The sequence below is a fragment of the Gordonia sp. (in: high G+C Gram-positive bacteria) genome (genome assembly GCF_047600565.1).
In the GTDB taxonomy this organism is placed as follows: Bacteria; Actinomycetota; Actinomycetes; order Mycobacteriales; family Mycobacteriaceae; genus Gordonia.
The window spans coordinates 1,257,045-1,313,614 of record NZ_JASGKN010000001.1 but is presented as its reverse complement, the minus strand read 5'-3'; the positions used below and the strand labels follow the sequence as shown (position 1 = coordinate 1,313,614).

Here is a 56,570-nt window from a genome sequence, read left to right as displayed (position 1 = left end):
GTTTCGAAGGGCTGAGAGTGCGAAGTCCAGATGCCGAAAGGCCCGCGTCAGCGTCGGTGCTGGTCGCGGGCCTTTCGTTGCTCCCCCAATTGGACTCGAACCAATAACCTGCCGATTAACAGTCGGCTGCTCTGCCAATTGAGCTATGGGGGAATGCTCATCTAGAACCGAGAGCAGACTTTATCCCATCGGCGCGGACCCGGCCAAATCGCTGTTCAGGACTCCGAATCCCGAATGCCGGTCGACGAGAGATGCCTGGTCAGCCGGGCGGCGCCGTCGGTGAACTGCAGTGCGACGGCCGCAGCGGCCGCATCGGCGTCACCGGCTTCGTACGCCGCGATCAGACGGTCGTGACTGTTCAGGGCGACCGCCGCCCACTCCGGATCCGACGCGTACATCTGGTGCGGCGTGTATCGCGTCGCACTGAGCAGGAACCAGGCGAGCTTGGTGCTCCCGCTGATCCGGTTGTGGGTCCGGTGGAAGTCGAACTCGGCCTCGGCGATGGCGTCCTGATCGCCGTCGGCGACGGCCGACCGGAGCCGGTCCACCGCCGCCGCCAGTTCGGCGCGCTGATCGGAATCGATCACTCCCGCCGTGCGGCGTGCGATGCGCGCCGCGGCCTCGCCCTGCAGCCAGAAGATGTCCTCGACGTCGGTCCGCGACAGGTCGCCGACCACATAGCCGCGGTGCGGCGCGCTTTCGACCATGCCTTCACCGCGCAAGGTCAGCAGCGCCTCCCGCACCGGGGTCACACTGACGCCCAGTTCGGCGGCCGTCTCATCCATCCGGATGGGAACACCCGGCAGGAGTTCGGCGGTCATGATCTTGTGCCGCAACACCGAGGCGACCTCTTCGGACAGCTGAGGCCGACGCCCCAGCCGCAGAGAGGGGCTAGAGGCCATAGGTCTTGCCGATGACGTCCCGTTGGATCTCATTGGTTCCTCCGTACACCGTGGAGATGATGGCCGCACGCATGAAGCGCTCGGCGTCGAACTCCGTGGCGTAACCGTAACCGCCCATCATCTGCATGCCGTCGATCGTCATGGCTTTGCTGACCTCGGTGGCCTTCAGCTTCACCATCGATGCTTCGCGCGGCATCATCTTCTGCGGGTTCGCATCGGCCTCGGCGGCCACCGAGTAGATCAGCTCCTTGGTGGCGCGGATCTCGGTGGCGTGGTCGGCCATCCGGTGCCGCAGGGCCTGGAAGGTGCCGACCGGTCGCCCGAACTGCTTGCGCTCCTTGATGAAGTTCAGGGTGTAGTCGAACGAGCACTCGGCGAGTCCCAGCTGCATGGCCGCCAGAATCAGGCGTTCGGTGTTCAGGCCCGCCATCAGCTGCCACCAGCCGTTACCGACCTGGCCCACGACGGCCGAGTCCGGCACGAAGCAGTCGGTGAAGTAGAGGTCGTTGACCTCTTTGCCGCCGAGGGTGTCGATGCCCTGGATCTTCAGGCCCTCGGTGCCGGCCGGGATGTGGAACTGGGTGAGGCCCTCGTGCTTCTCGCCGCTGCGGTCGGTGCGGGCGATCAGCAGGATCGACTTGGCGAAGTGGGCGTTGGAGCACCAGGTCTTCTGGCCGTTGATCTTCCAGCCGCCGTCGACCTTCTCGGCCCGGCAGGTCAGGGCGCCCACATCGGAGCCGGCTTCGGGCTCGGACATCGAGATGGACAGCGAGTCGCCCTTGCAGGCGCCGCCGAGCACCTCCTTCTTGAGGTCCTCGTCGGCGAACTTCTGGTAGGCGGCCGCCGTGATCAGGGTGGGGCCGATGCCGCCGATCGGTGCCTGGTTGCGCAGGGCCTGCTCGAGCAGGATGCACATCTCGACGTTGCCGGCGCCGCTGCCGCCGTACTCCTCGGGAAGGATGATGCCGGCCCAGCCGAGGTCGGCCATCTTGCGGTACAGCTCCTCGGAGTGGAGCTCTTCACCGTTCTTGGTGAGTTTGGCGCGCTGCTCGCGGGTGCCTGCCTCGCGCTGACAGAAATCGGCGACGGCCTTGCTGAATTCCTTCTGTTCCGGGGTGAACGCGACCATGGGTGACTCCTTCGAATGACTGGTGTTCCTATCACATATATTTGATAGGACGACGGCGCGCAGGGAGTTCGCAGAATCTCTTTGCATCCCGATGCCCTAGATTGGGGCGCATGGCCAAGAGGAAGAACCAGCCCGAGAAGCCGGCGGACGAGACCGTCGAGCCCACGCCGGAGGCGATCGACGAGCTGGCCGCCGACGACGGCGACGAGGCCGTCGACGTCACCCGGCGCACCGCCGCCGAGCGTGAAGAGCTGCTCGCCGAGAACCGTCGCAACCGCGAGCAGGCCCGCGCAGACGCCGCGAAGAAGGCCGCCAAGCGTCGCACCGTCACGCAAGACGCCGACGGCGACGATGAGGTCGACGTCGCCGATGACGCCGAGGACAGGGTGCCGGGACGCGTGGAGACCGCGCCGACCCGCGGGATCTCCCCGGTGACGATCCTGGCGGCCCTGGCCGGGCTACTCGCCGTGACCACCATCGTGTTCGGCATCCTGGCGTTCCGCGGTGGCGACTCGCTCGGCCCGGACTCGGGTATCGGCCGTGACGCCGTGACCGACGCCAAGAAGTACGCGGTCGACATCGTCACCTACAGCGCGGGCGACTACGCGTCGCTGGACAAACAGATCCGCGATATCTCCACCGACGACTTCGCCAAGCGTTACATCGACGCCTCGCAGCAGGCGCGCAAGGGCAACGACGCGGCCAAGGCGTCGTCCACCGCGAAGGCCCTCGCCGCCGGCCTGCAGTCGATCGACAAACATCAGGCCGTCGTCCTGGTGGCCCTGGATCAGAAGGTGACCTCGCCGGACCTGCCGAGCAGCGGCAAGGACGGCATCGACTACCAGTCGCGGGTACTGGTGACCCTGCAGCGCGACGGCGACCGCTGGGTGCTCTCCGACCTCGCGCCGATCTGATTCGTCGAACGCCGGGTGAAATCCACTGGGCGTCAACGACGTTCACCCTCCCGGTGATCGAACCCGGGTGACTCGGCTCACTTCTGCGTTACGGTATGCGGCAAGCAGCACCGTCGCGAGAGGGATTCATGGCCAGCAAGCCCGAGGCCGTCGCCGGCATCCGGGGCGGCGTCGACGATGCCGGCGTCGCGCGGATCGAGATCGACCGCCCCCGGCAGCTCAACGCCCTGAGCGGTGAGGCATCCGAGCAGATCATCCGGTTGTGCCGTGCCTGGGCGACCGACCCGTCGATCCGGACCGTCGTGATCACCGGAAACGGCGGCTCGTTCAGCGCCGGCGCCGACGTGGCCGGCATGGCCGCAGACGCGCAGGCGAGCGGCGGATTCGATCGCAGTGCCTCCCGCGCCATCATCGAGAACGGGTCGAACCTGGTGTCCGCGGTCCGCGACCTGCCCATGCCGGTGATCGCCGTGGTCGACGGTCCCGCCGTCGGCATCGGAGCCTCCCTGGCAGTCGCCGCCGACCTGATCTACGCCAGCGCCCGGAGCTACTTCCTGCTGCCGTTCGTACAGATCGGTCTCATGCCCGACGGCGCCGCCAGCGCCACGTTCACCGCCTCGCTGGGGCGCGCCCGCGCCAACGCGATGGCGCTGCTCGGCGAGAAGCTGTGGGCCACCGAAGCACTCGAGCAGGGGCTGATCAACGGCGTCGTCGAAGAACCGGAAGCGCTCGAACCCCTCGTCTCCCGCGTCGTGGGCCGCCTGACGCACGCGTCGGCGCCGGCCCTGCGCTGGACGAAAGCAGCCATGGACGGCTACTCGCTGGACGGCTACTCCGCCGCCATCGACCGCGAGATCGCCGGCCAGACCGAACTGCTGCAGTCACCCGAATTCCAGGCGGCGCTCGCAGCGTTCGCCGCCCAGCACACCCGCTGACCCCGTCACCGATCCCACAAGGAGCAACCATGACCGCCGGCACCGCCACCAACAGCCTCGGCCTCGCCCTCGACTCCGAGCCCACCCGTTCGCGCCGCAACCACTGGAACAACCAGGTGCGACGCCATGCGGCCATGACGCCCGACAAGCCGGCACTCAAGTTCATGGGGTCGGTCACCACGTGGTCGGAACTCGACGACCGCGTGCGCCGGCTGGCCGCCGCCCTGCGCCGCCGGGGCGTCGGCTTCGGCGATCGCATCCTGGTGGTGATGCTCAACCGCAGCGAATACGTCGAAACCGTGTTCGCGGCCAATCTCGTCGGCGCCATCCCGGTGCCGGTGAACATCCGCATGACACCACCGGAGATCGCCTTCCTGGTCCAGGACTCGGGAGCCGAGATGATCGTCACCGAATCGCTGCTGGCGCCGCTCGCCGACGCCGTCGCCGCCATGACCGGGACGATCCGGAACGTCGTGGTCGTCGGGGACACCGACGACAAGCACCTGAAGTACGAGGACCTGGCCGCCGAAGACGCCTCCGACCTGCCGGAGATCGACGTGCCCGAGGACACCGTCGCGCTCATCATGTACACGTCCGGCACCACCGGCAAACCCAAGGGCGCCATGCTCACCCACGAGAACATGCAGGCCCAGGCGCTCACCTGCATCCAAGCGCTGGGCACCAAGCCCGACGACATCGGATCGTGTGTGGCACCCATGTTCCACATCGCCGGTCTCGGCGCGATGGCGCCGCTGTTCTACATGGGCGCACTCTCGCTGATCCATCCGCTGGGTGCCTTCGACCCCAACGACCTCCTGGACCTGATGGAGGCCGAGGGCACCACCTCGATCTTCCTCGTGCCGGCGCAATGGCAGGCCGTCTGCGCTGCTCAGCAGGCCAAGAAGCGGAATCTGCAGCTGCGCGTCATGTCGTGGGGCGCGGCCCCGGCGTCGGACACCGTGCTGCAGGCCATGAACGACACCTTCCCGGACGCCGCCAACGTCGCCGTGTTCGGGCAGACCGAGATGTCGCCGATCACCTGCGTCCTCGAAGGCAAGGACGCGCGACGCAAGATCGGCTCCATCGGCCAAGTGGTGCCCGCGGTGACCGCGCGCATCGTCGATCCGCTCGGCGAGGACGTCGCACCCGGCGAGGTCGGCGAGATCGTCTACCGCGGACCGAACCTGATGGTCGGCTACTGGCAGAACCCGGAAGGGACCGCCGACGCGTTCCGCGGCGGATGGTTCCACTCCGGCGATCTGGTCCGCGCCGACGACGAGGGCTTCCTCTACGTGGTCGACCGCGCCAAGGACATGATCATCTCCGGCGGCGAGAACATCTACTGCGCCGAAGTGGAGAACGTCCTGTTCTCTCACCCGAAGATCTCCGAGGCCGCGATCATCGGCCGCGCCGACCAGAAGTGGGGTGAGGTGCCGGTGGCCGTCGTCGTGCCCGCGACAGGAGTCGACGACCTCACGCTCGCCGACATCGAGCCGTTCCTGAACGAGAATCTGGCCCGGTTCAAACACCCCAAGGATCTCGTGGTGGTCGACGAACTGCCCCGCAACGCGGGCGGCAAAGTGGTCAAGCCGAAGCTGCGCGAAGAGTTCGGTTCCAAAGATGCTGGCCTGGCTGACTGATTCTTCGGTGACCAGCGGGTACGCTTAACGAGCTTTGACCGGTCGTGGCGGCCCGAGGACGTGGTGCGCCGACCGGCCTTACTTGGAGGAAGAATGGCAGACAACAAGGCCCGTCGGCAGCGCGCCGCGGATCTCGCAATGGCGACCGACAGCGACACCGCACCCGGTACCGCATTCGTCGCGACGCCGGAGGCGAAGAAGAAGGCCCTGACGTACCGCATCATCGCGGCCGTCCTGTGGGTCGCCTCGATCGCGGTCGAGGTCTACGTGATCTGGAAGATCCTGCTCGCCCACGACACGGGCGACCACATGACCCTGCTGATCATTCTGCTGGTCGTGATGGCCGCGCTGACCCTGATCGGCGCGTACTTCTGGCGCAAGGCCAACCACATCGATCCGGCCTCCGCACAGGAGAAGTTCCGGTTCTTCGTGCAGAACCAGCTCGGCGCCATCATCGCCGTGATCGCGTTCCTGCCGATCATCGTCCTGATCTTCACCGACAAGGACCTGAGCGGTAAGCAGAAGGGCCTCCTGGGCGGTCTGGCCATTCTGATCGGCGCCGCCGTGGTCGCCGGTTCGGCCGACTGGGATCCTGCCTCGCAGGAGGGCTACAGCACCGACAACAACATCGTCAACCAGATCACCAACCCGAAGGGCGTCGTCTGGTACTCGCCGACCGGCAGCACGTACCACGTCTGCAAGGACGGTGCGACGATCACCGGCCACGTCAACCCCGACAAGGTCGTGTCCGGCACGGTGGACGAGGCTCGCGCGGCGGGCGCCAAGCGTCTGACCAAGAGCTGGGAGCCGGAGGCCCGCCTGCACTGCGGCGTTCCCCAGGCGACCATCGACAACATCCTCAACGGCGGCACCGGCCTGACCTCCGGTGACCTCGACGAGACCGTCGACGATCCGAGCATCGTGCACGCTCCGGCCACCTCGGGCGCGCCGGTTCCGACCAGCGTCGTTCCCGCTCCGGTGAGCAGCGCTCCGGTTCCGGTTCCGGCCGGCTGATCGGTTCACTCCGACACAGGCCACGAGGGCCCCGTTCGCCACGGCGAGCGGGGCCCTCGTGCATGCGGGGTCCGGCGTAGGCTGCGGGACGTGGACGCACTGCAGAGCCTCGCGGACTGGCCGGTCGACAACGTGTCGGCGGCGCTGCTGACCGACGGGGGCGTCACGACCTACGGCGACCGGCAGCGGGTGTATCCACTCGCTTCGGTCACCAAACTCCTGGTCGCGCAGGCCGTGCTGGTGGCTGTGGAGGAGGGGGCGCTCGATCTCGACGATCCGGCCGGACCGCCCGGGTCCACGGTCGCGCACCTGCTGGCGCACGCCTCGGGCCTGGCCTTCGACACCCGGGACGCGATCGCCGAGCCGGGCACCCAGCGGATCTATTCGTCCGCCGGTTACGACGTGCTCGCCGAGACGGTCGAACAGGCGACCGGATTCGGCTTCGCCGACTATCTGCGTGAGGCGGTCGCCGACCCGCTCGGCATGGCGTCGACGACCCTGGACGGGCCGGCCGGGCACGGGGCGTCGTCCTGTGTGGACGATCTGACCGCGTTCGCCGCCGACCTCACCGACCCGCGTCTCCTGTCGCCGCAGACGGCGCTGGCTGCCCGCACGGTGCACTTTCCCGGGCTCGACGGGTTCGTGCCGGGCTACGGCAAGCAGCGCCCCAACGATTGGGGGCTGGGACCGGAGATCCGCGGCGGCAAGTCGCCGCACTGGACGGCGCGAACCGGTTCACCGAACACGTTCGGCCACTTCGGTCAGTCGGGAACGTTCCTGTGGGTGGACCCGGAACGACAGGCCGCGTGCATCGTCCTCACCGACCGCGCGTTCGGCGCGTGGGCCAAACCGCTGTGGAGCGACTTCAACACCGCCGTGGTGGCCGAACTCGACGGCTGACTCCACTACGCTTCCTTCGAAGCCATTCGACAGGGGAGCGGAACCGGCATGCGCGATCTGACCAGCGACGATCTCGGCAATCTGATGGCGTTGTTCGCCGTCCTGCTGCTCGCGTTCGCCGCGAACTTCCAGCTGTCCCGCAAGGTGGTGCGTCGGCATCGGCGCACCGCGCTGTTCTCGGTGATCGTCACCGTCATCGCACTGCTTCTCACCTGGGTGGCCATCTGGAGCCCGTCGGCCTGGGAACAGATCGACGATATGCTGGTGCTGGTGCCCGGATCCCTGGCGATCCTGTGTGCGGTGGTGCTGACCGTCGAGTCGGTGATCGGGCGCGCGCTGACGATCATCGAGGTCGAACGGGAGGACCGCCGCAAGGCCGAGCAGCAGAACCAGGAACTGCCGGAGGTGCCGTCCTGGATCGACGAGGTCTCGGCGAAGAAGACTCCGACGACAACGCCGAAGACCGGTACGGAGAGGGTCTAGCCGACCCGCTGGTGCAGCCAGGTCACCTCGGCGCCCACTCCGCCCATGCGGTACGGCTCGAGGGCCTCGTCCCAGGCGGTGCCGAGCGCGGACTCGATCTCGCCGGCCAGGCCGAAGCTGTCGGGCTGGGAGTCGAGGAGGGCGCGCAGGCGCATCTCGGACAGGATGACGTCGCCGTTGGCCATCGTCTGGCCGTGCCACAGGCCCAGACCGGGGACGTAGGCGAAGCGTTCGCCGTCGACGCCGTCGCTCGGGTTCTCGGTGACCTCGAAGTAGATGCCGGACCATTCGCGCAGCGCGTTGGTGAGCCGGGCGGCGGTCCCCACCGGGCCGGTCCAGTCCACCGTGGCGCGCATACGTCCGGGTTCCGCGTCCTGCGCCGACCACTTGAGGTCCGCGCGCGCGTTCAGGGTCGACGACAGTGCCCACTCCACATGCGGGCACAGCGCGACCGGAGCGGCGTGGATGTAGACCACTCCGCTCGTCATCTCCGCAAACTGATTCAGATTGCGCACTGTCTTTCACCTCCGAGTCGACGAGGAACGTCTTCCCCAACACACCGCATCGCACCGGAAGTTCAGTTGTTGTTTCTGATTATGCCTGGAGTGACATCTGTTGCGCTAGTACTTTCTTGAGACTTCCGGCGTGTCGTGAGGTCGGAGTGTCGCCGAAACTGATAGCAGGAGCGGATCCTGCGCCTCGCGGGTGGCCCAGGGAGTCGCAGGACGTCTCAGGTCCAGCCGGCTTCGGTCGCGTCGATGACGGTCATCAGAGTCCTTTCGACAAGCTCAAGGAGCGTGCGAGGAGCGTGCGGGAAACGAGAAGTGCCCCCACTCCGGCGGGGAGCAGGGGCACTTCTACGAGCGGATCTCGTCAGTACCGGCCGATGGCCAGTGCAACGTTGTGACCGCCGAAACCGAAGGAGTTCGACAGTGCGTAATCGATCTGTCCGCGGCGGGCTTCGCCGTGGACGACGTCGATGTCGCCGCACTCGGGGTCGAGGTTCTCCAGGTTCAGGGTCGGCGGGATCACCGAATCCTCCACCGCCTTGACGGTCAGGACGGCCTCGAGAGCACCGACGGCGCCGATCGAGTGGCCCAGAGCCGACTTGGGGGCGTAGATCGCCGCGTGGTTGCCCACGGCGTGCGTGATGCCCAGTGCCTCGGCGGTGTCGCCGATCGGCGTCGACGTGGCGTGCGCGTTGACATGCGTGACGTCCTTCGGATCGAGTCCGGCCGTCTGCATGGCACGCTTCATCGCACGGGTGTTGCCCTGACCGGAGGGGTCCGGCGCCACCAGGTGGTAACCGTCCGAGGTGATGCCGGCGCCCATGATGCGCGCATGGATGTGCGCACCGCGTGCCTTGGCGTGATCCTCGCGTTCGATGATCATCATCGCGGCGGCCTCACCGAAGACGAAGCCGTCACGATCCTTGTCGAACGGACGCGACGCGGCCGCCGGATCGTCGTTGCGCGTGCTCATCGCACGCATCATCGAGAACGCGGCGATCGGAATCGCGTCGATGTGACCTTCCACGCCACCGGTGACGACCATGTCGGCGTCACCCATGACGATGTGCCGCCATGCGTGAGCGATGGCTTCGGCGCCCGACGAGCAGGCCGAGACCGGCGTGATGACGCCGGCGCGCGCGCCGACGTTCAGGCCGGCGACCGCGGCCGGGCCGTTCGGCATGGCCATCGACACCGCCAGCGGCGACACCTTGCGGTAGTTGCCCGACTCCTCGATCGCCTTGACCGCGTCGACCATCGCGTCGCCGCCGCCCTGACCGGTACCGATCACGACGGCCAGACGCTCCGGATCGACCTCCGGCTCACCGGCCTGCGCCCAGAGACGCTTGCTCATGACGTGCGAGACGCGCTCGACGTAGGCCATCCGGCGGGCCTCGACGCGCGAGACCTCCTCGGAGGGATCCTGGACGAGACGGCCACCGACGCGGCAGGGGAGTTCCCCGTACTTGGTGACGAAGTCGTCGGTCAGCTCCCGGATGCCGGACTCGCCGGCGAGGAGCTTCTCCCAGGTGGTGTCGAGATCGGCACCGAGGGAGGTGGTGGCGACCATGGAGGTCACCACCACACTGGGGAATTCTCCACCGCGAGTGGAAAAATCACGCAGTTCGGTCACGACTTCTTGTCCGCCTCGATCTGCGCCTGGATAGCAGCGGCAGCCTCGGGGTTCTCGGCCTCCAGCTTCTGGATGTAGGCCACGGCGTCACCGACGGTGCGCAGGTTGGCGAGGTCCTCGTCCGGAACCTTCAGGCCGTACTTGTCCTCGATCTGAACGGCGATCTCGACCATCGACAGCGAGTCGATGTCCAGGTCGTCCACGAACGACTTGTCCATGGTGACCTCGGAGGGCTCGATACCGGTGACCTCTTCGATGATCTCGGCAATACCGGCGACCAGATCGTCCTGACTAACAGCCACGGTGGGCTCCCTTCGTATGGGGGTACATATTCTTCGGTTTCCGGAAGCGGCGTGTTACGCCGCTGTGGACTAGCCTTTCGGCTTTCCGGGGGCCGGGGGTTCCCGGCCGCTATCCAAGTCCTGGCAGGTCCTCCAGATCGGCGGGGACCTTGACGGCGCGCGTCGGCACGCCCTTCAACTCGCGCTTGGCGATTCCGATGAGCGTTCCGCCGGGCAGCAGCTCGACGATGGCGGCCGTTCCCTGGTCGCGCATGTACTGGGTGCACAGGTCCCAGCGCACCGGGCTGGTCACCTGCTCGACGATCTTCGAGAGGGCTTCCTCGCCGCTGGACACCGGCTTGCCGTCGGCGTTCGACAGCAGCGTGAACTGCGGCTGGCTGGGCGTGATCTCGGCGACGGCGGCGGCGAACGCCTCCTGTGCGGGATCCATGAAGTGGGTGTGGAAGGCGCCGGCGACCGCGAGCGGACGGATACGGGCCTTCTCCGGCGGATTGTCGACGAGCTTGTCGATGCCTTCGACGGCGCCGGCGGCCACGATCTGGCCGATCGCGTTGCGGTTGGCGGGCACCAGGTCGTACTCGCTCAGGCGGTCGAGGACCTCGCCCTCGTCGCCGCCGAGGACGGCGGCCATGGTGCCGGGCTTGAGCGCGCACGCCTTGGCCATTCCGGCGCCGCGGATGGCGGCCAGGCGGACGGCCTCGTCGGGGGTGATGACCCCGGCGAGGGCGGCGGCGGTCAGCTCGCCGACGGAATGGCCGGCGACGATGGTTTCGTGGGGCAGTGCTTCATGGCTGCCCAGATGCTCGAACGACAGGAGCGCGGAGGCCACGATGAGCGGCTGCGCGATCGCGGTGTCGGTGATCTCGTCGGCCGTCGCGGTGGTGCCGAGACGGATGAGGTCGAGACCGGTCAGCTCCGACCAGGTCTTCACATGGTCGGTAGCGCCGGGCAGCTCGAGCCAATCGGTGAGCATTCCGGGTTTCTGCGAGCCCTGTCCGGGCGCCAACAACGAGAGCACCTGATTAGAGAACACCGTCGGAGGGGTCTCGCGGGGTGTCGGAGGATTCGAAGTTTCGCGCCCATTTTTGTGGGGTTCCTACAAAACCGGGTCCTATGACCCTACGGTCTCAACCCCATCGTTTCCGGGTTGAGATCCGTTACCCTATCGTTGCCAAATCGGCTCTGCCAGCACAAATGGATACTGATGCCCGCAACTTCTGTGACTCATGTGGTTTGTGAGCGCGTTTGTTCGCCGAATCGTTTCAAACGGCCGACGGTCGACGCGACACGCAGAACGTAGGCGTCGCGAGGGTTAGATGGATCACGTCCAGTGACATCCGCCACCTTTTTCAGTCGATATCGCACAGTATTTGGATGGATGTACAGCGCCCGCGCGCACGACTCCACCGAACATCCGGCACTCAGAAACGCGTCGAGGGTCTCGGTCAGCGACCCCGACTTGTCCTCGAGCGGAAGCACCAGGGTGTCGATGAGCGTGCTGACCGCCGTCGGATCGCCGTCGAGGGCGCGCTCGGGCAGCAGATCGGAGCTGTAGACCGGACGCGGTGCGGCCGGCCACCCCGCCACCGCCTCGATGCCGGCGATCGCCTCGGTGGCACTGGCATGGGCGCCGGTCAGATTCGCGGTCGTCGGGCCGATCACCACCGGACCGGCCGCGAAATGCTGCAACAGGTCCGTCAAGAAGCGGTCGGTCGGCGCGATCGCGCCGCTCACGATGGCGACCAGGCGATGTCCCTGCACCACCGAGAGGGCCGCGCGGTCGTACTGCTTGGCGGTGTTGTGAATGGCCAAGGGGACCGACACGTTCTGCTCGGGTGGCGGCGATCCGACGATCACCGTCGCCGGAGCGTCCGAATCCCAGTTGAGGGCGGCGGCGCGCGACAGCAGCTGCGGGCCCATGTCCCCACGGACCACGCCGTCGACGACGAGCGCCTCCAGCCGTGAATCCCAGGCGCCGCGCGACTCGGCTGCGTCGGCGTAGATCGCCGCCGCCGCGAAGCCGATCTCACGGCCGTACCGCAGCACCGATTCGGTCAGGGCGCGCAGCTGATCGTCCTCGCGGGCCAGCAGAGGCAGCCACTTCTCGAAGAACTCCATCGCCACGCGGACCATCTCGACGGTCTGCAGCAGTGTGATGCGGCGGGCCAGGTCCTGCGGCACCACCTGAAAGGCCTGGACGGTGAAGCGGACGTTGCCCTCCGGATCGCGGATCCACTCGACGAAGTTCACCACCGCCGTCTGCACGACCATCTGCACGCTCGCGCGCTGGGCGGCGTCGAGGTCCTCGAAGTACGGCAGCTGATCGGACATCGAATGCACCGCTTCGGTCGCCAGACGTCCGCTGTACTGCTTCACCCGCCGCAACAACGCCTCGGGCAGGGCGTCCTGCGCCGATTCGGGCAGCGCGGACCCCGGAGTCCGGTCGCCGTCGTCGGCGGCCGGAACCGGGTTCAGCGGAGTGTCGGGCACCCCACCAATCTACGGGGTCAGGCGACGCCGGGATCGCTGGTCTGCGCGGGAGCGGCGGCCACGTCGGTGATCCGGTACTTCGCGGCGGCGTCAGCGGCCACCGACCGGTCGATCTTGCCGTCGCGGGCCAGCGCCACCAGAGCGCCGACCGCGATCGACTGCGCGTCGACGTTGAAGACGCGGCGCGCGGCCGGACGGGTGTCGGAGAAGCCGAAGCCGTCGGTGCCCAGGGTGAAGTAGGTGCCGGGCACGTAGGCGCGGATCTGCTCCTGCACGCCGCGCTGGTAGTCCGACGCCGCGACCACCGGTCCGTCGGTGCGGCCCAGCAGCTCGGTGACGTACGGCGTGCGGACGGTGCCTTCGCGCAGCTCCTGCTTGTCGGCGTCGATGCCGTCGCGGGCCAGCTCGTTCCACGAGGTGATCGAGTAGACGTCGGCGGACACGTCGAAGTCCTCGGCGAGCAGATCCTGAGCGGCCAGTCCGTCACCCATGGTGACGCCGGAGACCAGGATCGCGGCCTTGTGCTTCTTGCCGTCCGGTCCGGCCCGGAACAGGTAGCCGCCCTTGAGCAGTCCCGGCAGATCCAGGTTCTCCGGTTCGGCGGGCTGATGGATCGGCTCGTTGTAGACGGTGAGATAGAAGTACACGTTCTCCGGATCGGGGCCGTACATGCGGCGCAGACCGTCGTCGATGATGTGGGCCAGCTCGTAGGCGAACGCCGGGTCGTAGGCCACGACCGCCGGGTTGCTCGCCGCCAGCAGGTGCGAGTGACCGTCCGCGTGCTGCAGGCCCTCACCGGTCAGGGTGGTGCGGCCGGCGGTCGCACCGACCACGAAGCCGCGCGCCATCTGATCGCCGGCGGCCCACAGGCCGTCGCCGGTGCGCTGGAACCCGAACATCGAATAGAAGATGTACAGCGGGATCATCGGTTCGTTGTGCGTCGCATACGACGTGCCCACCGCGGTGAACGCGGCCGTGGAACCGGCCTCGTTGATGCCCTCGTGCAGGATCCGTCCGTGATCGGACTCCTTGTAGGCGAGCATCAGGTCGGCGTCCACCGACGTGTAGTGCTGACCGTTCGGGTTGTAGATCTTCAGCGTCGGGAACCACGAGTCCATGCCGAAGGTACGGGCCTCGTCCGGGATGATCGGCACGATCCGATGGCCGATCTCCTTGTCGCGGAGTAGTTCCTTGAAGATCCGGACCAACGCCATGGTGGTGGCCACCTGCTGATTGCCCGAGCCGCCGGTCACGGCCTTGAGGGCGCCCGAGGTGTCCGCCGTCAACGGCTCCGGCGTCAGGTGACGCTGCGGCAGTGCGCCGCCGAGCTCGCGCCGGCGTTCCAGCAGGTAGCTGACCTCGGGAGAATCCATTCCCGGGTGGTAGTACGGCGGCAGGTACGGGTCCGCTTCGAGCTGTGCGTCGGTGATCGGCACCCGGGTGGTGTCGCGGAAGGCCTTCAGATCGTCGAGCGCCATCTTCTTCATCTGGTGCGTCGCGTTGCGGCCCTCGAAGTGACTGCCCAGGGTGTAGCCCTTGATCGTGTGCGCCAGGATCACCGTCGGCTGGCCCTTGTGCGCCAGCGCGGCCTGGTAGGCGGCGAAGATCTTGCGGTAGTCGTGGCCGCCGCGCTTGAGATTCCAGATGTCCTGGTCCGAGTAGTTCTTGACCAGTTCCTTGGTGCGGGGATCGCGGCCGAAGAAGTGCTCACGGATGTAGGCACCGTCGTTGGCGCGGTAGGTCTGGTAGTCGCCGTCGGGCGTCTTGTTCATCAGATTGACCAGCGCGCCCTCGGTGTCGGCCTGCAGCAGCGGATCCCACTCGCGGCCCCACACCACCTTGATGACATGCCATCCGGCGCCGCGGAAGAACGACTCCAGCTCCTGGATGATCTTCCCGTTGCCGCGCACCGGGCCGTCCAGACGCTGCAGGTTGCAGTTGACGACGAAGGTCAGGTTGTCGAGGTGATCGTTGGTGGCGATCTGCGCCAGACCGCGCGACTCGGGCTCGTCCATCTCGCCGTCGCCGAGGAACGCCCACACGTGCTGATCGGAGGTGTCCTTGATCCCGTTGAGATGCAGATACTTGTTGAAGCGGGCCTGGTAGATCGCGTTCATCGGGCCCAGGCCCATCGACACCGTCGGGAACTGCCAGAACTCGGGCATCAGCCGCGGATGCGGGTACGACGGCAGGCCGCCGCCGAGACCGGCGTGGCTGTGCTCCTGCCGGAAGCCGTCCATCCGCTTCTCGTCGATCCGGCCCTCCAGGAAGGCGCGGGCGTAAATGCCGGGCGACGCGTGGCCCTGGAAGAAGATCTGGTCGCCGCCGCCGGGATGGTCCAGCCCGCGGAAGAAGTAGTTGAAGCCGACCTCGTACAGGGAGGCCGACGACGCGTAGGTGGAGATGTGGCCGCCGACGCCGATTCCGGGCCGTTGGGCGCGGTGCACCATGACGGCCGCATTCCAGCGGATCATGGCGCGGTAGCGGCGCTCCATGTTCTCGTCGCCGGGGAACTCGGGTTCGAGATCGGTGGGAATGGTGTTGACGAAGTCGGTCGAGGTCAACGCCGGCAGATGGAGGCGCTTGTCCTCGGCGCGCTCCAGCATGCGGAGCATCAGATAGCGGGCCCGGTCCGGTCCGGCGTTCTCCAGCAGCGAGTCGAACGACTCCAGCCACTCCTCGGTTTCGCCGGGGTCGCTGTCCTGCAGGTAACTCGCCACACCTTCTCGGATCACCCGAACCCGATTACTGCTGGTGAGGCCGGTTTTCACGTCGGACTGATCGGTCACGCTCTCCACCTGTTCGCTTGTGTCGGCCGGGCACGTGATGGGCGCCCGGAAACGTCGTCGCCCGGGTGAGGGCGACCTGTTCTCCATCGTGCACCAAGTCACACGCGCCCGCGAGGGTTACGTGGACGGAGCCGGGGAACGCCTGTCCGATACAGGCTTTTCGCGCGGCCGTGCGCGATGGAGGGACCTGCGCGCTATACGCTCGATCCAGTGTGGTCCGCGACGTGTTCGGACTGCGGGGGCGAGACAGGGGAGAGCGTGTCACGTGTGAGGGCGGCGTCCGCGGCGATCGCGGGCGCGGTGCTGCTCGGCGTCACGGCGTGCGGCGGCGAGGAGCCGGCGCCGTCGGAGCGTCCCTCGGTCAGCACCACCACCGTGACCACCGAGTCGACCCAGGGGGCCGACGCCGCGCGCACGGTCTGTCTGCAGGTCATCACCTCGGCGGGGGTGATGGTGCGCGACTACAACACGTTCATCACCCGGCTGAACCAGACACAGGACTACAGCGCCCTCGACAAGGAGGACCGCTACGCGCGGGAGACCCTCGACACCGGCGCCGGCCTGATCCGTAAGGCCGAGAAGCCGGAGGTCCCGTCCGACCTCGACGACAAGGTGCAGGCGTTTCTCACCTCCACCGACCAGCTCTCCGAACAGATCGGCGCCAAGCGCAAGGTCGCCCTGAACCGGGCGACCACCGAGTGGAGCGACAAACGCACCGCGCTGATCAATGCGTGCGGCGAGTTCATGCCGACCGGCGGTTGAGCCGGTTACCGCTGGTGGCGGGTCCGATGACCCTTTACGCTTAGCTGAGATCGCACGATCCACGCATTCGGGGGACTCCCGGACCGCTACGACTCAAGGAGGTCACGCCCGGTGGTACCGGCCGCAGATCAAGACAACGCCGACGGGAACGTCGGGAAACTCGGCTTCGCCAAGGGAATGGTGATCCAGGAACTCGGGTGGGACGAGGACACCGACGACGACCTGCGCGCCGACATCGAGGACGTCATCGACGGCGAGATGCTCGACGAGGATGCGATCGAGGTGGTCGACGCGGTGCTGCTGTGGTGGCGTGACGGCGACGGCGACCTGGTGGACGCGTTGATGGATGCGATCGGTCCGCTCGCCGACGGCGGGTACGTGTGGGTGGTGTCGCCGAAGACCGGGCGTCCCGGGTACGTCGATCCCAGCGAGATCGCCGAGGCCGCACCGACGGCCGGCCTGTCGCAGACCAATGTCGTCAATCTGGGGGACTGGTCGGCCTCGCGCCTGGTGTCGCCGCGTGCGCGCGGTGGTAAGCGCTGATGGCGGCTGCCGCGGCCGCTCCGCTGCCGGTCGGCGCCCAGGCGCCCGACTTCTCCCTCAGGGACCAGAACAATCAGCAGGTGTCGCTGGGCGGGCTCCGTTCGGCGGGGCCGGTACTGGTCGTGTTCTTCCCCCTGGCCTTCACCGGCACCTGCGAGGGCGAGTTGGGCTGGCTCCGCGATCATCAAGCCGAGTTCGACGACGCCGGGATCACCGTGGTCGCCGTATCGGTCGGCCCGCCGCCCACCCATAAGGTGTGGTCCTCGGCGCAGGGCTTCCTGATGCCGATCCTCTCCGACTTCTGGCCGCACGGGGCGGTCGCCCGCGATTACGGCGTGTTCGACGAGGCGCGCGGCTACGCGAACCGCGGCACGTTCGTGGTCGACGGTTCCGGCCGGATCGTGTTCTCGGCGATGGTGGGGCCGGGGGAGGCCCGCACCGAGGAGACCTGGCGGGCCGCACTCGCCGAGGTCTCCGGCGCCGCTGCCGGATCCTGAGCTGACGAACGAAGCCGGCCACCCTCCGAAAGAGGGTGGCCGGCTTCGTCGTGTCGGTCGATCAGCGCGGCACGTCGATCTGGTGCGCGTCGATCATTCCTGCGTGGCGCTGGGTGCCGGGGTCGCAGGGGTGGTCGGCGTCGGCGTGGCCGGCGTCTTCGGAGTGGTCTGACCACCCGGCAGCAGCTTCTGGACTTCCGGCGGCAGGATGTTCGGCGTCGCCGGAGTGGTGGTCTTCGGCGTCGTCGGCTTGGTCTCGGTCTTCTTCTCGTCCTGCTTGGACTTGTCGGTGTCCGGAGTGGTGGCCGTGGTGTCGTCCTCGCCCGGCAGGCTGGTGCCCTTCGGGAAGGCGGTGGCCAGGCCGTCGGCGAGGGAGCGGTTGCGGTCGGCGAGACCGGTCGCGTTCAGGTCGACGCCATCGGCGCTGAACCAGGTGTCGTCGGTCTTGGCGGCCAGGTCGGCGATGCGCAGGTTGCTGTGCTTGACCGCGGCCGCCTTCGGCGCATCGTTGAAGGAGCGCATGTTGCTGTCGGTGTACCCGGTGAGGGTGGTCTTGTCGGCCACGGCGACGGTCGGCCACAGGACGGCGTGGTCGCCGGCCGCGGTGAGCACCGATTCGATGCCGCTGGCGGCGTTCGCGCCGGTCGAGGCGGTTTTGGTGCCGGCGGCGATCACGAAGCAGGTGTCTTTGGCATTGCTCTGCTCCTGCTTGACGGCGGTGGCGATGTCACTGAGGGTGTTGCCGGCGTGCTTGATTTCGGCGGTGGCACCGACCCGCTTGTACTGCGTGGTCAGGGTGTCGTCGGCGGCGGTCACCTTGGCGACATCGTCGGCGCCGGTCCAGGTGCTGTCGCCGAAGTGCACGACGCTGGCGCACTGGGTCTTGGCGTTGGCCGGAAGCGGGCTGTCCTTGCCCTGGCCGAGACCGGGGACCAGGTCGAGGAGCGACGACAGGTCGGACGAGCCGTTGGTCGGCAGGTCCTGCAGCTTGTCGATCTGCTCGGAGATCTCCGGCGGGAGGTTGAGGGAATCGGTGACCGGGGAAGCGTGCGCGGGCGCTGCTGCCAGACCGGTCAGGCCGGCCGCGATGGCGGCACCGGCGAGGACGGCTGCGCCGCGTCGCGGGGTGATGCGACGTGCGGCGTTGAGGGCGTGGGTGAGCTTCTTAGTAATCACAATAGTTACATTTGACCCCATTAGTCACAGTAGTTGCAACCCCTCAAGCGCTACGAATCGGTCACAGCTGGGTCGCCGAATGATGTCCGACCAGGGGAGATGGGCCCTGAATTCGGTCGATTCAGCATGAATTCAACCCTCGCGCCGAGCGGCTTCCCGCGTCAGAGTGGAGACACGCGGGTGTGGCTGAGAGGCGAGGCAGCGGTCTGCAAAACCGTCCCATGCGGGTTCGAATCCCGCCATCCGCTCTAATCCTCGTGGATGCGGCGATGCAGCTCCTCGGTCTGGCGGCGCAGCTCTCGGCGCTCGACGGCCTGCTGCCGGCGGCGCACATCGTCCGGGGTGGTCGGCGTCAACGGCGGCACCGGCGTGGGCTTTCCGTCGTCGTCCATGGCGACCATCGTGAAGAAGCGCGAGTTGGTGTGCCGCACCACGCGGGTACGCACGTTCTCGGTGATCACCCGGATCCCGACCTCCATCGAGGTGCGGCCGGTGGCGTTCACCGATGCCAGGAACGTGACGAGCTCACCGACCCGGATCGGTTCGCGGAACACCACCTGATCCACCGACAGCGTCACCACGTAGCGGCCCGCGTACCGACTGGCGCAGGCGTAGGCGACCTCGTCCAGGAACTTCAGAATCGTTCCGCCGTGCACGTTGCCGGTGAAGTTGGCCATGTCCGGGGTCATCAGCACGGTCATGGTGAGGTGCTGGCGATCCCCGTCGTCGGTGGTCGTGGGACTCAGTCGTCTGCCCTCGCAGTCGCGGTGATCGTTCTGCCGTTCACATCGTAGAGAGTCGGTCCGGTCAGATCATGTAGTGCAGGGCGCCGACGATCCGGGTACCGAGCTCCTGATCACCGTCGATCCGGACTCGCGACGGATCGGCTTTCGGCCGGCCGCCCACGAGCCGGGCGTAGTCGGCCAGGTCGACGTGCAGCACGACGTCGGGATCGCCGGCGGGGGTGTCGACGAGAGCGGCCCGGCCGTCGACGGCCAGATCCGCCCGCGCCGGGGAGACCCCGCTGAAATCGACGGCCACCCGCGACCCGTCCGGTGCGCCGGCGCGTTTGCCGACGACGAACGGCAGATTGGCGGTCATCTCCTCGCGGGCGAAGCCGGCCGGCACGGGATCGGCCACCTCGCCCGCGCCGAGCGCATCGCGCAGGTCGATCTCGTGCACCCAGCAATCCATCACGCGTACCCGCATGAACCGGCCGTAGGTGTCCGGTCCGGCGGGAGTCATCGCGTCGGCGTTCCAGTCGTCGTCGCTCATCGCGGCCAGCGTCGCCAGACGGGCCGCGGTCACCGAGCGGTAGTCGTCCATCAGCTCGTCCCGGGACCGGGACCGGTAGTGGTCGAGCCAGCGTTCGTTGAGTTCACCGATCGGGTTGCGGACGTGATCGAGCGCAGAGACGTCGCGGCCCGGATCCGGCTGGTCGCCGCTCAAGAACCGTTCGGTGCCCACGATGTGGGCGATCACGTCCGCATTGCTCCATCCCGGCAGGCCCGAGGACGCCGACCACTGGTCGTCGCTGATCGGGGTGACGACCTCGTCGATCGTCGACCAGAGCCGGCCGAGTGCATCGATCACCGGCTGTTGCGGCACGTGTGTGGCCACGGAGACCTCCTGGGGTGGGCGCAGGACTCCACGCTAACCGGGGCTCCGACGGTTTGGGGCGGGTCCGGGGACCGGATAACCTTTCACCTGTCGGTGCGGCTTCGCCTCCACCGTCGCGCGGGTATAGCTCAGCGGTAGAGCACTGGTTTTACACACCAGCGGTCGTAGGTTCGATCCCTACTGCCCGCACCGAATACCGTCGTCGACGCGAGCGTCCTATCGGTACCGGAACACGATCCGGCCCCGTGAGAGGTCGTAGGGACTGATCTCGACGAGCACCCGATCGAGCGGAACGATCTTGATGTAGTTCCTGCGGATCCTGCCGCTGATATGCGCCAACACCACGTGCCCGTTGTCGAGTTCGACGCGGAACGAGGCGTTCCGGAGCGCTTCGATCACGGTGCCCTCGGCTTCGATGGCATGAGTGGTGCCGGTCATGACCGCACCAACTCGACGTTGGTCTCGACAGCGCGCCCACCGAGGGATTCGATCACGTCGACGGCCTCTCGGTCGGAGACGTCGACGTCGACCGCCAAGAACGGTGCCGCCGGACCGCGGAGCACGATCCGGGCGCGCCGGTCGTGGAGATTCAGGCCCCGGACGGTGGGCGGTGGCGCCGGAATCGGGGCGTCGAACGGAATCCGGTAGCAGGTCAGCCGCCGATGTTCGGCGAATCCGCACCGTCGCCACGACTCGATCAGTTCGTCGTCGGCCGCATTCGCGACCGTGTACAGCGGAGACGGCTGATCGGCGATGAGCGCGGCCGCCACCAGGTCGAACGCCGGGGACGTCCACGCGTCGACGCTGATGAATCCGGGCCGTCTCGACTGTCCGCCGCTGGCGACGGTCCGTTGTTCGTCATCGACGGCGAGCCAGTCGCCGTTCTCCGCGCGCCGCAGAGTAAGAGGGGAATCGTTCATGGTCGTGCCTTCCAGAAGTGCCGGTGAGCGGCGCTCCTGGTGATGACACCTACGTCGACCGTGAGATCGGAGGGAGCACCGACATCGTTGAAACGTTCACGGTTCTCACCTCCTCAAGGTCAATCACGGTTGCCCCCAGGGTAGCAGCCGGTGTTCCGATCACCGTGGGTCCAAGCCTGGGCGACGTGGCGTCCGAGCAGTAGACAGGAATCAGCCCGGAACCGGGCGTCACGGGAAGGACCGCACATGACCGCCATCATCGATCAGGGCATCGTCACCGCCGGCCGCGAGCTGGACGTGGCGCCGCTCGGCCCGCGTTTCGGTGCCGAACTCAGCGGCGTGGACGTCGCGTCGGCGGACGACGGTGAGGTCGCCCTGCTGCGTGCGGCACTCCTCGAATACAAGGTGATCGTCCTGCGCGACCAGTCCCTCGACGACTCCGCGCATGTGCGCTTCGCCGAGCGACTCGGTGAGGTCACCACCGGCCACCCGGTCTGGGATTCGGGTACATCGGTGCCCGATGAGGTCTATGCGCTCGACAGTGCCGACAACGGCTTCGCCGACGTCTGGCACACGGACGTGACCTTCATGCCGCGGCCGCCGGCCGGCTCGGTCCTGCGACCGCTGGTTCTTCCGCCCCACGGCGGCGACACCAGTTGGGCCGACGGTGAACTGGCCTACGAGTCGCTCTCCACTCCGGTGCAGCGCCTGGCCGACGAACTGCACGCCGTGCACGACGGCAACCGCGAGTTCGGCTACTACCTGCGACAGCGGCGCGGCGGCCGCGGCAACCTCTGGGACGGGGAGCAGGTCACCGATCTCGCCCCGGTCCGGCATCCGGTCGTCCGGATACATCCCGAGACCGGCCGCAAGGCGCTCTTCGTGAACCCGGGATTCACCTCGCACATCGAGGGCGTCACCGACGCCGAGAGCCGGGGTCTGCTGGACCTGTTCTACGCCCATCTCACCAAGCCCGAACACATCGTGCGGCACCGGTGGCGTCTGGGCGATCTGGTGCTCTGGGACAACCGGAACACCATCCATTACGCGAACCGCGACTACCTTCCGCAGCGCCGCGTCATGCACCGTGTGACCCTCCGCGGCGACGAGCCGTTCGGGCCGGCGACCGATCGTTCCTGACGTCCAGGTCGCCCCAACACGCCGAATCGGCGCAGGTCAGGACCGTTCTCCGAATCGTTATCCGTCAAATCACCCACATGACTGCCAGATCTGGGCACAGTAGTGGGCACGCCCGTGGGACGACGACGTCACAGGGGAAGGACGAACACATGACTGAGAACACCTACGCCACACCTGACCCGAGTCCATCGCAAGCATCGGCGGACAAATGAATCTCTGGGACTACATCCGGGACCGATGGGACACCCTCGGCTTCCTCACCTACCAGCACGCATCGCTGGCGTTCCAGACAGTGCTCGTGGGATCGCTGGTGGCCATCGTCATCGCGCTCCTCGTGTACCGATCGCCGCTCGGATCGGCGCTGACCGTCACGGCGAGCCGGGTCGCGCTGACCATTCCTTCACTCGCCCTCCTGGCGCTCCTGATCATCCCGTTCGGGCTCGGCGTGGTGCCGTCGTTCGTGATGTTGGCGTTCTTCGCCGCCATGCCGGTGATCGGCAACGCCATCGTCGGGCTCCGATCCGTCTCGCCCGATGTGGTGGAGGCCGCCCGCGGGATCGGTCTGCCGCGCTGGCGGATCCTGCTGCAGGTGGAGTTGCCGATCGCGTGGCCGGTGATCTTGACGGGGATCCGGGTCTCGACGCAGATGATCGTCGGCGTGGCTGCGATCGTCGCGTACGTGCTGGGCCCGGGTCTGGGTTCGCTGATCTTCAACGGCTTGGCCCGCCTCGGCGGTACCAACGCTCTCACCATGGCGGCCGCCGGCACAGTGCTGATCGTCCTCATCGCCCTCGTCTTCGACGCGCTCCTGGTGCTGCTCGGACGACTGACCATCTCGAAGGGACTCAAGTGACCACCACCGAAAAGAACACCGCCGCCGACCGCGAGGTCACGGGTGCATCGATCCGTCTCGACGGTGTGGAGAAGCTGTACAAGGGGCAGTCCGAGCCTGCCGTCGCCTCCCTCGATCTGGACATCGAGGCCGGGCACATCGTCGCCTTCGTCGGGCCGTCGGGGTGCGGCAAGACCACGACTCTCAAGATGATCAACCGCCTGATCGAGCCGACGGCCGGCAAGATCTATATCGCCGATCGCGACGTGACCGGCGTGAACCCAGACAAGCTGCGGCAGCAGATCGGGTACGTCATCCAGTCCGGTGGCCTGTTCCCGCACTGGACCGTCGAACGCAATGTGGGTGCGATTCCGCGTCTGCTGGGCTGGGACAAGCAGAAGATCGCCGAGCGAACCCGGGAGCTGCTGGAACTGGTGGGGCTCGATCCCGACGAGTTCGGCAAGCGGCTTCCGAAGGACATGTCCGGTGGCCAGCAGCAGCGTGTGGGTGTGGCCCGGGCCCTCGCCGCCGATCCGCCCGTGCTGCTGATGGACGAGCCGTTCAGCGCCGTCGACCCGATCACCCGCGTGCGCCTTCAGGACAGTCTCATCGACATCCATCACAAGCTGGGTAAGACGATCGTCATCGTCACCCACGACTTCGAAGAGGCCACCAAACTCGGCGACAAGGTCTGCATCTTCTCCAAGGGCGGCCACATCGAGCAGTACGCGACGCCCGCCGAGATCCTGGCGAACCCGGCCACCGACTTCGTCAAGGAGTTCATCGGCTCCGGTGCCACGCTCGCGCAGCTGTCCCTGACCCGTGTGCGCGACGTCGAGTTGCAGCCGGTCGTCACCGCGACCGTCGGCGAGCCGTCCAAGGACGTGATCGCCCGCGCGAAGGCGGCCAAGGACAAGTGGGTGGTGGTGGTCGACCGCAAGGGTCATCCCCGCGCCTGGCCGTCGGTCAAGGAGATCGGCACCGTTCCGGAGATCTCCAGTTACAGCGACCCGCGACTCCCGGTCGTGGCTCCCTCGTCGACGTTGCAGGATGCGCTCGACGCGATGCTGTCCGCCAGTCAGGGCGGCGCCCTGGTGGTGGACGGCCGGAACACGGTGCAGGGCTGGCTGCGTATGGCCGACGTCACCGACATCATCCGTGGTCAGCTCGACGACGCCCAGCCCGACGAACAGGGCTACACCGAGTTCGCCGAGGCCGAACACGGGGGTGACGCATCATGACCGCCGCCGCGATGGCGACCGTCGACGCGGACCTCGGACCGGCTCCCGGTGGTGGCGGCCCGTCGCTCGCCACCCGGTTCCGCCGGCTGCCGGTGGACGTCTGGTTCAAGCCGCTCGTGATCGTCGTCCTCGCCGCCGGATTCTTCACCTGGTACGCGACGGCGACCTTCACCGACACCGAGAAGGCCCAGTTGCAGTGGTCGGTCCTGCAGGACACCATCTGGGCGCACATCAAACTGACGGTCATCGCGGCGGCCATCGTCATCGCGATCGCCGTCCCGCTCGGCATCCTGCTGACCCGTCCGTCGCTGCGGCGTCTGACGCCGATCGCGGTGGGCGTGGCGAACGTGGGGCAGGCCGCTCCGGCGGTCGGCCTGCTGGTCCTGTTCACCTTCGCCTTCGGTACCGGCTTCAAGACCGCGGTTCTCGGTCTGGTGGTCTACGCGGTGCTGCCGATCCTGCAGAACACGATCATCGGTCTGCGGCAGGTCGATGCCAACACCATCGAGGCCTCGCGGGGGATCGGTTACTCGGCGGCGCGCACGCTGTTTCAGGTGGAGTTGCCGCTGGCGGTGCCGGTGATCCTCAACGGTGTGCGGACCGCGCTGGTCATCCTGGTCGGTACCGCGACGCTGAGCACGTTCATCGGCGCCACCAGCCTGGGCACCCTGATCACCACCGGCGTCAACCTGTTCCTCCCGAAGGTGCTGGTGGCGGGAGCGATCCTGGTGGCACTGCTGGCACTGGTCATCGACTGGCTGGGCCGTCTGGTGGAACTGGCCGCCACCCCGAAGGGAGTCGCATGAACCGGCAGCTCCGCCGCTCAGCGCCCCTGACCGCGCTGGCCGCGGCACTCGTCGCCGTCCTGGCCGGCTGCGGCCTGATCAGTTCGACCGGCACCCTGCATCCGGCGGCCTCCGTCGACGGCCAGCGTCCGTTGGCCGGAGTCGATGTGACGGTGACCTCCAAGGACTTCACCGAACAGGTGATCCTCGGCAAGATCACCGGAATCTATCTCGGCGCACTCGGGGCCAACATCCGGGACATGACCGGCGCCCCGGGCTCGGCGTCGGCGCGGCAGGCCGAACTCAAAGGTGAGGCCGACATCCAGTGGGAGTACACCGGCACCGCCTGGCAGGTCTACCACCACGAAACCGAGACGGTCAGCGACCCGCAGCAGTTGTGGCAGAAGGTCCACGACGTCGAACTCGCCGACAACGATCTGGTGTGGCTGCCGCCGTCGCACTTCAACAACACCTACGCATTCGCGGCTTCGCAGCAGGTCGCGCAGCGGCTGGGTGTCAAGACGCTCTCCGATGTGGCGGCCCTGCCGGCCAACGAGCGCACCTTCTGTATCAACGACGAGTTCTTCTCCCGTGCCGACGGCTTCCTGCCCATGCTGAAGGCCTACGGCATTCCTTTCGACACCCCGGGCGGGGTGCCGCAGGGCAATGTCACCCGCATGGACTCCGGTGTCGTGTACACCTCCACGGCGAAGGGGAACCCGTGCAACTTCGGCATGGTGTACACCACCGACGGCCGCATCCCGAACCTGAACCTTCAGGTGCTGGTCGACGATAAGAAGTTCTTCCTGCCCTATAACGGCAGCGTGGTCGTCCGCCACGACTTCCTCGACGCCCACCCGCAGATCGCGCCGTTGATGGCTGCGGTCTCGGACAAGCTCACCGACGACGTGATGCAGGATCTCAACGGCCGCGTCGACATCAAGGGCGAGGATCCGGCCGACGTCGCCTACGACTGGCTGGTGTCGGCGGGTCTGGTCAAGGCCGCCGACTGACGTCAGCCTGACTGTGTGCCGTCGCGGAACGGCGGAGCGTCGCGGATGAACGCGGTCACCTCGCGGCCGGTCAGCAGATGCGCCGGTTCGGGGTCGCTGCGCAGGCGGCGGGCCAGGTCGGCGGAGTCGGGGATCGGATCGTCACCGGCGACGACGATGATGTTGCCGCTGCGCCGGCCTTTGAACATCGCCGGGTCGGCGATGAGTTCGGTGTGCGTGAAGACGTCGCTGATCGCGGCGATCTCCATGCGCGCCGACATCAGTCTGCGGCGGTCGCCCACATTGGCGATGTAGAGCCCGCCCGGCGCCAGGACGCGGCGGACCGCCTCGGTGAACTCGACCGTCTTCAGATGCATCGGGGTGACGGACTCGGCGAACGCATCGCGGATCACCACGTCGCGGGTGTGCTCGGTCAGCGAAGTGACCACGTCCCGGGCGTCGCCGACGCGGATCCGCAGTCGCGGTGCGCGGGGCAGGTCGAACCATTCACGGGCGAGCCGCGCCAGCTCCGCATCGATCTCGACGGCCACGTGACGTGACTGCGGATACCTGTCCGCCAGATAGCGGGGGAGGGCGCAGGCCGCGGCCCCGAGGTGCAGCACGCGCAGCGGTGCCGCGGCGTCGGGGTGGGCGTCGGCGATCACGTGCGCGGCCTGGCGCATGTACTCGAACTCGAGATTGCCCGGATCGAACGGGTCGATGTGACTGCTCTGCGCGCCGTTGACGGTCAGCAGCCAGCCGCCGACACCGTCCGGGGTCAACTCGGCGGTCCCGGTCGAGATGTCGAAGCTGCCGGCTTCCGGGTGGGGAGTCTTGGCCATCAGCGGCCGTACCGGCGGGCCAGTTTGGCCTTCACATCGTCGTCGGGCGACGCCGGCTCGGTGCCCGCACCGATCTCGGCGGTCGAACGGACACTGGCAGTGTCGGGGGCGCTGGCGGCCCGCAGCTCGTCCCGGATCCGGCGCTTCTCCGCACCGCGACCGTCGTCGTCGGGCGGCGGCAGCACACCGCCCTCCGCGCGCGCCCGCAACGCACGCCGATGCTTCACCTCGGCGTACACGAAGTAGGCGACGCCGAGCGGAGCCATGATCCCGAACGCCAGCCACTGCAGGCCGTACGACAGATAGGGGCCCGACTCGAGCTGCGGCAGCCCGATCGGCGTCAGGCTGCCGGGCTGGTCGTCACTCAGCTGCAGATAGAACGGGTCGAGCGTCAGCCCGGTCAACGAACCCAGCGCCGCGGTATCGATCGTGTAGGCGGTCGGGGCGCCGTTCTCGCGGCGCGGCTCCTTGCCCGGGCTGGTGCCCTCCGACTTCCGCAGCCGCGCATCCAGGCTGACCTCACCGGTGGGGGCCGGGGCGATCACCACCGAGCCGTCGCCGCCCGGGCGCACATATCCGCGGTCCACCAGGATGGTGCGGTCCGGGTCGCCGGCCACCGCGAACGGTGTCACCACCTCGACCGCGGGCTGGGAGTCGACCGATCGGAGACGCAGCCGCACCTCCTGGGACGGCAGATAGTGACCGTTCACGGTCACCTCACGCCATTCGTCGTCCGGTGCCAGGCCGGCGCCGGGCGCGGCGAGCTGATCGATCGGCACCGGGCCGGTCTTCGCCGCGGATTTGATCAGGTTGTTCCGGTGCTCCGTGGTGGTGTTCTTACCCAGCTGCCACGGCGCGAGGATCAGGAAGCAGGCGGCGGCGAAGACGACGGCCAGCACGGCCACCAGAACCCATCCGGGTTTGAAGAACGTCCGCAGCCACTGCACGCACCCAGGTTACTGCCCGCCTCGTTCAGTCCTGCTGAGAGAGGGTGGCGTACACCCAGGCGAGCAGGCCGGGCACCGCGGCCTCGATCTGTTCGCGCACGGCGGCGAAGTCTTCCGGACCGCCGTAGTACGGATCCGGAACGTCCTCGCCGTCGGCGTGCGGATCGAAGCTGCGCAGCAGCCGCACCCGGTCGCCCAGGCGCTTGCGGGACAGTTCCCGCACATGGCTGGAGTCCAGCGCGACCAGCAGATCGGCGGACAACCGGTCCGCGTCCAACTGGGCCGCCACGTGATGGTCGGGATAGCCGTTGGCGACGAGCTCGGTCCGCGCCCGGTTGTCGGCGGGCTCGCCGACGTGCCAGCCGCCGGTGCCGGCACTGGACACCCGCACCACATCGGACAGGCCCGCCTCCTGCACGGCGGCCGCGAAGATCGACTCAGCCATCGGGGATCGGCAGATGTTGCCGGTGCACACGAAGCAGACGTGCAGCACCGGGGACGGATCGGAAGGATCCCGGCTTACGTCGGTGTTGTGGTCGGACACCTGAGTACCTCGCGGAGTTCGGGGACCGTCGCGACGGTCCACGCGGCTTCGTCGACCTCCCCCGGGCGGGCGTACCCCCATCCGACGGCGATCGCCGGCAAGCCGTGCGCCGCAGCGCCTTCGACGTCGTGGGAGCGGTCACCGATCATGACCGGGGGCGTCGACTTCACCTCCGAGCCTAGTACGTCCAGGGCTTTCGCGATGACGTCTGCTTTCGATCGCCTGCCGACCGACTCGTCGGCGCCGGTGATCGTCGTGAAATACCGGTCCAGGTCGAAGTGCTCCAGGATCCGGGTGGCGACCGGGTGCGGCTTGCTGGTCGCGATCGCCAGCGTGCGGCCGCCGGCGACCAGATCGTCGAGCAACGACGCCATGCCGTCGAAGACGCTGTTCTCCCGCCATCCAATGCGGTCGTAGCGTTCCCGGTACACCGTGACCCCGCGTCGTGCGTCGGCGTCGTCGAGGCCGTAGGCCAGCATCGAATCGACCAGCGGCGGGCCCACCACCGAACGCAGGAACTCCGGGGACGGTGCCGGCCGACCGAGTTCGGGCGTGCACGAAGGACGCCGAGATCCCCGGGAAGCTGTCGGTGATGGTGCCGTCGAGGTCGAACAGCAGGGCGGTGGCCGGATCGGCGGGATCGGGGAGCGGTCGAGAGGTCACGGCCTCCATCGTGCACGTAGGGTTGTTCCCACGTCGTCCCCGGCCGCCAGGAGGAGCCCGATGAGTGTCCCGCTCAGTCAGCTGATCGAGGGACTCGAACGCGCGTACCCGCCGGCGCTGGCCGAATCGTGGGATGCACCGGGACTGGTCTGCGGCGATCCCGGCGACTCCGTCACCTCGGCGCTGGTCTGTGTCGACGTCACCGACGCGGTGGTCGACGAAGCCCTGGACCTGGGGGCCGGCCTGATCGTGGCCCACCACCCGCTGCTGATGCGCGGGGTGACCTCGGTGTCGGCCGACACCCCGAAGGGCCGACTGCTGCACCGCCTGATCCGGGGCGGGTGCGCCCTGTATTCGGCGCACACCAACGCCGACAAGGCCCGGCCCGGGGTCTCCGATGCCCTCGCCGACCTGTTCGGCCTGCACGACACCGTGCCGCTGGCACCCGAGCCCGCCGCCCCGCTGGACAAGTGGGTGGTGATGGTGCCGGAAGGCAACGCCGAGCAGGTCAGCGAAGCCATGTTCGCCGCCGGTGCCGGAGCCGTCGGTGACTACACCGACTGCCAGTGGAGTGTGGTCGGCACCGGCCAGTTCCTGCCGCAGGAGAACGCCTCCCCGGCGCTCGGCGCTATCGGCGACCTGACCCGCGTCGATGAGGAGCGCATCGAGACGGTCGCACCGCGGGCGGCGCGCGCGACCGTGCTCGCCGCGCTGCGTGACGCGCACCCGTACGAGGAACCGGCCTTCGACGTCTTCGCGCAGGTGGCGCTCGACAGCGACCTCGGACTCGGCCGGGTGGGGCGGCTGCCCGCCCCGATGCCGCTGCGCGAGTTCGTCTCCCACGCCGCCCGCGTGCTGCCGACGGCACCGTGGGGGATCCGTGCCGCCGGTGACCCGGGCGCCGAGATCAGCACCGTCGCGGTCTGCGGCGGTGCGGGCGACTCGCTGGTCGACGCCGCCGTCGCCGCGGGCGCCGACGTCTACCTGACCGGCGACCTCCGCCATCACGTCGTGGACGAGGCTCGCCGCGCCGGCGGCCCCGCCTTCATCGACGCCGGCCACTGGGCCACCGAATTCCCGTGGTGCACGACGGCCGCCGACCTGATCACCGGCCTCGGCTGCCCCGCCCGGGTCTTCACCACCTGTACCGATCCGTTCACCGTCGTCCCGAGCTGAGAAGAGACCCGCGTATGAAAGCCGCCCCGGCACACCAGCGAGAGCTGCTCGATCTGGCCGATCTCGACGCGCAGATCGCCCGGACCCGCCACCTGCTGAACAATCTGCCGGAGGTCGAGCAGCTCCTCGGCATCGATGAGCGGCTCGAGGTCGCGAAGGACGACGTGGCGCGGGCCGAGGTCGCCGTCGCCGACCTGCAGCGCGAATACGAGAAGACCGATGCGGAACTGACCGGCATGACCGAGCACGCCCAGCGGGACCAGGCGCAGCTGGATTCGGGCGCGCTCAGCCACAAGGCGCTCACCGAACTGCAGCACGAGATGTCCGGGCTGGCCCGCCGCCGCGACGCACTCGAATCCGAGCTGCTGGAGACGATGGAGCAGCAGGAGGCGACCGGCGCCGAGCTCGACCGGGCGAAGGCGGCGGTCGAGGAACTGACCGTGCAGCGTGCCGACACCGAAGCCGCGCGCGAGACGTCTTCGGCGGAGACCGCCGGCAAACTCGACGACCTCACCGGCCGGCGTGAGACGATCGTCGCCGACCTGCCGCCCGAGCTGGTGACCGCCTACGACCGGCTGCGCACTCAGGGACGGGTCGGTGCCGGCCTCGTGCGGCAGCGCCGCTGCGGAGCCTGCCGTCTGGAACTGGACCCGGTGACGCTGGGCCGCATCGCCGCCGCCGGCGAGGACGACGTCCTGTTCTGTGAGGAATGCGGTGCGATCATGGTCCGCACCGAGCAGTCCGGTCTGCCGTCCGGCCCGAAGGCCGAGTGAACCGATGACCGCGCCCAGCTGGCAGGGCCAGGTCGCCGAGCCCACCCGGCTGGTGCTGCTGCGTCACGGGCAGACGCCGCTCTCGGTGGAACGGCGATACTCCGGTCGCGGCAACCCGCCGCTGACCGAGACCGGCCGGGAACAGGCTCGGGCCGTCGCCCGCCGATTGGGCGACGGTGGCGGATTCGACGCCGTCGTCTGCTCCCCGCTGGACCGCGCCCGCACCACCGCGGAGGCGGCGGCGCAGGCCCTCGGACTGCCTGTGCAGGTGCACGACGGACTGATCGAGACCGACTTCGGTGCCTGGGAGGGACTGACCTTCAACGAAGCCGCCGACCGTGACCCCGACCTCCATCGGCGCTGGCTGAGCGACATCGACGTCGCCCCACCCGGGGGCGAAAGCTTCGCGCAGGTCGCCGACCGGATCGCGGATACCAAGGCCGATCTGGTGGATCGTTTCGCCGGGCAGCGGGTGCTGGTGGTCAGCCACGTCACCCCGATCAAGACGGTTCTGCGCGATGCTCTCGGCGTCGGCCCCGAACTGCTGTTCCGCCTGCACCTGGACCTCGCCTCGCTCTCGGAAGCCGACTACTACCCGGACGGCGGATCAGTGGTGCGCCGCGTCAACGACACCGCCCACCTGCACTGACCTCACAGTCGACGGTGACGGGCTATCGTTCAAGATGCGAACGAGCCGGCCGGGCGGCCGCGGCGAGGGAACCGTACGGGCATCCGTGCAGGCCCGAGTCGAGGAAAGTCCGGACTCCACAGAGCAGGGTGGTTGCTAACGGCAACCCGGGGTGACCCGCGGGACAGTGCCACAGAGAACAGACCGCCCGCGCAAGCGGGTAAGGGTGAAACGGTGCGGTAAGAGCGCACCAGCGTCGCGGGCGACCGCGACGGCTAGGTAAACCCCACCCGGAGCAAGGCCGAAGTCCGCACCCTCGGGTGCGGATGCGCGGACGCACGAGACTGCTCGTCTCAGTCCGCGGGTGGGCTGCTCGAGGCACCCGGCGACGGTGTGCCCAGATGGATGGTCGCCCCCGGCTCAGGCCGGGACAGGATCCGGCTTACAGGCCGGCTCGTTCGCCCGGCCGACAGGTGGAAGGGATCGAGATGCAGTTCCGATGGAGAGCCCCGTCGATCGATTTCGACGCCCTGCGGCAGGAACTCGGGGTGACCGAACGGTTCCCCGACGACGCCTGGGCCGAAGCGGAGAACGCACACGACCGGTTCGCGGGGCAGCGGGTGGACCGCACCGACCTGGAACTCGTGACCGTCGACCCGCCCGGTTCCAAAGACCTCGATCAGGCGGTCCGCCTGGTCCCCGACGGCGACGGCTTTCTGGTGCACTACGCGATCGCCGACGTCGCCGCTCTCGTCGAGCCCGGGGGAGCGCTGGATGCGGAGACGCGCCGCCGAGGCACCACCGTGTACTTCCCGGACGGGAACGTCCCGCTCCATCCGAGGATCATCTCCGAGGGCGCCGGCTCACTGCTGCCGGACGTCGACCGTCCCGCCGTCCTGTGGACGGTGCGGGTGGACGGTGCCGGCGACGTCACCGAGACCACCGTGGAGCGCGCCGTCGTGCGGTCGCGGGCCCGGCTCGACTATCAGGGCGTGGCCGCCGACGCGGTCGCCGGCACCATGAACCCGGCGATCAGCGGTCTGCAGGCGTTCGGTGAACTCCGTGAGAAGTGGTCACTCGACCGCGGTGCGGTGCAACTGGAACTGCCCGACCAGGAAGTGGTCCCCAACACGAACTCCAAGTACCGGCGCCGCTGGACTCTGCAGCTGGCGCCGCGCACGCCGGCCGACGGCTGGAACGCGCAGGTGTCGCTGCTGGTCGGCATGTGCGCCGGGCAGATCATGCGGACCGCCGGCACCGGCTTCTTCCGGACTCTGCCCGCGGCCACCAAAGAGGCCGTGGACGAGCTGCGGTCGGTGGCCCGTCACCTTCAGGTGCCGTGGCCGGACGGGGATTCGCCCGGACAGTTCCTCGCGACGCTGCCGCCCGACCAGCCGTCGACGCTGGCGCTGATGACCCAGGGTGCGCGTCTCATGCGCGGCGCCGGCTACCGGGCGCTCGAGCCGGGTGAGCAGGTCGGCGACGAGGAACTGGTCCATGCCGGCGTCGGCGGCCTGTACGCCCACGTCACCGCGCCGCTGCGGCGCCTGGGTGACCGATTCGCCACCGAGATCTGTCTCGCGGTCACCGCGGGACGGCCGGTCGACGACTGGGTGAGCGCGGCGCTGCCCGAACTCGGCAAGATCATGAGCGGCGCCGACTCCCTCTCGTCGACGGCGAACCGGCGCAGCATCGATCTGGCCGAGGCGACCGTCCTGGCCGATCAGATCGGTACCCGCTTCGACGCGACCGTCATGCGTCAGGCCGGCGCTAAACGCGCCGGGGAGATCTTCATCCCGGTACCCGCCATCATCGCGCCCTGCTCGCCGTCCCCGGACGCCGGACAGACGTGTGTGGTGGAGGTGACCGTCGCCGACCCGAAGGCCGGCGAGGTCGACTTCGCGGCGATCGGCCCCGATACGCCGCCGGCCGAGGCGCAGGCTCCGGTGACCTCGTAGCCGAGTGCATCTAGCCGTCGAGGTAGTCCTCGACGGCCACGATGCCGCGGGCCTCTTCGCGGGCGTCGAGCCGGCCCAGTACGAACTGGGCGTCGGGGGACAGGCCGCGCGACGTCAGCTCGGCGAAGTGTTCCCGGTTGACCACGGTGTCCTGGAAGTCGCCGAGCAGCGACTGGATGTGCGCCGCCCGGCGCGCGGTCTTGGCGGCCTTGGGTGATCGCAGCGGAGCCGCCGCATCGGCGGTGTACCGCAGGGCCTTGGCCTTCTTCCGGATCCGATGCACCTGGTCGATCCACTCGTCGGACCACGGCTCGAGGTCGTCGAGCCGCCGCTCGGCCTTCCGCAGATGCTTGCGCGCCTCGGCGATACCGGCCGCGGCGACCTTGTCGGCGCTGCGGTGCGCATCCGGCCCGGGTACCGGGTCGGTGACGAGGGCGTCGAGCGCGCCGAGGAGCCCCAGGTATCGGTCGGTGGACAGCGCGTAGTGCAGGCTCTTGTCGGCTCGGCGCAGAGCCGCCGCCTCGTCGTCGATCAAGGCCGTCAGCAGATCGTCGGGCACCTGCTCGTCGGCGACCAGCCCGGTGTTGATGGCCAGTGCCACCTCGCGGTCGCGGACCGCGCCGAGGATGCCGCCCAGTTCGGCGAGTTCATCGGTGACGCCCTGCACGGAGTCGGGATCGAGCACGGCCGGGAAGGAGATGAGTACCGACCGCAGCTTCCGGGCCGCGACCCGCATCCGGTGCACCGCGTCGGGGGCGTTCTCCCGGACCAGGGGGTCGGTGTCCAGCAACTCCTGATGATGCCGCACCACCGAGGCCATCACCAGGTCCAGGCCGCGGGCCTTCTTCCCGAGCCTGGCCGGCGCGGCAGGAGGTCGTGGTTCGCTGCCGAGGGTGCGCGCCAGTTTGGAGGCGCTCGACGCCTTCCGGGCACCGGCGGCCCGCAGCAGCTTCCCCGCCGACCGCAGCAGCTTCTTCCCGCTCTTCCCGCCCGTCGAGTCGTCGCCCTCGCTCGCCGAGTCGTCGCCCCCGCTCGTCGAGTTGTCGCTCCCGCCTGTTGAGTCGTCGCCTCCGCTCCTTGAGCTTGTCGAAAGGAGCTCGAACTCCCATTCCCGCCACTGCTGCGTCTGCCCGGTCAGCAGCGCGGTGCCGGTCACGCGGTCGTCGCAGAATTCGGCGATCGGCTCGTCACCGGTTCCGTGCAGGCGGCGGACGGTCCGTTCGGTGGTCAGGGTGGCGACCGGTGTCAGTTCGCGGTCCCTGATGATGGCCAGGATCGCGCGCCGGATCTCGTCGGGGACCGGGCCGGATTCGGGGGCGTCGTCGAACGGAACCGTCAGTTCACGTCGCGCCGCACCGTCGCCCGGTCGCTTCAGATGCCAGCCGGCGTCGGTGCCGCCGGTTCGTCGTCGCAGCGTGATCCTGCGGGCGGCCAGATCCAGTTGCTCGGTGTCGAGGTAGGTCGCGACCAGCTGGTAGGTCTCCGGTTCGGCGACCCGTCCGCCTTCGCTCACCAGCGGCGTGAGATCGGGTGTCTCGTCGTCGGGGTCGACGTCGAACTTGAGTTCCAGTTCGATGGATTCGCGGGCGCTCATGCGCATTGCCCGAATCGGTCGGTGGCCCGGACCAGCCGATCGGTGATACCGGGTTCGAGCGACGCGTGCCCGGCGTCGTCGACGATGTGCAGTTCGGCGGACGGCCAGGCCCGGTGCAGGTCCCAGGCGCTGCGCATCGGGCAGACCACGTCGTAGCGTCCCTGCACGATCACCGCCGGGATGTCGGCGATGGCGGCGATGTCGGCCAGCAGCTGCCCGTCCTCCAGGAAGCCGTGGTTGACGAAGTAGTGGTTCTCGATCGTCGCGAACGCCAGGTCTTCTGCGGCGGTGCTGTCCGTCCCGCCGCTTCCTTCCGGCTTCGGGATCAGGTAGCTCGTCAGATGCTCCCACCGGCTCCATGCGGTCGCGGCTTCCTGTGCCTTCGCCCGATCGGCGCCGGTCAGGAGCCGGTGATAGGCGGCCACCAGGTCGCCGTCGCGCTCGCCCTCCGGAATGGGCGCGAGGTAGTCCTCCCAGACGTCCGGGTAGATGTGCGCCGCCCCGCCGTTGTAGTACCAGTCGATCTCGCTGCGCCGCAGCAGAAAGATGCCGCGCAGCACCAGTTCGGTCACGCGGTCCGGATGGGTCTGCGCGTAGGCGAGGCCGAGGGTGGATCCCCACGATCCGCCGAACACCTGCCAGGCGTCGATGCCGAGGTGTTCGCGCAGTCGCTCCATGTCGGCGATCAGGTGATCGGTGGTGTTGACCGCGAGGGCCGCCTCGAGGGTGCCGGCCGCGTCGGCTTCGGCGATCGTCGGATGCGACTTGCCGCACCCGCGCTGGTCGAACAGCACGATCCGGTAGATCTCCGGGTCGAAGAATCGCCGGTATTCCGGTGTGGTGCCGCCGCCGGGTCCGCCGTGCACGAAGACCGCCGGCTTTCCGTCCGGGGCGCCTGAGCACTCCCAATAGATCGTCTGGCCGTCGCCGACGTCCAGGAGTCCTGACTCGTACGGTTCGATCGGGGGATACAAGTCGGCCATGACCGTCAGCCTAGTCGCGGCCCGCACGCACTACTGCCCCGTATGCGCCGCCTCATCCTCGCTGAGGAATCGACGAACGCTATACGGGGCAGTAGGGACAGTGCGGTGCGACGATCAGTACTCGTAGTCGGCGCTCGGGAACTGCTGCGCCGCCACCTCGGCCGCATAGGTGCGGGCGGCGTCGCGCAGCTCGTCGCCGAGGTTCGCGTACCGCTTGACGAACTTGGCGGTCTTGCCGCTGGTGTAGCCGGCCATGTCCTGCCACACCAGCACCTGTGCGTCGGTCTCGTGTCCGGCGCCGATTCCGACGGTGGGAATGGTCAGCTTGCGGGTGATCTGGGCGGCCAGCTCGGCGGGCACCATCTCCATGACGACGCTGAACGCGCCGGCCTCCTGGACGGCGATCGCGTCGGCGACCAACTGGTCGGCGGCGTCACCGCGGCCCTGCACCCGGAAGCCGCCGAGCGCGTTCACGCTCTGCGGGGTGAAGCCGATGTGCGCCATCACCGGAATGCCGGCGGCGGTCAGCGCGGCGATCTGCGGGGCCATGCGTTCGCCGCCCTCGATCTTGACCGCGTGTGCGCCGCCCTCCTTGAAGAAGCGGATGGCGGTCTCGACGGCCTGCTGGGGGCTCACCTCGTAGCTGCCGAACGGCAGGTCGGCGACCACCAGTGCGTGCGGGGCACCGCGCACGACGGCACGGACCAGCGGAATCAGCTCGTCGACGGACACCGGAACGGTGGTGTCGTAGCCGTACACGGTGTTGGCGCCCGAGTCGCCGACCAGCAGGACGGGGATCTCGGCGTCATCGAAGATCTGCGCCGTGGAGTAGTCGTAGCAGGTGAGCATCGACCACTTGTGGCCTTCGGCCTTCCATTCAGACAGATGCTGCACGCGGGTCTTGCGGCGGGGCTTGGAATCGGGGGTGCCGGTGGCGGCGCCGCCGTAGACGGATGCGTCGGACATGATTGCCTCATTTCTGCCTCGAGTCCCGCGGAGGTGCGGGTACCCGGGTTGGTGCGGACACTATCGATTCTTGCACCGCTCCGCGTCGCCCGGCACCCCCGGCCGGGTGGAATTCGTCACACCGCGGTCGTCGGGTCCTCCGATCAGCAGTGTCACCTGGGTCGTCCTTAACACGCGTGTAACACCGAACGCATAGGGTCGCCGTATGGATCGCCAACAGGAATTCGTGCTGCGCACCCTCGAGGAGCGAGACATCCGCTTCGTCCGGCTGTGGTTCACCGACATCCTGGGCTATCTCAAATCCGTCGCCATCGCGCCGGCCGAGCTCGAGGGCGCCTTCTCCGAGGGCATCGGCTTCGACGGATCGGCGATCGAGGGATTCTCGCGCGTGTTCGAGGCCGACATGGTCGCCAAGCCGGACCCGTCGACCTTCCAGGTGCTGCCGTGGAAGAGCGAGGGCAAGCACTACTCGGCGCGCATGTTCTGCGATATCGCCATGCCCGACGGTTCGCCGTCGTGGGCCGACCCGCGCAACGTGCTGCGCCGCCAGCTGAACAAGGCCGCCGACCTGGGCTTCACCTGCTACATCCATCCGGAGGTGGAGTTCTTCCTGCTGAAGAACCTGCCCGAGGACGGCAGCGAGCCGATCCCCGCCGACAACGGCGGCTACTTCGATCAGGCCGTGCACGACACCGCGCCCAACTTCCGCCGGCACGCCATCGACGCGCTCGAGGCGACCGGCATCTCGGTCGAGTTCTCGCACCACGAGGGCGCGCCCGGCCAGCAGGAGATCGATCTGCGATACGCCGACGCGCTGAGCATGGCCGACAACATCATGACCATGCGCTACCTGGTCAAAGAGACGGCCATCAACGACGGTGTGCGCGCCACGTTCATGCCGAAGCCGTTCAGCGAGTACGCCGGATCGGGCCTGCACACCCACATGAGCCTGTTCGAGGGCGAGAGCAACGCCTTCCACAACGCCGACGATCCGCAGCAGCTGTCGGACACCGGCAAGCGTTTCGTGGCCGGCATCCTGCATCACGCGGGGGAGATCAGCGCCGTCACCAACCAGTGGGTCAACAGCTACCGTCGCCTCATCCACGGCGGGGAGGCCCCGACGGCCGCCACCTGGGGACGGGCCAACCGTTCGGCGATGGTTCGTCTGCCGCTGTACACGCCGAACAAGGCGTCGTCGCGCCGCGTCGAGATCCGCACCCCGGACTCGGCCTGCAACCCGTACCTGACCTTCGCGGTCCTGATCGCCGCGGGCCTCAAGGGCATCGCGAACGACTACGAGCTGCCCGACGAGGCCGAGGACAACGTGTGGGAGCTGACCGGCGCCGAGCGTCGTGCGATGGGCTACAAGGAGCTGCCGTCGTCGCTGGCCGAGGCACTGCGCGAGATGGAGAACTCCGAACTGGTCGCCGAGGCCCTCGGTGAGCACGTCTTCGACTACTTCCTGCGGAACAAGTGGTCGGAGTGGAGCGAGTACCGCGGCCAGACCACGCCCTTCGAACTGAAGAGCTACCTGACCCTCTGAGCGGCGCCGACTGCAGGACTAGTCTGACAACTGTGACCTCTTCCACCGAGCGCACCGGCGGTCGTTCCGCGATCCCGAGCCCCGGGCGTCTGGGTCTGCTCGATCCGGCGGCCCGCGAGAACCTGGCGACCCTGGGCTGGAACAATCCGGGCAGCGTCGACCTGCTGTGGGCGTTGTCGCGTGCCCCCGACGCCGACCTCGCCCTCAAAGCACTCGTGCGGTTGCAGGCCAATCAGCGGCCGGTCGCCTGGCGCGAGATCGACGCCCTGCTGCGCAGTGACCGCACCTTCCGGGGCCGGCTGCTCGGTGTTCTCGGATCCTCCGACGCGCTCGGCGACCATGTGGTCGCCGAACCGGATTCGTGGCGACTGCTTCTCGAACGCCGCCTGCCGACCGCCGAACAGGCCCGTGAGGCACTGTTGGCCTCGGTCGGCGCCGTCGCCGAAGGCGATCCGGACGCACCCGTCTACCGGGCGCAGCTGACCGGCCCCGATGCGGTACGCGAGCTGCGCACCGCCTATCGCGATCAGGTGCTGCAGCTCGCTGCACAGGACCTGGCGGCGACCGTCGAGGACGAGCCGGTGCTGTACCTCCCCGAGGTGGGCGGCCACCTGTCCGATCTGGCCGATGCCGCGCTCACCGCCGCTCTCGCGGTCGCGGTGCGCGTGGTGCTCGACGACAAGCCCTTGGACAACCGGATCGCCGTCATCGCCATGGGCAAGTGCGGTGCGCGGGAGCTGAACTACGTCAGCGACGTCGACGTCATCTTCGTCGCCGAGCCCGCCGACTCGGTGTCCGACCGGATCGCCGGTGAACTCATGCGCGTCGGGTCGCTGGCCTTCTTCGAGGTCGATGCCGCGCTACGGCCGGAGGGCAAGCGCGGAGCCATGACCCGCACCCTCGAATCGCACGTCGCCTACTACCGCCGGTGGGCCAAGACGTGGGAGTTCCAGGCGCTGCTGAAGGCACGGCCGATGGCCGGGGACCGGGCCCTCGGCGCCGACTACATGGCCCAGATCGGGCCGATGGTGTGGGAGGCCGCCGACCGGGACGACTTCGTCCCCGACGTGCAGGCGATGCGCCGGCGCGTGGAGTCGCTGGTGCCGGAGGGGGAGAAGGAGCGCGATCTCAAGCTCGGCGAAGGCGGTCTGCGCGACGTCGAGTTCGCCGTCCAGTTGATGCAGATGGTGCACGGCCGCGTCGACGAGACCCTCCACGTGCGTTCCACCCTCGAGGCGATCGACGCACTCACCGACGGCGGCTACATCGGCCGCACCGACGGCGCCAACATGCATGCCTCCTACGAGTTCCTGCGCACCCTGGAGCACCGGCTGCAGCTGCAGCGACTCTCGCGCACCCATCTGCTGCCCGATCCGGCCGACGACGACGCCATGCGGTGGCTGGCCCGTGCCGCCCACATCCGTCCGGAGGGCAGTGACGACGCGGCGGCCGTGCTGCGGCGGGAGCTGCGGCACCAGAAGGGCCGCGTCCGTCAGCTGCACGAGAAGCTGTTCTACCGTCCGCTGCTCGAAGCGGTCACGCATTTCGACAAGGACTCGCTGTACCTGCACAACGAGGCGGCGCAGCGGCAGTTGGCGGCACTGGGCTACGCCATGCCGGACCGTGCCCTGGCCCACATCAAGGCGCTGGCTTCCACACCGGGACGCCGCGGCCAGATCCAGCTGCTGATCCTGCCGAGCCTGCTGCAGCACATCAGCGAGACCCCCGACCCGGACGCCGGCCTGCTCAACTATCGCCGCCTGTGCGAGGAGCTCACCGACACCGAATGGTTCCTGCGGCTGCTCCGCGACGACGGTGTGGTCGCCGAGCGGCTCATGCACGTGCTGGGCACCTCGGAGTACATCGCCGACCTGCTGATGCGGTCGCCGGACGTCATCCAGCTCTATACGACCGGTGCCACCGGCCCGAAGCTGTGCACGGTCACCTCCGAAGAGGTGTCGAAGGCGATGATGGCGTCGGCCATGCGGCACGCCGATCCGGCCAAGGCCATCGAGGTCGCGCGCTCGCATCGGCGCGCTGAACTCGCACGCATCGCCTCGGCCGACATCCTCGGCCTGATGGACGTGCAGCAGGTGTGCCGCGAACTGTCGTCGGTGTGGGCGGCGGTGATCAACGCGGCGCTGGCGAAGGTGATGGCCGATTCGGCGGCCGACCGCGGCGAGGCCCCGGCCCGCATGGCCGTCATCGGGATGGGACGCCTCGGCGGCGGCGAACTGGGTTACGGCTCGGACGCCGACGTGCTGTTCGTCTGCGATCCGGTGCCCGGCGCCGATGAGACCGACGCGCTGCGCTGGGCGCAGGGCGTCGCCGACAAGGTCCGCAGCCTGCTGGGCGCCCCCAGCGCCGATCCGCCGCTCGAAGTGGATGTGGGTCTGCGGCCGGAGGGCAAGAACGGGCCGATCGTCCGCAGCCTGGCGTCGTACCGGAACTACTACCACCAGTGGGCCGAGCCGTGGGAGGTGCAGGCGCTGCTGCGTGCGCACGCCGTCGCCGGCGATCCCGACCTGGGCATCGAGTTCCTGCACATGATCGACGACATCCGTTATCCGGAGGGCGGCGTCTCACCGGAGGCCGTCAAGGAGATCCGCCGGATCAAGGCGCGCGTGGACGCCGAGCGGCTGCCGCGCGGCGCCGATCCGGCCACCCACACCAAGCTGGGCCGCGGTGGTCTCGCCGACGTCGAGTGGACCGTGCAGCTGTTGCAGCTCAAGTACGCGCACGAGTATCCGGAGCTGCACTGCACACCGACCGTCGAGGCACTCGACGCGATCGGCGAGGTCGGTCTGCTGCCGACGGAGGACGTCGAGAAGCTCAAGGACGCCTGGCTGACGGCCACCAAGGCCCGCAACGCGCTGGTGCTGGTCCGCGGCAAGCCGATCGACCAGTTGCCCGGTCCCGGGCGCCAGCTGAGGGCGATCGCCTATGCGGCGGGGTGGCCGCAGGACGAGGCGCTCGAGTTCCTCGAGCACTACATGCGCCTGACCCGGCGGGCCAAGGCCGTCGTCACCGAGGTGTTCGGAGCCTGACTCAGTCGGTGGCGCCGCCGTCGGCGACCGACAGGATCTTCAGAGCGAAGATGATGGTGTCGCCGGCTTCGATCCCGGCCTGCGGGTTGCCCTGCGCGTAGCCGTCGGCGGAGGTGATCACGACGGCGACCGTCGAACCGATCTTCTGGCCGGTCAGGGCCTGGCCGAAGCCGGGGACCACCTCTTCGGCGCTGAACGCCGCGGGCTGTCCCTTCTGGTAGGCGCTGTCGAAGACCTGGCCGGTGCGGCCGTTGACACCCTCGTAGCAGACGTTGACCGACGTCGACGCCGACACTTCGGCGCCGTGACCCTCGTGCAGCGTCTTCACCTGGGTCTTGTCGACCTGGAACGGGGTGGTGAGGTTGATCGACGGTGCGGTCTTGTCGGTCTGGCCGGTGATCTCGGCCTTGCCCTTCGCGCCGGTGACGGTCCACTCCGGTGCGCCGCCCTTCGGGGCGCCGTTCGGGCAGGTGGTGGTGTTGCCGTCGCTGTCGGACGAGCAGCCGGCGAGCGCCAGCACGGAAGCGGCGACGGGAACGAGGACGAGAGCCTTGGGCAGGGCGCGGAAGTTCATGACATGACACCCTACCGTCGCGTCTCCGGCAGGCTGCGGCGTCCTACTCGTCGGTCGACGTGCAGCGGCCGCCGGGGAGCTGGGCGAGGTGCTCGCCGATCCAGTGCGCCACCTGATTCATGGTGGAGATGCCGCTCGAATAGGTCTCGTAGGTCTGGTGCGAGCTCATCGACACCGAGGCCCGGGACCCGTCGGGAAGCGCGACCAGACCGATCTGGCGCACCGTGTAGCCCTCCGACTCGTCATCCGGGTTGTCGGGGCCCCAGCCGCCCTTCACCGGGGCGTTCGGCTGAATGCTGCGCAGACCCCAGTCCTGGTCACCGTTGACGCGGGTCATGCGATCGATCACCGGGGCACTGTCGCGCATGCACGGCAGGTGCGCGGTCCAGATCGCCGAGTCGGCGGTGGACCACGGGGTCTCGCCGAAGAACGGCCACGGCGCGCCCTCGGGGGAGGGTTCGACGACGGTGTGCTCGTCACCGCCTTCACGCAGCGTGGACGTGATGGTGGAGATGGCGTTCTCCGCCGAGCCCATCGCCAGCGTCATCGTCCAGGCCGCGGATTCGTCGGACTCGGTGATACCGATCTCCTCCGCGCCGTCGGCTCCGCCGTTGCGCTGCGTGATCAGCGACAGGGGAACTTTGCTGATCGACCAGGCCAGGGGGACGGACTGATCGCCCAGGAGGATCGGAGTTCCGCCGCCGACCGGCACGATCGCGACGCCGACCGGGACATCGGTTTTCAGCTTCAGGAACGAGTCGCTGAGCACGGCCGCGTTGTGCTGCTGCCGCTCGGCCTCGGCGGTGTCGGCGGTCGCCGAGCCGGTGCCGTGATGACGACGATCGATCAGCACCAGGCCGACCACGAGAACGGCCACGAGGGTCAGCGTCACCGCGATGACGATGTCCCTCCGCCTGCGCCGCGAGGTGGTGCGGTGCCGCAGAGCCGTCGGGAGGACCCGCTTCTTTCCGCTCATCTCACCGCCTCGTCTCGTTCATGTCCCGCGCCACGTTATCTCATGTCGTGCCGGTGTTCTCTGTGAGGATCCTGGACGGGAAAGGGTGGCCTCACCCGAGGGAGAGCTCGCTGCTCAGGAACCTGACCTGCTGCTCGATGACGGTCCCGAAATGGGGGTCGGCGTAGATGCCGAAGTGTCCGGCGGCCACGCGATGGAGCTCGGCGCGTGCACCGAGTCGTCGGGCGGCGGCCAGCGTGGGAGCCACCGGGGTCAGATCGTCGTGGTCGGCGGCGAACAGCTGGATCCGGCACGGCAGCCGGTCCAGGCGGCTGACCGCTCGGAACACGGGCAGGGAGGCGAAATCGCGCAGTCCGACACGGTTGTGCCACTGCGGTCCGGCGATCGCGGACACCTCCTCCCACGACTGATCCGAGACGTAGGCGGACCGGGTTCCGGCCGGCCCCATGGCGCGGACGTAGAAGGGCGGGCGGCGCGTCAGCGCGCGGGTCACGTCCCGGGTGACGGCCGCACTCAGCCACGACATGTGCCGTGCCGGGTTTTTGGCCACCAGGAACCGGAGGGTGGCGAGGTTGTCGAGGTTCGGTACTTGAGCGATCACCGCCGCGATCCTCCGGTCGGCGGCAGCCGCCGCGACGACCAGACCACCGGAGTACGACGTGCCCCACAGGGCGATCCGGTCCGGATCGATGCCGTCGATGCTCCGGACCGCAGCGATCGTGCATTCGTAGTCGCGCAGCTGCGAGGTCACCGACACGACGTCACGAGGCTCGCCGTCACTGTCCCCGAACCCGGTGTAGTCGATGACGAGTGCGTGGATGCCGGCGGCGCTGAACTGCTCGGCGTAGCGGTCGAGGCCGCAATCGCGCGTCAGGCTGTAGCCGTGTCCGAGTATCACCGCCGGCGCGCGGCCGTCCCCGTCACACAACTCTGATGGTGCGGCGGGGTAGTGCCATGCGGCCAGCGTGTGGCCGTCGCGGGGGATGCGGAGGTCTGTCCGTTCGTCGGCGCTCATGAGCCCGATCCTTGCCCATTTCCACGGACGGCGAAAGAGAGAAGGGACGCCGGCCAGTACGGCCGGCGTCCCCTCCCGGGATCAGATCAGCTGATCAGCAGTCGTAGTACAGCTGGAACTCGTACGGGTGCGGACGGATCTGCACCGGATCGATCTCGTTCTCACGCTTGTACGCGACCCAGGTGTCGATGAGGTCCTCGGTGAAGACGCCGCCGGCGGTCAGGTAGTCGTGATCCTCTTCCAGCTTGTCGATCACCGCGGACAGCGAGGTCGGGGCCTGCGGAATGCCCTTGGCCTCCTCCGGCGGGAGCTCGTACAGGTCCTTGTCGACCGGCTCGTGCGGCTCGATCTTGTTCTTGATGCCGTCCAGGCCGGCCATCATCATCGCGGCGAACGCCAGGTACGGGTTGCCCGAGCTGTCCGGGCAACGGAACTCGAGGCGCTTGGCCTTCGGGTTGTTGCCGGTGATCGGGATACGGACGCAGGCGCTGCGGTTGCGCTGGCTGTACACCAGGTTGATCGGAGCCTCGTAGCCCGGAACCAGACGCTTGTACGAGTTGATGGTCGGGTTGGTGAAGGCCAGCAGGCTCGGGGCGTGGTGCAGGATGCCGCCGATGTAGTAGCGGGCCAGATCCGACAGACCGGCGTAACCGGACTCGTCGTGGAACAGCGGCTTGCCGTCCTTCCACAGCGACTGGTGGGCGTGCATGCCCGAACCGTTGTCGCCGAACAGCGGCTTCGGCATGAAGGTGACCGACTTGCCGTTCTGCCACGCGGTGTTCTTGATGATGTACTTGAACAGCAGGACGTCGTCCGCGGCGTGCAGAAGCGTGTCGAACTTGTAGTTGATCTCGGCCTGGCCGCCGGTGCCCACCTCGTGGTGACCACGCTCGAGCGTGAAGCCGGCGTTGGTCAGGTTGGTCGACATCTCGTCGCGCAGGTCGACGTAGTGGTCGTACGGGGCCACCGGGAAGTAGCCACCCTTCGGGCGCACCTTGTAACCGAGGTTCGGGGTGCCGTCCGGGTTGGTCGGAGCCGAGGTGTTCCAGGCGCCCGAGACCGACTCGACCTCGTAGAAGGTGCCGTTCATCTCGGAGCCGTAGGACACCGAGTCGAAGATGTAGAACTCGGCCTCGGCACCGAAGAAGCAGGTGTCGGCGATGCCGGTCGACTTCAGGTAGTCCTCGGCCTTGCGGGCGACGTTGCGCGGGTCGCGGCTGTAGGCTTCACGGGTGAACGGGTCGTGGACGAAGAAGTTCAGATTCATCGTCTTGGCCTTGCGGAACGGATCGATCCGCGCGGTCGACGGGTCGGGCAGCAGCATCATGTCCGACTCGTCGATCGACTGGAAGCCGCGGACGGAGGAACCGTCGAAGGCCAGGCCGTCCTCGAAGACGGACTCGTCGAAGGCCGAAGCCGGGATCGAGAAGTGCTGCATGGTGCCCGGAAGATCACAGAAGCGGATGTCGACGTACTCGACACCTTCCTTCTTGATGCCTTCGAGCAGTTCTTCGTTCGTGGTGTACACGTTCGCCGGACTCCTTATTACTTGCCGTGCGGCCAGAACCTCTGGCCGGCAACTCACGCCGGAAAAGGTCGTGAATCTCGGGTCTCACGCTAGGGAAGCGACATTGCCCGAGAGTCACCCTAATGTTTCCCGCATGTTACGCAGCACCCTTTCACGTTGCGTCCCGATGGCGCCGATGAGGTGGGAGGGGGCGCGGAAACAGGTGTGAATCGGCAGGTCAGTACACTTGCGGGCATGAGTGCTTCGGGCGAGAGCAGGCAGAACGGGCAGAATCGGCAGAACCGGAAGAACGGTCCGAACCGGAACAACGGGCCGTCCCGTGCCGAACTGCGTGAGGCCGCCGGAACCTGGCTGACCGGCCCGTACCGCGGAGACACCGACAACGAGTACCGAGGCCAGGACCTCGGCCTGCCGGAATCGGGTCCCGGTTCGCTGGCCGGCGGCTGGACCCGCGTGCTCGGCCTGCTGGTCGACTGGCTGCTGGCCTACGGCATCGCGCTGATCTTCGTGCCGTTCGGCTCGAGTCAGATCGGCCTGGTGGTGCTGGGGATCTGGTTCGTCGTCGGCGTCGTGACCGTCACACTGTTCGGGTTCACCCCCGGACAGTTCATCGTCGGCACCCGGGTCGCGCGTGTCGACTTCGGTCCGGAGCGGGCAGCGGCGGAAGCCGCCGGGACACAGCCGCGCGCCGCGGTCGGACCCGTGCGGGCTCTGGGCCGTCAGCTGCTGGTGATGTTCGTGGTGCCGGCGCTGATCAACGACTACAACGGCCGCGCCATGCACGATCGGGCCACCGGGACGGCGATCGTCCGCACCCGCTGACGCCCTCGGCCGCTCGCCGACTGTTACATTGACCGATGTCATAGTTGCGTCGTCGAGTGGAGTGCAAGCGCATGGACGTCATCGGAAACCTGACCCGGGCGGTCACGTCCCGGATCGGCTATCTGCGGGGAGTGCCGGACATCGACCCACAGGGGGCGGTCGTCCTGATCACCGGCGGCGCGCGGCATCGGGGAGAAGACCGCGGCACTGTTCGCCTCCCGGGGTGCGCAGGTCTGGATCGGTGACCTCGACGAGGACGTCGCCAAGCAGACGGCCGCCGCGATTCCGGGCGCCGTCGCCCGTCGCCTCGACGTCACCGACCGGGCGTCGTGGGCTCCGCTGATCGACGAGATCCTGGCCGAGCACGGCCGGCTCGACGTCCTGGTCAACAACGCCGGAGTCATGCCGGTCGGACCGTTCGCCGACGAACCCGAAGCGACCACCGATCTCATGCTCGACGTCAACGTGCGCGGCGTCCTCAACGGCATGCACGCCGTACTGCCGCTGATGGCACAGGCCGGCAGGGGCCACGTGGTGAACGTGTCCTCGATGGCCGGCATGATCCCGCTGCCCGGGATGGTCACCTACAACACCAGTAAGTACGCCGTGCTCGGCGGTTCGCTGGCCGCCCGCCGCGAATACGACGGCACCGGGGTCACGGTCTCGGCGATCATGCCGTCGGCCGTCCGCACCGAATTGTCGTCGGGCGCCGACCTGTCCGTGCTGCCGACCGTCGACCCCGACGACGTCGCCGCTCAGATCCTGCGCACGCTGACCACCCGGGCCGCCACGACCTCCTCGCCCACCTGGGTGCTCCCGGGATGGGGACTGGTCGAGGCGTTCCTTCCCGAGACCGTCGAACGCTTCGCCCGCCGCCTGATCGGTCACGACCAGGCCATGGCACTCGATCCGATCGGCCGGCGAACGTACCTCGATCGCATCGAACGGCACGCGAGCCAGAACGCCGCCGTCGGCGGTCGCGCCGCCGCCGAGGCGGACCGATGAGCCGCATCGCCCTCGCCATCGGCTGCGGCGGGACGATCGGCGGAGCCTGGTCGATCGCCGCGCTCAACGCGCTGTCCGAACAACTCGGGTGGGATCCCCGCGACGCGGCGATCGTGCAGGGCACCTCCGCCGGCGCCGAGATCGCCACCATGCTCGGCGGCGGGTTCACGGTCGGCGACCTGGTCGACATGCAGCTCGGTCTGGCGAGCGACGAGCGGCTCGCCGCCCACCTCGCCGACACCCCGTCGGGCATCCCGCCGATCCCCGGCCCCGCCGTGCCCGCCCTGTCGACCCTCACGCGGAGCGGCGGACACCGGGCCCTGACCGGCATCGCGCCGCGCGGGCGCGGGGACGCCGGCTGGCTGGACCGCCTCGCCACATCCGTCTGCCCACCCGGTGAGACGTGGGTCGACCGTCCGGGCATCCGGCTGGTCGCCTACCGCCCGGGCGACGACCGACGTATCGCCTTCACCGGGCCGGGGGAGGCCACCGGAGGCGACGGCGCGTTGAGCACGGCCGCCACCCTGAGCCAGGCGCTCCGCGCGTCCTGGGCGATCCCGTCGTGGATGCCGCCGGTGGACGTCGCCGGCCGCCGCTACGTGGACGGCGGCGCGGCCTCCACCGCCTCGGTCGATCTGATCGGCGCCGACGACGCCGACGTCGTCTACGTGATCGCGTCGATGGCCGGACTCGATGACGTCCGCGGACCCGGTCTCGGCGGCCTCGCCGAGGCGACGCTGCTGCGCAGGCCGATGTCCGCGGTCCTGCAGCGCGAGGTCCGGCAGGTCCGCTCCCGGGGCACCCGGGTGGTCGTGATCTCTCCGACCGCCGACGAACTCGATGTGCTCGGCGCCAACTTCATGAGTCGCGGCCACCGTGCCGAGGCCTTCGAGAAATCCCTGCACACCACCCGCGCGACGGTCGCCGCCGCCCTCGAACTGCAGGACGTGCGATGACCGGCGACCGCGTCCGCGAACCGCGGATCATCGTCATCGGTGCCGGTGTCGCCGGAATCACCGCGGCTCATGTGCTGACGCAGGCCGGATTCACCGACGTCACCGTACTGGAGAAGGGCTCCGACGTCGGCGGCGTCTGGTACTGGAACCACTACCCGGGCCTGACCTGCGATGTCCCGTCGCAGATCTACCAGTTCGGGTGGGCACCCAAACCCGACTGGAGTCGCGTCTGGGCGACCGGCCCGGAGATCCAGCGGTATCACCGCGACGTCGTCGACCGGTCCGGGCTGTCCGGTCTCATCCGCTGCAACGTCGAGGTCGTCTCCGCCGATTTCGACGACGCCACGGCGGAATGGACCGTCACGACCGCCGACGGTGAGACGATCACCGCCGACTTCGTCCTCTGCGCGACCGGCGTGCTGGAGAACCCGAACATTCCCGACATCGACGGACTCGACGATTTCGCGGGCCCGGTGGTGCACACCGCGCGCTGGGACGACGACCTGCAGACCGACGGTCAGCGGATCGCGGTTCTCGGCACCGGTTCCACTGGAGTCCAGGTGGTCTCGGCGCTACAGCCGCGAGCGGCGAAACTGATCCACTTCGTCCGGTCCCCGCAATGGGTGCTGTGGGCGCCAATGCAGCTGCCGCAGGTGCCCGGCACCGCCTCGCTTCTCGGCCGGCTGCCGACGGTGCACCGCGACCTGTATCGCGGTCTGCTGTGGGGGTCGGGCATCTTCGCCGACGTCGTGCTGCGCCCGAGCTGGCGCCGTCGTCTGGTGCAGGAGTACGCGCAGCTGTCGTTGCGCGCCCAGGTCCGTGACCCGAAGCTGCGTGCCAGGCTCACCCCCGACTATCAGCCGCTGTGCAAACGGCAGGTCGTCTCCGGCACGTATTACAACGCGCTGCAGAAGCCGAACGCCGAGCTCGTCAGTGAGGCCATCGACAAGGTCACGCCGACCGGCATCGTCACCGCCGACGGCGTGGAGCACGGCGTGGACGTGATCGTTCTGGCCACCGGGTTCCGGGCCCACGACTACATGCGGCCGATGGCGATCACCGGCGCCGGCGGGCTCACCCTCGACGAGGCCTGGGCGCAGGGGCCCCGCGCCTACCGGATGACCGCGATTCCCGGCTTCCCGAACCTGTTCACCGTGCTCGGACCCAACTCGCCGACCGGATCGATCTCGTTGCAGCATTCGGCGGAGCTGACCGCGAACTACATCAGCCAGTGGATCGACCGCTGGGCACGCGGCGACGTCGACCGCATCGAGGTGACCGGCGAGGCCACCGACCGGTTCTACGACGAGGTCGCCCAGGCCATGGGGCCGACGGTCTGGAACACCGGCTGTAACTCGTGGTACTTCACCGAGTCCGGCACGATCGACCTCTGGCCGTTCGACCGCAAGACGATGGAACGCATGCTCGACACCCCGGACCCGGCCGACTTCACCGTGGAAACCGGCGTCGCCGCACCCAGCGGTTCACCCACGGCGTAGCAGGACTTACGCGTTTTGTAGCGAAAACGCCGGGCAGGGCGGGCACAATGTCTCCCATGACTAACACAGCAGTGACGCAGACACCGCCGATCGAGTGGCCCGACTACGGCATCGGCTTCGTCGACGCCATCAAGCGCGGATTCAAGAAGTACGCCACCTTCTCCGGCCGCGCGAGCCGCCGTGAGTTCTGGTGGTGGGTCCTGGGCACCGCCGTCATCGGCGCTGTTCTGGGCATCCTGTTGGGGCTCGGTATGCACACCGATACCTACTCCGGCACCGTCTCGCTCAACGCCTTCGGCGTCATCATGTCGATCCTGCTGGTCGTGTTCGGCCTCGGCATCATCGTCCCGACCATCGCCGTCACCGTGCGCCGTCTCCACGACGCCGGCTTCTCCGGCTGGTTCTACCTGCTCACCCTGATCGGCGGCATCGGCGGCATCATCGTGTACATCATGTGCGCGCTGCAGACCTCGCCGAACGCGCCGAAGTACGGCCCGCCGGTGCCGGCCGGTTACGTGCCGCCGACGCACGGCCACCAGGGCCAGGTGCCGCAGGGCCAGGTCGCCCCGCAGGGTCAGGTGCCGCCGCAGGGCCAGTTCGCTCCGCAGGGCCAGGCCGCCCCGCAGGGTCAGGTTCCCCCGGTGGCGCCGCAGGGTCAGGTGCCGCCGCAGGGCCAGACCGGTTCGCTCGGCGGACTCCTGCACGAGGCAGAGCAGAAGATCGAGGGCCAGGTTCCCCCGACCCAGCAGCCCCCGCAGGCCTGATCCCCACCGATTCGAGAAGAGAAGTGCCCCGGTCCATCGGACCGGGGCACTTCTCTTCTGTCGGGGAGGGCGTCAGCTGCCGGAGCGGCGACGAGCCGTTCGCTGCGCGTTGCGCACCTTCGCGCCCTGCGGCATGGGGCCCTTGGGCATGGCCGCACCGGCGCCGCCCTTGCTGGCCAGGGCCGCCAGACGGCCGTCGAGCGACTCCATCTGCGACTTGTCGATGTTGCCGGGCAGCTTCTTGATGTGCTTCTCCAGCTTGCCGAGCGGGATCTGACCGTCGTCGTTGCCCACGACCACCTCGTAGATGGGGGTGTCGCCGACCACGCGCGCGGTCTTCTTCTTCTCCTGGCCGATCAGGGTCTTCACGCGGGCCGGATTACCCTCGCCGACCAGGACGATGCCCGGCTTGCCGATCACCCGGTGCACGGCATCCAGGTGGGTGTTGCCGGACACGGCCTGCTGTACACGCCACTGGCCGCGCATGTTGCCCAGTGCCCAGCCGGCCGCGCCGGGCTGGCCCTCGGCCTTCTTGTAGACGCTGGACGACACGCGGCGGCCGAAGATGATGAACGCCAGCAGGGCGCCGATCGCGATACCGGCCGGGATCATGAACCACGGGCTGCCGAACGCGAACAGGCCGAGCAGCGTGAACAGGAGCACCGACAGCACGAACGCACCCAGCATCAGCGGGATGAGCAGCTTGTCGTCCTTGCGCTGCATCTGGAAGGCCTGCCACATCTGCTGGCGGCGTTCCTTGCTCTCCGCCTTGCGCGCGTCCTTCAGTGCCTTTTTGGCCTCTTTGGTGGGGTCTGTCGCCTTCGCCATGCCGCCCAGTCTACGGGGCCCGCACCGGTCGCGGCGCCAGGGTCAGCGAGCCAGACGCTCGAGAAGCGACGACGCCTCCTGCGCGGTGCTGCCCTCTTCGGCGAGGTGAGCCATCGCCGGATCCAGCTCACGTCCGTGGTGGGCCATCGCCTGCGCATACAGGCGGCCGGCGCGGTACGACGACCGCACCAGCGGACCGGCCATCACCCCGGCGAAGCCGAGCTCGCGGGCGTAGTCCGAGTGCTCGACGAACTCCTCGGGCTTCACCCAGCGCTCCACCGGATGGTGGCGCGGCGAGGGACGCAGGTACTGGGTGATCGTGACGATGTCGCAGCCGGCATCGTGCAGGTCCCGGAGAGCCTCGCGGATCTCGTCGGGCGTCTCACCCATGCCGAGGATCAGGTTCGACTTGGTGACCAGACCGAAATCGCGGGCCTGGGTCAGCACGTCCAGTGAGCGCTCGTAGCGGAACGCGGGACGGATCCGCTTGAAGATGCGCGGGACCGTCTCCAGGTTGTGGGCCAGCACCTCGGGGCGGGCGTCGAACACCTCGTCGAGCAGATCCGGCTTGGCGTGGAAGTCGGGGATCAGATTCTCCACGCCGGTGCCCGGATTGAGTTCGTGGATCTTGCGGACCGTCTCGGCGTACAGCCAGGCGCCCTCGTCGGGGAGATCGTCCCGGGCGACGCCGGTGATCGTCGAGTAGCGCAGCCCCATCGCCTGCACCGACTCGGCGACGCGGCGCGGCTCGTCCCGATCCAGCGGCGCGGGCTTGCCGGTGTCGATCTGGCAGAAGTCGCAGCGGCGGGTGCACTGTTCGCCGCCGATCAGGAAGGTGGCCTCGCGGTCTTCCCAGCATTCGTAGATGTTGGGGCAGCCGGCCTCTTCGCACACGGTGTGCAGTCCCTCGCTGCGGACCAGACCCTTGAGCTCGGAGTACTCCGGCCCCATAGTGGCGCGGGTCTTGATCCACTTCGGCTTGCGCTCGATCGGGGTCTGCGCGTTGCGCACCTCCAGACGGAGCAGCTTCCGGCCTTCGGGCTGGGCGGGGGAGTCGGGCTGCGCGGTCACTGTTCCGATCCTACGCTCGCGTCGTGGTCCAGGCATTCGGGCACGTGGGAGGCCACCGCGTCGAGAACCTCGTCGACCGACAACCGGCGGCCGAGTTCGGCGGCGAGCGAGGTGACGCCGGCGTCGGCGATCCCGCACGGCACGATCGCCGAGAACACCGACATGTCGGGGTCGACGTTGAGTGCGAAGCCGTGCAGGGTGACCCCGCGGGCGACGCGGATACCGATCTGGCCGAGCTTGCGTTCACCCTGTCCGTCGACGATCCACACACCGGATCGGCCCTGCACCCGTGTGGTGTCCACACCCAGGTCGGCGCACGTCCGGATGAGGGCCTCCTCGATCCGCCGCACGTAGTCGACCACGTCGAGAGGCTCGGCGAGGCGGACGATCGGGTATCCCACCAGCTGACCGGGACCGTGCCAGGTGATCCGGCCGCCGCGGTCGACATCGATGACGCGGGCACCGTTGACCGGCCGGTCGGAGTCCTCGGTGCGTTTGCCGGCCGTGTAGATCGACGGATGCTCCAGGAGCAGCAGGAGGTCGTGGTCGAGTTCGCCGGAGGCGCGTTGGGCGGCCAGTTCGTGCTGCAAGGTGTAGGCGGCCTCGTAGTCGACGGTGCCGAGACGCCGCACCTCGATGGGGGTGGTGTCGAGACGGGCCGATCCTTTACGCATCGGTGTACTCCAGTGCTTCGGCGAGCGTCGGCTGCTCGAAGACGTAGCCGGTCCCGGTCAGAACCGCCGGTTCCACGCGTGAGGACGCCAGCAGCAGTTCCTGCGCCATCTCGCCGCCGGCGGCGCGGGCCACGGCACCGGGGACGTGGACGAATGCGGGCCGGTGCAGTCGGGCGGCCAGCAGATCGCTGAACTCGCGGTACCGGACCTGTTGTGGCGCCGACAGGTTCACCGGTCCGGCGATGTCCTCGTCGGTGAGGGCGTGGGTGATGGCGCCGATCGCGTCCGGGAGGGTGATCCAGGAGAAGAACTGGCGACCCGATCCGATCGGACCGCCCAGACCGAGCCGGTAGATCCGGCGCAGCCGGGCCAGCAGACCACCGCTGCGCGACAGGACCGGTGCGGTGCGCAGCAGAACCACCCGCGACGACTCCGACGCCGCGGCGGTCGCCGCCTCCCAGTCGGCGGTCAGCCCGGCCAGGAACCCGGTGCCGGCGGGGGAGGCCTCGGTGACGGCGTCGCGGCCCGTGTCCCCGTAGTAGCCGGTCGCGCTGGCGTTGACGAACACCGGGATTCCGGCGTCGCGGACGGCCTCGGCGAGCACCTCGGTGGGGGTGATCCGGGAGTCGCGCAGCCGTTGCTTGACCGCGCCGCTCCAGCGGGCGTCGCCGATACCGACGCCCCCGAGACCCACCACGGCGTCGACGCCGTCCAGCACCTCGGGTGCGAGCGGTTCGGCCTCGGGATCCCAGCGGATCTGACCGGAGCCGGACTCGGTGCCGCGCACCAGACGCGTCACCTGATGGCCCGATGCCGCGAGGGAATCGGTGAGTGCCGAGCCGATCAGACCGTGGCTGCCGGCGACGGCGATCCGCATCGCCGGCCGGCCTCTACAGTCCGAGATCGGCGGCGAACTCGCCGCCTTCCAGGCGCTGACGGACGGTCGTCATGAAACGTCCGGCGTCGGCGCCGTCGATCAGACGGTGGTCGTAGGTCAGCGGCAGGAAGGCCATCGAGCGGGCCGCGATCGACTCGGTGCCGTCGGCGGCGGTCATCACGACCGGACGCTTGACGATGGCACCGGTACCGAGCATGGCGGCCTGCGGCGGCACCAGGATCGGGGTGTCGAACAGGGCGCCGTTGCTGCCGATGTTGGTGATGGTGAACGTGCCACCCACCAGCTCGTCCGGCTTCAGGTTGCCACTGCGCGCCCGGTCGGCGATGTCGGCGATCGCGTGCGCCAGACCGGCCAGCGACAGGTCGCCGGCGTTGTGGATGACCGGGGACAGCAGGCCCTGCTCGGTGTCGACGGCGATACCGAGGTTGACCTCCGCGTGGTAGGTGATCTCCTTGGCGGCCTCGTCGATGGAGGCGTTGATGTTCGGGTGCGCCTTGAGTGCCTCCACGACGGCCTTGGCGAAGAACGGCAGGTAGGTCAGGTTGACGCCCTCGTTCTTCTTGAAGGTCTCCTTGGCCTGCTGACGCAGGTGTGCGATCGCGGTCATGTCGACCTCGTGCACCTGTGTGAGCTGTGCGCTCTCCTGCAGCGACTCGCGGGTCTTGGCCGCGGTGATCTGCCGGATGCGGTTGATCTTCTGCGTGGTGCCGCGCAGTCCCGAGAGGTCGGGTGCCGACGGTGCGGCTGCCGTGGGTGCGGCGGGAGCGGCCGCGGCGGCTGCCGCCGGTGCCGCTGCCGGAGCCTCCGGGGCGGGTGCCTGGGCGGCCTCCGCCGCGGCGAGCACGTCCTGCTTACGGATGCGGCCACCGACTCCGGTGCCGGTGATCGACGCCAGATCGACGTTGTTCTCCTCGGCCAGCTTGCGGACCAGCGGTGTCACGTACGGGGTGGACTTGAGGTCCTTGGAATCGTCGGCGGCCGCGGGTGCCGGGGAGGGAGCAGCGGCTGCCGGGGCAGGCTCCGGTGCGGTCGGCTCGGGTGCGGCGGGCTCGGCTGCTGCGGGTGCCGGAGCGGCGGCGGGAGCCGCGGCCGGTGCGCTGCCGGCGGCACCGATCACGCCGAGGCGTCCACCCACGGGAACCACGTCATCGGTGTTCGCGACGATCTCCACCAGAACCCCGGCGTACGGCGACGGGATCTCGGTGTCGACCTTGTCGGTGGAGACCTCCACGAGTGGCTCGTCGACGGCGACGGTGTCGCCGACCTGCTTGAGCCAGGAGGTGACGGTGCCCTCGGTGACGGACTCGCCCAGCTCGGGCATGGTGACGTCCTGGCCGCCGGCGGAAGCGGCTGCGGCGGGCTCCGAAGCAGCGGGCTCGGTGGCGGCGGGCGCCTCAGCGGGGGCGGCGGGTTCCGGCGCGGCCGCAGGCTCGGGTTCGGGAGCGGCCTTCGGCTCGGGCGCGGCCTCGGCGGCCGGGGCCGCATCGCCGCCGGCGTCACCGGCGGCTTCGCCGGCCTCGCCGATCAGCGCGAGCTGGCCGCCGACCTCGACGACGTCGTCTTCGTGCGCGACGATCTTGATGAGCACACCCGACACCGGCGACGGGATCTCGGTGTCGACCTTGTCGGTGGAGACCTCCAGCAGCGGCTCGTCGGCGGCGACGGTGTCACCCTCCTGCTTGAGCCATTGGGTGACGGTCCCCTCGGTGACGCTTTCACCGAGTGCGGGCATCTCGACCGAGTGGGCCATGTCTTCGTGCTCCCTAGTTCGTCATAGTGAAACTGTGCCGGAAGCGCCGGATGGTGCGTCGACCGACAGACGTATGTCGGGTCCGGCCGATCGGCCGGGTCCTCGTTTCTGAACACTACCCCTTGCGCGGAGGTGTTTCAGGGCGGACCGGAGGTACCCGTCGGTAGGCGGTCAGCCCGCTGCGGCGATGTCCGAGAGAACCGCGATGAGCGTGCGGACCGGCACACCCGTTCCGCCCTTCTGGGTGTACCCCCACGGGCCGCCGGCGTTGAACGCCGGGCCCGCCACATCGACGTGCGCCCACCCGACGCCGTCGGCCACGAACTCACGCAGGAAGAGGGTCGCACTGAGCATTCCGCCCCACCGATGGTTGGTCACATTGGCCAGGTCGGCGACCC

54 protein-coding genes, 3 tRNA genes, 1 other RNA gene and 1 pseudogene (1 of these 59 only partly in view) are annotated in these 56,570 nt (G+C 68.6%); 28 read left to right on the top strand and 31 right to left on the bottom strand.

All coding sequences use genetic code 11. The features are described from left to right. Positions 1 to 80 precede the first annotated feature (80 nt). The 3 genes from QM774_RS06355 to QM774_RS06345 all read right to left on the bottom strand — a co-directional run bounded on the left by QM774_RS06355 (position 81) and on the right by QM774_RS06345 (position 2,031). Positions 81 to 153 (bottom strand) — tRNA-Asn (locus tag QM774_RS06355). Between the two features lie 62 nt (positions 154 to 215). After that, positions 216 to 935: a GntR family transcriptional regulator gene (locus tag QM774_RS06350; RefSeq protein WP_414975071.1), complete on the bottom strand. Its 720-nt coding sequence runs from the start codon at positions 933 to 935 to the stop codon at positions 216 to 218. Next, on the bottom strand, positions 892 to 2,031 hold the full coding sequence (locus QM774_RS06345) for an acyl-CoA dehydrogenase family protein (protein WP_414975070.1): 1,140 nt from the start codon (positions 2,029 to 2,031) through the stop codon (positions 892 to 894). Before QM774_RS06345 ends, QM774_RS06350 begins: the two co-directional genes overlap by 44 nt. A 110-nt stretch (positions 2,032 to 2,141) precedes the next feature. Here QM774_RS06345 and QM774_RS06340 point away from each other — a divergent pair, with 110 nt between their 5' ends. The 6 genes from QM774_RS06340 to QM774_RS06315 all read left to right on the top strand — a co-directional run bounded on the left by QM774_RS06340 (position 2,142) and on the right by QM774_RS06315 (position 7,917). Further along, positions 2,142 to 2,945: a hypothetical protein gene (locus tag QM774_RS06340; RefSeq protein ID WP_414975069.1), complete on the top strand. Its 804-nt coding sequence runs from the start codon at positions 2,142 to 2,144 to the stop codon at positions 2,943 to 2,945. Between the two features lie 128 nt (positions 2,946 to 3,073). Continuing rightward, the gene (locus tag QM774_RS06335) at positions 3,074 to 3,880 is read left to right on the top strand and encodes an enoyl-CoA hydratase-related protein (RefSeq protein ID WP_414975068.1); all 807 of its coding nucleotides are present in this window, start codon (positions 3,074 to 3,076) and stop codon (positions 3,878 to 3,880) included. A 29-nt stretch (positions 3,881 to 3,909) separates the two neighbouring features. After that, positions 3,910 to 5,520, top strand: a complete 1,611-nt coding sequence (fadD5, locus tag QM774_RS06330; protein ID WP_414975067.1) for a fatty-acid--CoA ligase FadD5 — start codon at positions 3,910 to 3,912, stop codon at positions 5,518 to 5,520. Between the two features lie 93 nt (positions 5,521 to 5,613). Further along, the gene (locus QM774_RS06325; protein ID WP_414975066.1) at positions 5,614 to 6,534 is read left to right on the top strand and encodes a hypothetical protein; all 921 of its coding nucleotides are present in this window, start codon (positions 5,614 to 5,616) and stop codon (positions 6,532 to 6,534) included. A gap of 90 nt (positions 6,535 to 6,624) precedes the next feature. Then, complete coding sequence (locus QM774_RS06320) at positions 6,625 to 7,434, top strand: serine hydrolase domain-containing protein (protein WP_414975065.1); 810 nt, start codon at positions 6,625 to 6,627, stop codon at positions 7,432 to 7,434. 48 nt (positions 7,435 to 7,482) lie between these two features. Next, positions 7,483 to 7,917: a hypothetical protein gene (locus tag QM774_RS06315; RefSeq protein WP_414975064.1), complete on the top strand. Its 435-nt coding sequence runs from the start codon at positions 7,483 to 7,485 to the stop codon at positions 7,915 to 7,917. Here QM774_RS06315 and QM774_RS06310 read toward each other — a convergent pair. From QM774_RS06310 to aceE, 6 genes are all read right to left on the bottom strand, one after another. Beyond that, positions 7,914 to 8,432, bottom strand: coding sequence for a DUF3145 domain-containing protein (locus tag QM774_RS06310; RefSeq protein WP_414975063.1), 519 nt, complete (start codon positions 8,430 to 8,432; stop codon positions 7,914 to 7,916). The genes QM774_RS06315 and QM774_RS06310 overlap by 4 nt on opposite strands. A 358-nt stretch (positions 8,433 to 8,790) precedes the next feature. Further along, positions 8,791 to 10,059: a KasA/KasB family beta-ketoacyl-ACP synthase gene (locus tag QM774_RS06305; RefSeq protein ID WP_414975062.1), complete on the bottom strand. Its 1,269-nt coding sequence runs from the start codon at positions 10,057 to 10,059 to the stop codon at positions 8,791 to 8,793. Beyond that, complete coding sequence (gene acpM, locus QM774_RS06300) at positions 10,056 to 10,361, bottom strand: meromycolate extension acyl carrier protein AcpM (protein ID WP_414975061.1); 306 nt, start codon at positions 10,359 to 10,361, stop codon at positions 10,056 to 10,058. Before acpM ends, QM774_RS06305 begins: the two co-directional genes overlap by 4 nt. A gap of 109 nt (positions 10,362 to 10,470) precedes the next feature. Further along, a complete protein-coding gene (locus QM774_RS06295; RefSeq protein ID WP_414975060.1) occupies positions 10,471 to 11,379 on the bottom strand; it encodes an ACP S-malonyltransferase in 909 nt (302 codons plus the stop codon). 206 nt (positions 11,380 to 11,585) lie between these two features. Then, a complete protein-coding gene (locus tag QM774_RS06290; protein WP_414975059.1) occupies positions 11,586 to 12,851 on the bottom strand; it encodes a PucR family transcriptional regulator in 1,266 nt (421 codons plus the stop codon). 17 nt (positions 12,852 to 12,868) lie between these two features. Then, positions 12,869 to 15,727, bottom strand: coding sequence for a pyruvate dehydrogenase (acetyl-transferring), homodimeric type (aceE, locus tag QM774_RS06285; RefSeq protein WP_414975058.1), 2,859 nt, complete (start codon positions 15,725 to 15,727; stop codon positions 12,869 to 12,871). A gap of 180 nt (positions 15,728 to 15,907) precedes the next feature. Between aceE and QM774_RS06280 the strand changes: the two genes are divergently transcribed. The 3 genes from QM774_RS06280 (at position 15,908) to QM774_RS06270 (ending at position 17,442) form a co-directional block, all read left to right on the top strand. Then, positions 15,908 to 16,402, top strand: a complete 495-nt coding sequence (locus QM774_RS06280) for a hypothetical protein (protein WP_414975057.1) — start codon at positions 15,908 to 15,910, stop codon at positions 16,400 to 16,402. Between the two features lie 111 nt (positions 16,403 to 16,513). Further along, entirely contained in the window at positions 16,514 to 16,945 is a 432-nt protein-coding gene (locus QM774_RS06275) for a DUF3052 domain-containing protein (protein ID WP_414975056.1), read from the top strand. Further along, positions 16,945 to 17,442 carry a peroxiredoxin gene (locus QM774_RS06270; protein WP_414975055.1) on the top strand — a complete coding sequence of 166 codons (498 nt, stop codon included), beginning with the start codon at positions 16,945 to 16,947 and terminating at the stop codon, positions 17,440 to 17,442. The genes QM774_RS06275 and QM774_RS06270 overlap by 1 nt, the downstream gene beginning before the upstream one ends. A 93-nt stretch (positions 17,443 to 17,535) precedes the next feature. Here the strand turns inward: QM774_RS06270 and QM774_RS06265 are convergent, their stop codons facing one another. After that, the gene (locus QM774_RS06265) at positions 17,536 to 18,618 is read right to left on the bottom strand and encodes a hypothetical protein (protein WP_414975054.1); all 1,083 of its coding nucleotides are present in this window, start codon (positions 18,616 to 18,618) and stop codon (positions 17,536 to 17,538) included. A gap of 176 nt (positions 18,619 to 18,794) precedes the next feature. On the opposite strand from QM774_RS06265, the gene QM774_RS06260 reads away from it, so the two are divergent. After that, positions 18,795 to 18,866: transfer RNA gene (locus QM774_RS06260), tRNA-Cys, on the top strand. Here the strand turns inward: QM774_RS06260 and QM774_RS06255 are convergent. Next, the gene (locus QM774_RS06255) at positions 18,867 to 19,319 is read right to left on the bottom strand and encodes an acyl-CoA thioesterase (protein ID WP_414975053.1); all 453 of its coding nucleotides are present in this window, start codon (positions 19,317 to 19,319) and stop codon (positions 18,867 to 18,869) included. A gap of 106 nt (positions 19,320 to 19,425) precedes the next feature. Next, positions 19,426 to 20,238, bottom strand: coding sequence for a maleylpyruvate isomerase family mycothiol-dependent enzyme (locus QM774_RS06250; RefSeq protein ID WP_414975052.1), 813 nt, complete (start codon positions 20,236 to 20,238; stop codon positions 19,426 to 19,428). A 117-nt stretch (positions 20,239 to 20,355) separates the two neighbouring features. On the opposite strand from QM774_RS06250, the gene QM774_RS06245 reads away from it, so the two are divergent. Further along, a tRNA-Val gene (locus QM774_RS06245) sits at positions 20,356 to 20,427 on the top strand. Positions 20,428 to 20,454: 27 nt separating this feature from the next. Here QM774_RS06245 and infA read toward each other — a convergent pair. Further along, on the bottom strand, positions 20,455 to 20,676 hold the full coding sequence (gene infA, locus QM774_RS06240; RefSeq protein WP_414975051.1) for a translation initiation factor IF-1: 222 nt from the start codon (positions 20,674 to 20,676) through the stop codon (positions 20,455 to 20,457). Beyond that, the gene (locus tag QM774_RS06235) at positions 20,673 to 21,158 is read right to left on the bottom strand and encodes a hypothetical protein (RefSeq protein WP_414975050.1); all 486 of its coding nucleotides are present in this window, start codon (positions 21,156 to 21,158) and stop codon (positions 20,673 to 20,675) included. The genes infA and QM774_RS06235 overlap by 4 nt, the downstream gene beginning before the upstream one ends. Before the next feature lie 246 nt (positions 21,159 to 21,404). On the opposite strand from QM774_RS06235, the gene QM774_RS06230 reads away from it, so the two are divergent. From QM774_RS06230 to QM774_RS06210, 5 genes are all read left to right on the top strand, one after another. Continuing rightward, on the top strand, positions 21,405 to 22,298 hold the full coding sequence (locus QM774_RS06230) for a TauD/TfdA dioxygenase family protein (RefSeq protein ID WP_414975049.1): 894 nt from the start codon (positions 21,405 to 21,407) through the stop codon (positions 22,296 to 22,298). 208 nt (positions 22,299 to 22,506) lie between these two features. Continuing rightward, positions 22,507 to 23,151 (top strand): ABC transporter permease, encoded by a 645-nt coding sequence (locus QM774_RS06225; RefSeq protein ID WP_414975048.1) that lies wholly within the window; start codon positions 22,507 to 22,509, stop codon positions 23,149 to 23,151. Further along, entirely contained in the window at positions 23,148 to 24,371 is a 1,224-nt protein-coding gene (locus QM774_RS06220) for an ABC transporter ATP-binding protein (protein WP_414975047.1), read from the top strand. Before QM774_RS06225 ends, QM774_RS06220 begins: the two co-directional genes overlap by 4 nt. Positions 24,372 to 24,382: 11 nt before the next feature. Continuing rightward, positions 24,383 to 25,177, top strand: coding sequence for an ABC transporter permease (locus tag QM774_RS06215; RefSeq protein ID WP_414976607.1), 795 nt, complete (start codon positions 24,383 to 24,385; stop codon positions 25,175 to 25,177). Beyond that, complete coding sequence (locus tag QM774_RS06210) at positions 25,174 to 26,169, top strand: glycine betaine ABC transporter substrate-binding protein (protein ID WP_414975046.1); 996 nt, start codon at positions 25,174 to 25,176, stop codon at positions 26,167 to 26,169. Before QM774_RS06215 ends, QM774_RS06210 begins: the two co-directional genes overlap by 4 nt. Before the next feature lie 2 nt (positions 26,170 to 26,171). On the opposite strand, the gene QM774_RS06205 is transcribed toward QM774_RS06210, so the two are convergent. From QM774_RS06205 to QM774_RS06190, 4 genes are read right to left on the bottom strand one after another with little or no spacing between them, the layout of a single operon-like run. Continuing rightward, on the bottom strand, positions 26,172 to 26,990 hold the full coding sequence (locus tag QM774_RS06205) for a spermidine synthase (RefSeq protein WP_414975045.1): 819 nt from the start codon (positions 26,988 to 26,990) through the stop codon (positions 26,172 to 26,174). Further along, positions 26,990 to 27,937, bottom strand: a complete 948-nt coding sequence (locus QM774_RS06200) for an SURF1 family protein (RefSeq protein ID WP_414975044.1) — start codon at positions 27,935 to 27,937, stop codon at positions 26,990 to 26,992. The genes QM774_RS06205 and QM774_RS06200 overlap by 1 nt, the downstream gene beginning before the upstream one ends. Before the next feature lie 25 nt (positions 27,938 to 27,962). Beyond that, a complete protein-coding gene (locus tag QM774_RS06195) occupies positions 27,963 to 28,430 on the bottom strand; it encodes a low molecular weight protein-tyrosine-phosphatase (RefSeq protein ID WP_414976606.1) in 468 nt (155 codons plus the stop codon). A gap of 26 nt (positions 28,431 to 28,456) precedes the next feature. Continuing rightward, positions 28,457 to 28,987: an HAD hydrolase-like protein gene (locus QM774_RS06190; RefSeq protein ID WP_414975043.1), complete on the bottom strand. Its 531-nt coding sequence runs from the start codon at positions 28,985 to 28,987 to the stop codon at positions 28,457 to 28,459. Positions 28,988 to 29,204: 217 nt separating this feature from the next. Between QM774_RS06190 and QM774_RS06185 the strand changes: the two genes are divergently transcribed. The 5 genes and pseudogenes from QM774_RS06185 to QM774_RS06165 all read left to right on the top strand — a co-directional run bounded on the left by QM774_RS06185 (position 29,205) and on the right by QM774_RS06165 (position 33,679). After that, positions 29,205 to 30,320: a Nif3-like dinuclear metal center hexameric protein gene (locus tag QM774_RS06185; protein WP_414975042.1), complete on the top strand. Its 1,116-nt coding sequence runs from the start codon at positions 29,205 to 29,207 to the stop codon at positions 30,318 to 30,320. 14 nt (positions 30,321 to 30,334) lie between these two features. After that, positions 30,335 to 31,093 (top strand): zinc ribbon domain-containing protein, encoded by a 759-nt coding sequence (locus tag QM774_RS06180; protein WP_414975041.1) that lies wholly within the window; start codon positions 30,335 to 30,337, stop codon positions 31,091 to 31,093. Then, positions 30,984 to 31,742, top strand: a pseudogene (locus tag QM774_RS06175) (bifunctional RNase H/acid phosphatase); the annotation flags it as partial. The gene QM774_RS06180 and the pseudogene QM774_RS06175, both read left to right, overlap by 110 nt. Before the next feature lie 41 nt (positions 31,743 to 31,783). Next, positions 31,784 to 32,182, top strand: an RNA gene (gene rnpB / locus QM774_RS06170) — RNase P RNA component class A. A 27-nt stretch (positions 32,183 to 32,209) separates the two neighbouring features. After that, complete coding sequence (locus QM774_RS06165) at positions 32,210 to 33,679, top strand: RNB domain-containing ribonuclease (RefSeq protein WP_414975040.1); 1,470 nt, start codon at positions 32,210 to 32,212, stop codon at positions 33,677 to 33,679. A gap of 10 nt (positions 33,680 to 33,689) precedes the next feature. On the opposite strand, the gene QM774_RS06160 is transcribed toward QM774_RS06165, so the two are convergent. The 3 genes from QM774_RS06160 to panB all read right to left on the bottom strand — a co-directional run bounded on the left by QM774_RS06160 (position 33,690) and on the right by panB (position 37,222). Continuing rightward, complete coding sequence (locus QM774_RS06160) at positions 33,690 to 35,273, bottom strand: CHAD domain-containing protein (RefSeq protein ID WP_414975039.1); 1,584 nt, start codon at positions 35,271 to 35,273, stop codon at positions 33,690 to 33,692. Next, a complete protein-coding gene (pip, locus tag QM774_RS06155; protein WP_414975038.1) occupies positions 35,270 to 36,256 on the bottom strand; it encodes a prolyl aminopeptidase in 987 nt (328 codons plus the stop codon). The genes QM774_RS06160 and pip overlap by 4 nt, the downstream gene beginning before the upstream one ends. Before the next feature lie 114 nt (positions 36,257 to 36,370). Then, entirely contained in the window at positions 36,371 to 37,222 is an 852-nt protein-coding gene (gene panB / locus QM774_RS06150; RefSeq protein ID WP_414975037.1) for a 3-methyl-2-oxobutanoate hydroxymethyltransferase, read from the bottom strand. A gap of 205 nt (positions 37,223 to 37,427) precedes the next feature. Here panB and glnA (QM774_RS06145) point away from each other — a divergent pair, with 205 nt between their 5' ends. Next, a complete protein-coding gene (glnA, locus tag QM774_RS06145; protein WP_414975036.1) occupies positions 37,428 to 38,765 on the top strand; it encodes a type I glutamate--ammonia ligase in 1,338 nt (445 codons plus the stop codon). Positions 38,766 to 38,797: 32 nt separating this feature from the next. Next, positions 38,798 to 41,812 (top strand): bifunctional [glutamine synthetase] adenylyltransferase/[glutamine synthetase]-adenylyl-L-tyrosine phosphorylase, encoded by a 3,015-nt coding sequence (locus tag QM774_RS06140; protein ID WP_414975035.1) that lies wholly within the window; start codon positions 38,798 to 38,800, stop codon positions 41,810 to 41,812. A gap of 1 nt (position 41,813) precedes the next feature. Here the strand turns inward: QM774_RS06140 and QM774_RS06135 are convergent, their stop codons facing one another. The 4 genes from QM774_RS06135 to glnA (QM774_RS06120) all read right to left on the bottom strand — a co-directional run bounded on the left by QM774_RS06135 (position 41,814) and on the right by glnA (QM774_RS06120) (position 45,905). Continuing rightward, a complete protein-coding gene (locus QM774_RS06135; RefSeq protein WP_414975034.1) occupies positions 41,814 to 42,386 on the bottom strand; it encodes an FKBP-type peptidyl-prolyl cis-trans isomerase in 573 nt (190 codons plus the stop codon). 43 nt (positions 42,387 to 42,429) lie between these two features. Then, the gene (locus QM774_RS06130) at positions 42,430 to 43,362 is read right to left on the bottom strand and encodes a hypothetical protein (RefSeq protein ID WP_414975033.1); all 933 of its coding nucleotides are present in this window, start codon (positions 43,360 to 43,362) and stop codon (positions 42,430 to 42,432) included. Positions 43,363 to 43,453: 91 nt separating this feature from the next. After that, complete coding sequence (locus QM774_RS06125) at positions 43,454 to 44,377, bottom strand: alpha/beta hydrolase (protein ID WP_414975032.1); 924 nt, start codon at positions 44,375 to 44,377, stop codon at positions 43,454 to 43,456. A 94-nt stretch (positions 44,378 to 44,471) separates the two neighbouring features. Next, positions 44,472 to 45,905, bottom strand: coding sequence for a type I glutamate--ammonia ligase (glnA, locus tag QM774_RS06120; RefSeq protein WP_414975031.1), 1,434 nt, complete (start codon positions 45,903 to 45,905; stop codon positions 44,472 to 44,474). Positions 45,906 to 46,232: 327 nt separating this feature from the next. On the opposite strand from glnA (QM774_RS06120), the gene QM774_RS06115 reads away from it, so the two are divergent. From QM774_RS06115 to QM774_RS06095, 5 genes are all read left to right on the top strand, one after another. Then, the gene (locus QM774_RS06115; protein WP_414976605.1) at positions 46,233 to 46,727 is read left to right on the top strand and encodes an RDD family protein; all 495 of its coding nucleotides are present in this window, start codon (positions 46,233 to 46,235) and stop codon (positions 46,725 to 46,727) included. 186 nt (positions 46,728 to 46,913) lie between these two features. Beyond that, positions 46,914 to 47,732 carry an SDR family oxidoreductase gene (locus tag QM774_RS06110; protein WP_414976604.1) on the top strand — a complete coding sequence of 273 codons (819 nt, stop codon included), beginning with the start codon at positions 46,914 to 46,916 and terminating at the stop codon, positions 47,730 to 47,732. Next, positions 47,729 to 48,688, top strand: coding sequence for a patatin-like phospholipase family protein (locus tag QM774_RS06105; protein WP_414975030.1), 960 nt, complete (start codon positions 47,729 to 47,731; stop codon positions 48,686 to 48,688). Before QM774_RS06110 ends, QM774_RS06105 begins: the two co-directional genes overlap by 4 nt. Continuing rightward, positions 48,685 to 50,187 (top strand): flavin-containing monooxygenase, encoded by a 1,503-nt coding sequence (locus tag QM774_RS06100; RefSeq protein ID WP_414975029.1) that lies wholly within the window; start codon positions 48,685 to 48,687, stop codon positions 50,185 to 50,187. The genes QM774_RS06105 and QM774_RS06100 overlap by 4 nt, the downstream gene beginning before the upstream one ends. 56 nt (positions 50,188 to 50,243) lie before the next feature. Continuing rightward, a complete protein-coding gene (locus QM774_RS06095) occupies positions 50,244 to 50,951 on the top strand; it encodes a DUF805 domain-containing protein (protein ID WP_414975028.1) in 708 nt (235 codons plus the stop codon). A 72-nt stretch (positions 50,952 to 51,023) separates the two neighbouring features. Here QM774_RS06095 and QM774_RS06090 read toward each other — a convergent pair whose 3' ends face one another. The 6 genes from QM774_RS06090 to QM774_RS06065 form a co-directional block, all read right to left on the bottom strand. Next, a complete protein-coding gene (locus QM774_RS06090; protein WP_414975027.1) occupies positions 51,024 to 51,779 on the bottom strand; it encodes a DUF4191 domain-containing protein in 756 nt (251 codons plus the stop codon). A 42-nt stretch (positions 51,780 to 51,821) separates the two neighbouring features. Next, positions 51,822 to 52,886 (bottom strand): lipoyl synthase, encoded by a 1,065-nt coding sequence (gene lipA / locus QM774_RS06085; protein ID WP_414975026.1) that lies wholly within the window; start codon positions 52,884 to 52,886, stop codon positions 51,822 to 51,824. Further along, entirely contained in the window at positions 52,847 to 53,524 is a 678-nt protein-coding gene (lipB, locus tag QM774_RS06080; RefSeq protein WP_414975025.1) for a lipoyl(octanoyl) transferase LipB, read from the bottom strand. Before lipB ends, lipA begins: the two co-directional genes overlap by 40 nt. Further along, the gene (locus QM774_RS06075; protein WP_414975024.1) at positions 53,517 to 54,401 is read right to left on the bottom strand and encodes a TIGR01777 family oxidoreductase; all 885 of its coding nucleotides are present in this window, start codon (positions 54,399 to 54,401) and stop codon (positions 53,517 to 53,519) included. The genes lipB and QM774_RS06075 overlap by 8 nt, the downstream gene beginning before the upstream one ends. A 13-nt stretch (positions 54,402 to 54,414) precedes the next feature. Beyond that, positions 54,415 to 56,172, bottom strand: coding sequence for a 2-oxoglutarate dehydrogenase, E2 component, dihydrolipoamide succinyltransferase (gene sucB, locus QM774_RS06070; protein ID WP_414975023.1), 1,758 nt, complete (start codon positions 56,170 to 56,172; stop codon positions 54,415 to 54,417). Between the two features lie 171 nt (positions 56,173 to 56,343). Beyond that, positions 56,344 to 56,570: the 3' end of a leucyl aminopeptidase gene (locus QM774_RS06065; protein ID WP_414975022.1), read on the bottom strand. It continues 1,303 nt past the right edge of the window; the window shows 227 of its 1,530 coding nt (coding positions 1,304–1,530); its start codon lies beyond the right edge, outside the window; its stop codon occupies positions 56,344 to 56,346.

Bases quoted from the DNA above. Each gene is read 5' to 3' on its own strand.
- QM774_RS06205 (WP_414975045.1), bottom strand. From the start codon at position 26,990: ATGGCCAAGACTCCCCACCCGGAAGCCGGCAGCTTCGACATCTCGACC.
- lipA (WP_414975026.1), bottom strand. From the start codon at position 52,886: ATGCCTGGACCACGACGCGAGCGTAGGATCGGAACAGTGACCGCGCAG.
- QM774_RS06165 (WP_414975040.1), top strand. From the start codon at position 32,210: ATGCAGTTCCGATGGAGAGCCCCGTCGATCGATTTCGACGCCCTGCGG.
- lipB (WP_414975025.1), bottom strand. From the start codon at position 53,524: ATGCGTAAAGGATCGGCCCGTCTCGACACCACCCCCATCGAGGTGCGG.
- infA (WP_414975051.1), bottom strand. From the start codon at position 20,676: ATGACCGGCACCACTCATGCCATCGAAGCCGAGGGCACCGTGATCGAA.
- QM774_RS06210 (WP_414975046.1), top strand. From the start codon at position 25,174: ATGAACCGGCAGCTCCGCCGCTCAGCGCCCCTGACCGCGCTGGCCGCG.
- QM774_RS06235 (WP_414975050.1), bottom strand. From the start codon at position 21,158: ATGAACGATTCCCCTCTTACTCTGCGGCGCGCGGAGAACGGCGACTGG.
- QM774_RS06075 (WP_414975024.1), bottom strand. From the start codon at position 54,401: ATGCGGATCGCCGTCGCCGGCAGCCACGGTCTGATCGGCTCGGCACTC.
- fadD5 (WP_414975067.1), top strand. From the start codon at position 3,910: ATGACCGCCGGCACCGCCACCAACAGCCTCGGCCTCGCCCTCGACTCC.
- aceE (WP_414975058.1), bottom strand. From the start codon at position 15,727: ATGGAGAACAGGTCGCCCTCACCCGGGCGACGACGTTTCCGGGCGCCC.
- QM774_RS06125 (WP_414975032.1), bottom strand. From the start codon at position 44,377: ATGAGCGCCGACGAACGGACAGACCTCCGCATCCCCCGCGACGGCCAC.
- QM774_RS06090 (WP_414975027.1), bottom strand. From the start codon at position 51,779: ATGGCGAAGGCGACAGACCCCACCAAAGAGGCCAAAAAGGCACTGAAG.
- glnA (WP_414975036.1), top strand. From the start codon at position 37,428: ATGGATCGCCAACAGGAATTCGTGCTGCGCACCCTCGAGGAGCGAGAC.
- sucB (WP_414975023.1), bottom strand. From the start codon at position 56,172: ATGGCCCACTCGGTCGAGATGCCCGCACTCGGTGAAAGCGTCACCGAG.
- QM774_RS06335 (WP_414975068.1), top strand. From the start codon at position 3,074: ATGGCCAGCAAGCCCGAGGCCGTCGCCGGCATCCGGGGCGGCGTCGAC.
- QM774_RS06255 (WP_414975053.1), bottom strand. From the start codon at position 19,319: ATGACCGTGCTGATGACCCCGGACATGGCCAACTTCACCGGCAACGTG.
- QM774_RS06325 (WP_414975066.1), top strand. From the start codon at position 5,614: ATGGCAGACAACAAGGCCCGTCGGCAGCGCGCCGCGGATCTCGCAATG.
- QM774_RS06225 (WP_414975048.1), top strand. From the start codon at position 22,507: ATGAATCTCTGGGACTACATCCGGGACCGATGGGACACCCTCGGCTTC.
- QM774_RS06105 (WP_414975030.1), top strand. From the start codon at position 47,729: ATGAGCCGCATCGCCCTCGCCATCGGCTGCGGCGGGACGATCGGCGGA.
- QM774_RS06180 (WP_414975041.1), top strand. From the start codon at position 30,335: ATGAAAGCCGCCCCGGCACACCAGCGAGAGCTGCTCGATCTGGCCGAT.
- QM774_RS06135 (WP_414975034.1), bottom strand. From the start codon at position 42,386: ATGAACTTCCGCGCCCTGCCCAAGGCTCTCGTCCTCGTTCCCGTCGCC.
- QM774_RS06095 (WP_414975028.1), top strand. From the start codon at position 50,244: ATGACTAACACAGCAGTGACGCAGACACCGCCGATCGAGTGGCCCGAC.
- QM774_RS06315 (WP_414975064.1), top strand. From the start codon at position 7,483: ATGCGCGATCTGACCAGCGACGATCTCGGCAATCTGATGGCGTTGTTC.
- QM774_RS06130 (WP_414975033.1), bottom strand. From the start codon at position 43,362: ATGAGCGGAAAGAAGCGGGTCCTCCCGACGGCTCTGCGGCACCGCACC.
- QM774_RS06100 (WP_414975029.1), top strand. From the start codon at position 48,685: ATGACCGGCGACCGCGTCCGCGAACCGCGGATCATCGTCATCGGTGCC.
- QM774_RS06185 (WP_414975042.1), top strand. From the start codon at position 29,205: ATGAGTGTCCCGCTCAGTCAGCTGATCGAGGGACTCGAACGCGCGTAC.
- panB (WP_414975037.1), bottom strand. From the start codon at position 37,222: ATGTCCGACGCATCCGTCTACGGCGGCGCCGCCACCGGCACCCCCGAT.
- QM774_RS06230 (WP_414975049.1), top strand. From the start codon at position 21,405: ATGACCGCCATCATCGATCAGGGCATCGTCACCGCCGGCCGCGAGCTG.
- QM774_RS06345 (WP_414975070.1), bottom strand. From the start codon at position 2,031: ATGGTCGCGTTCACCCCGGAACAGAAGGAATTCAGCAAGGCCGTCGCC.
- QM774_RS06350 (WP_414975071.1), bottom strand. From the start codon at position 935: ATGAGATCCAACGGGACGTCATCGGCAAGACCTATGGCCTCTAGCCCC.
- QM774_RS06215 (WP_414976607.1), top strand. From the start codon at position 24,383: ATGGCGACCGTCGACGCGGACCTCGGACCGGCTCCCGGTGGTGGCGGC.
- QM774_RS06160 (WP_414975039.1), bottom strand. From the start codon at position 35,273: ATGAGCGCCCGCGAATCCATCGAACTGGAACTCAAGTTCGACGTCGAC.
- pip (WP_414975038.1), bottom strand. From the start codon at position 36,256: ATGGCCGACTTGTATCCCCCGATCGAACCGTACGAGTCAGGACTCCTG.
- QM774_RS06270 (WP_414975055.1), top strand. From the start codon at position 16,945: ATGGCGGCTGCCGCGGCCGCTCCGCTGCCGGTCGGCGCCCAGGCGCCC.
- QM774_RS06340 (WP_414975069.1), top strand. From the start codon at position 2,142: ATGGCCAAGAGGAAGAACCAGCCCGAGAAGCCGGCGGACGAGACCGTC.